The sequence below is a fragment of the Nostoc parmelioides FACHB-3921 genome (assembly GCF_014696625.1).
Taxonomy (GTDB): Bacteria; Cyanobacteriota; Cyanobacteriia; order Cyanobacteriales; family Nostocaceae; genus Trichormus; species Trichormus parmelioides.
On record NZ_JACJQL010000042.1, the window covers coordinates 1 to 57,671 of the forward strand.

Annotated in this window: 51 protein-coding genes, 1 tRNA gene, 1 rRNA gene and 1 other annotated feature (1 of these 54 running past the window's edge); of the genes, 28 read left to right on the forward strand and 25 right to left on the reverse strand. The window is 42.6% G+C overall.

Annotation, left to right across the window (positions count from 1 at the left end):
• Positions 1–103, forward strand: a 5S ribosomal RNA gene (gene rrf, locus H6G14_RS34360); the annotation flags it as partial.
• Positions 104–353: 250 nt separating this feature from the next.
• Here the strand turns inward: rrf and H6G14_RS22360 are convergent.
• The 3 genes from H6G14_RS22360 to H6G14_RS22370 form a co-directional block, all read right to left on the reverse strand.
• Positions 354–863, reverse strand: a complete 510-nt coding sequence (locus H6G14_RS22360) for a hypothetical protein (RefSeq protein WP_190569760.1) — start codon at positions 861–863, stop codon at positions 354–356.
• 488 nt (positions 864–1,351) lie between these two features.
• Positions 1,352–2,221 (reverse strand): DUF5895 domain-containing protein, encoded by an 870-nt coding sequence (locus tag H6G14_RS22365; RefSeq protein WP_190569762.1) that lies wholly within the window; start codon positions 2,219–2,221, stop codon positions 1,352–1,354.
• Between the two features lie 222 nt (positions 2,222–2,443).
• Positions 2,444–3,202 carry a Ycf66 family protein gene (locus H6G14_RS22370; RefSeq protein WP_190569764.1) on the reverse strand — a complete coding sequence of 253 codons (759 nt, stop codon included), beginning with the start codon at positions 3,200–3,202 and terminating at the stop codon, positions 2,444–2,446.
• 318 nt (positions 3,203–3,520) lie between these two features.
• On the opposite strand from H6G14_RS22370, the gene gndA reads away from it, so the two are divergent.
• Positions 3,521–4,951: an NADP-dependent phosphogluconate dehydrogenase gene (gndA, locus tag H6G14_RS22375; protein ID WP_190569766.1), complete on the forward strand. Its 1,431-nt coding sequence runs from the start codon at positions 3,521–3,523 to the stop codon at positions 4,949–4,951.
• Positions 4,952–5,073: 122 nt separating this feature from the next.
• On the opposite strand, the gene H6G14_RS22380 is transcribed toward gndA, so the two are convergent.
• The 3 genes from H6G14_RS22380 to H6G14_RS22390 are packed head-to-tail and all read right to left on the reverse strand — an operon-like array spanning position 5,074 to position 6,869.
• Positions 5,074–5,394, reverse strand: a complete 321-nt coding sequence (locus tag H6G14_RS22380; protein WP_190569768.1) for a type II toxin-antitoxin system HicB family antitoxin — start codon at positions 5,392–5,394, stop codon at positions 5,074–5,076.
• Positions 5,384–5,680, reverse strand: a complete 297-nt coding sequence (locus H6G14_RS22385; protein WP_190569770.1) for a type II toxin-antitoxin system HicA family toxin — start codon at positions 5,678–5,680, stop codon at positions 5,384–5,386. The genes H6G14_RS22380 and H6G14_RS22385 overlap by 11 nt, the downstream gene beginning before the upstream one ends.
• 58 nt (positions 5,681–5,738) lie before the next feature.
• Complete coding sequence (locus H6G14_RS22390; RefSeq protein ID WP_190569772.1) at positions 5,739–6,869, reverse strand: serine/threonine-protein kinase; 1,131 nt, start codon at positions 6,867–6,869, stop codon at positions 5,739–5,741.
• A 151-nt stretch (positions 6,870–7,020) separates the two neighbouring features.
• On the opposite strand from H6G14_RS22390, the gene H6G14_RS22395 reads away from it, so the two are divergent.
• Complete coding sequence (locus H6G14_RS22395) at positions 7,021–8,052, forward strand: hypothetical protein (protein ID WP_011319300.1); 1,032 nt, start codon at positions 7,021–7,023, stop codon at positions 8,050–8,052.
• 6 nt (positions 8,053–8,058) lie between these two features.
• Here H6G14_RS22395 and H6G14_RS22400 read toward each other — a convergent pair whose 3' ends face one another.
• From H6G14_RS22400 to H6G14_RS22410, 3 genes are all read right to left on the reverse strand, one after another.
• Positions 8,059–10,401 carry a two-partner secretion domain-containing protein gene (locus H6G14_RS22400; protein WP_190569774.1) on the reverse strand — a complete coding sequence of 781 codons (2,343 nt, stop codon included), beginning with the start codon at positions 10,399–10,401 and terminating at the stop codon, positions 8,059–8,061.
• 262 nt (positions 10,402–10,663) lie between these two features.
• Positions 10,664–10,966: a hypothetical protein gene (locus H6G14_RS22405; protein WP_190569776.1), complete on the reverse strand. Its 303-nt coding sequence runs from the start codon at positions 10,964–10,966 to the stop codon at positions 10,664–10,666.
• 512 nt (positions 10,967–11,478) lie between these two features.
• Positions 11,479–12,306 (reverse strand): carbohydrate ABC transporter permease, encoded by an 828-nt coding sequence (locus H6G14_RS22410; RefSeq protein WP_190569778.1) that lies wholly within the window; start codon positions 12,304–12,306, stop codon positions 11,479–11,481.
• 177 nt (positions 12,307–12,483) lie between these two features.
• On the opposite strand from H6G14_RS22410, the gene H6G14_RS22415 reads away from it, so the two are divergent.
• From H6G14_RS22415 to folE, 5 genes are all read left to right on the forward strand, one after another.
• Entirely contained in the window at positions 12,484–13,179 is a 696-nt protein-coding gene (locus H6G14_RS22415; RefSeq protein WP_190569780.1) for an aldehyde oxygenase (deformylating), read from the forward strand.
• A gap of 242 nt (positions 13,180–13,421) precedes the next feature.
• Positions 13,422–14,441: a long-chain acyl-[acyl-carrier-protein] reductase gene (locus H6G14_RS22420; RefSeq protein WP_190569781.1), complete on the forward strand. Its 1,020-nt coding sequence runs from the start codon at positions 13,422–13,424 to the stop codon at positions 14,439–14,441.
• Between the two features lie 123 nt (positions 14,442–14,564).
• A complete protein-coding gene (locus tag H6G14_RS22425) occupies positions 14,565–15,545 on the forward strand; it encodes an acetyl-CoA carboxylase carboxyltransferase subunit alpha (RefSeq protein ID WP_190569783.1) in 981 nt (326 codons plus the stop codon).
• 360 nt (positions 15,546–15,905) lie between these two features.
• On the forward strand, positions 15,906–16,631 hold the full coding sequence (locus tag H6G14_RS22430; protein ID WP_190569785.1) for an SDR family oxidoreductase: 726 nt from the start codon (positions 15,906–15,908) through the stop codon (positions 16,629–16,631).
• A gap of 163 nt (positions 16,632–16,794) precedes the next feature.
• Entirely contained in the window at positions 16,795–17,502 is a 708-nt protein-coding gene (gene folE / locus H6G14_RS22435; RefSeq protein ID WP_190569787.1) for a GTP cyclohydrolase I FolE, read from the forward strand.
• Between the two features lie 188 nt (positions 17,503–17,690).
• On the opposite strand, the gene H6G14_RS22440 is transcribed toward folE, so the two are convergent.
• Positions 17,691–18,338 carry a phosphoribosylanthranilate isomerase gene (locus tag H6G14_RS22440; protein ID WP_190569789.1) on the reverse strand — a complete coding sequence of 216 codons (648 nt, stop codon included), beginning with the start codon at positions 18,336–18,338 and terminating at the stop codon, positions 17,691–17,693.
• Positions 18,339–18,466: 128 nt separating this feature from the next.
• Between H6G14_RS22440 and psaK (H6G14_RS22445) the strand changes: the two genes are divergently transcribed.
• The 3 genes from psaK (H6G14_RS22445) to H6G14_RS22455 all read left to right on the forward strand — a co-directional run bounded on the left by psaK (H6G14_RS22445) (position 18,467) and on the right by H6G14_RS22455 (position 21,390).
• Positions 18,467–18,721, forward strand: coding sequence for a photosystem I reaction center subunit PsaK (gene psaK / locus H6G14_RS22445; RefSeq protein WP_011319310.1), 255 nt, complete (start codon positions 18,467–18,469; stop codon positions 18,719–18,721).
• 247 nt (positions 18,722–18,968) lie between these two features.
• A complete protein-coding gene (psaK, locus tag H6G14_RS22450) occupies positions 18,969–19,247 on the forward strand; it encodes a photosystem I reaction center subunit PsaK (RefSeq protein ID WP_190569791.1) in 279 nt (92 codons plus the stop codon).
• 364 nt (positions 19,248–19,611) lie between these two features.
• On the forward strand, positions 19,612–21,390 hold the full coding sequence (locus H6G14_RS22455) for a choice-of-anchor I family protein (protein ID WP_242053508.1): 1,779 nt from the start codon (positions 19,612–19,614) through the stop codon (positions 21,388–21,390).
• Between the two features lie 308 nt (positions 21,391–21,698).
• Here H6G14_RS22455 and H6G14_RS22460 read toward each other — a convergent pair whose 3' ends face one another.
• Positions 21,699–22,241 carry a phycobiliprotein lyase gene (locus H6G14_RS22460; RefSeq protein ID WP_190569793.1) on the reverse strand — a complete coding sequence of 181 codons (543 nt, stop codon included), beginning with the start codon at positions 22,239–22,241 and terminating at the stop codon, positions 21,699–21,701.
• A 543-nt stretch (positions 22,242–22,784) separates the two neighbouring features.
• On the opposite strand from H6G14_RS22460, the gene H6G14_RS22465 reads away from it, so the two are divergent.
• From H6G14_RS22465 to H6G14_RS22475, 3 genes are all read left to right on the forward strand, one after another.
• Positions 22,785–24,200, forward strand: coding sequence for an efflux RND transporter periplasmic adaptor subunit (locus tag H6G14_RS22465; protein WP_190569795.1), 1,416 nt, complete (start codon positions 22,785–22,787; stop codon positions 24,198–24,200).
• Positions 24,201–24,318: 118 nt separating this feature from the next.
• Entirely contained in the window at positions 24,319–27,585 is a 3,267-nt protein-coding gene (locus H6G14_RS22470) for an efflux RND transporter permease subunit (RefSeq protein ID WP_190569796.1), read from the forward strand.
• A gap of 182 nt (positions 27,586–27,767) precedes the next feature.
• Positions 27,768–28,838 (forward strand): hypothetical protein, encoded by a 1,071-nt coding sequence (locus H6G14_RS22475; protein ID WP_190569797.1) that lies wholly within the window; start codon positions 27,768–27,770, stop codon positions 28,836–28,838.
• 21 nt (positions 28,839–28,859) lie between these two features.
• On the opposite strand, the gene H6G14_RS22480 is transcribed toward H6G14_RS22475, so the two are convergent.
• Positions 28,860–29,864: an SDR family oxidoreductase gene (locus tag H6G14_RS22480; protein WP_190569799.1), complete on the reverse strand. Its 1,005-nt coding sequence runs from the start codon at positions 29,862–29,864 to the stop codon at positions 28,860–28,862.
• Between the two features lie 88 nt (positions 29,865–29,952).
• Between H6G14_RS22480 and H6G14_RS22485 the strand changes: the two genes are divergently transcribed.
• The 9 genes from H6G14_RS22485 to rplL all read left to right on the forward strand — a co-directional run bounded on the left by H6G14_RS22485 (position 29,953) and on the right by rplL (position 35,083).
• Positions 29,953–30,663, forward strand: a complete 711-nt coding sequence (locus H6G14_RS22485) for a TetR/AcrR family transcriptional regulator (protein ID WP_190569801.1) — start codon at positions 29,953–29,955, stop codon at positions 30,661–30,663.
• Between the two features lie 191 nt (positions 30,664–30,854).
• The gene (gene rplS / locus H6G14_RS22490; RefSeq protein WP_041456214.1) at positions 30,855–31,217 is read left to right on the forward strand and encodes a 50S ribosomal protein L19; all 363 of its coding nucleotides are present in this window, start codon (positions 30,855–30,857) and stop codon (positions 31,215–31,217) included.
• Between the two features lie 140 nt (positions 31,218–31,357).
• Positions 31,358–31,430, forward strand: a tRNA-Trp gene (locus tag H6G14_RS22495).
• Between the two features lie 197 nt (positions 31,431–31,627).
• Positions 31,628–31,849: a preprotein translocase subunit SecE gene (secE, locus tag H6G14_RS22500; RefSeq protein WP_010999422.1), complete on the forward strand. Its 222-nt coding sequence runs from the start codon at positions 31,628–31,630 to the stop codon at positions 31,847–31,849.
• A complete protein-coding gene (gene nusG, locus H6G14_RS22505) occupies positions 31,849–32,481 on the forward strand; it encodes a transcription termination/antitermination protein NusG (RefSeq protein WP_011319321.1) in 633 nt (210 codons plus the stop codon). The genes secE and nusG overlap by 1 nt, the downstream gene beginning before the upstream one ends.
• Before the next feature lie 7 nt (positions 32,482–32,488).
• Entirely contained in the window at positions 32,489–32,914 is a 426-nt protein-coding gene (rplK, locus tag H6G14_RS22510) for a 50S ribosomal protein L11 (protein ID WP_190569803.1), read from the forward strand.
• A 124-nt stretch (positions 32,915–33,038) separates the two neighbouring features.
• On the forward strand, positions 33,039–33,755 hold the full coding sequence (rplA, locus tag H6G14_RS22515) for a 50S ribosomal protein L1 (RefSeq protein WP_190569805.1): 717 nt from the start codon (positions 33,039–33,041) through the stop codon (positions 33,753–33,755).
• A 63-nt stretch (positions 33,756–33,818) separates the two neighbouring features.
• Positions 33,819–33,985 (forward strand) — a sequence feature (ribosomal protein L10 leader region).
• A 59-nt stretch (positions 33,986–34,044) separates the two neighbouring features.
• Positions 34,045–34,590, forward strand: coding sequence for a 50S ribosomal protein L10 (rplJ, locus tag H6G14_RS22520; protein ID WP_010999426.1), 546 nt, complete (start codon positions 34,045–34,047; stop codon positions 34,588–34,590).
• Positions 34,591–34,690: 100 nt separating this feature from the next.
• The gene (gene rplL, locus H6G14_RS22525; protein ID WP_190569807.1) at positions 34,691–35,083 is read left to right on the forward strand and encodes a 50S ribosomal protein L7/L12; all 393 of its coding nucleotides are present in this window, start codon (positions 34,691–34,693) and stop codon (positions 35,081–35,083) included.
• 92 nt (positions 35,084–35,175) lie between these two features.
• Here the strand turns inward: rplL and H6G14_RS22530 are convergent, their stop codons facing one another.
• The 8 genes from H6G14_RS22530 to xth form a co-directional block, all read right to left on the reverse strand.
• Entirely contained in the window at positions 35,176–36,447 is a 1,272-nt protein-coding gene (locus H6G14_RS22530; protein ID WP_190569809.1) for a hypothetical protein, read from the reverse strand.
• A gap of 3 nt (positions 36,448–36,450) precedes the next feature.
• Positions 36,451–37,326 carry a hypothetical protein gene (locus H6G14_RS22535; RefSeq protein WP_242053509.1) on the reverse strand — a complete coding sequence of 292 codons (876 nt, stop codon included), beginning with the start codon at positions 37,324–37,326 and terminating at the stop codon, positions 36,451–36,453.
• Entirely contained in the window at positions 37,323–39,581 is a 2,259-nt protein-coding gene (locus tag H6G14_RS22540) for a serine protease (RefSeq protein WP_190569811.1), read from the reverse strand. The genes H6G14_RS22535 and H6G14_RS22540 overlap by 4 nt, the downstream gene beginning before the upstream one ends.
• Positions 39,582–39,616: 35 nt before the next feature.
• Positions 39,617–40,033, reverse strand: coding sequence for a hypothetical protein (locus tag H6G14_RS22545; protein ID WP_190569813.1), 417 nt, complete (start codon positions 40,031–40,033; stop codon positions 39,617–39,619).
• A 97-nt stretch (positions 40,034–40,130) separates the two neighbouring features.
• On the reverse strand, positions 40,131–40,319 hold the full coding sequence (locus H6G14_RS22550) for a hypothetical protein (protein ID WP_190569814.1): 189 nt from the start codon (positions 40,317–40,319) through the stop codon (positions 40,131–40,133).
• The gene (locus H6G14_RS22555) at positions 40,297–41,793 is read right to left on the reverse strand and encodes a beta-barrel domain-containing protein (RefSeq protein WP_190569815.1); all 1,497 of its coding nucleotides are present in this window, start codon (positions 41,791–41,793) and stop codon (positions 40,297–40,299) included. Before H6G14_RS22555 ends, H6G14_RS22550 begins: the two co-directional genes overlap by 23 nt.
• Positions 41,794–41,883: 90 nt before the next feature.
• Positions 41,884–42,759, reverse strand: a complete 876-nt coding sequence (locus tag H6G14_RS22560) for an SDR family oxidoreductase (RefSeq protein ID WP_190569817.1) — start codon at positions 42,757–42,759, stop codon at positions 41,884–41,886.
• Positions 42,760–42,983: 224 nt separating this feature from the next.
• Entirely contained in the window at positions 42,984–43,766 is a 783-nt protein-coding gene (gene xth, locus H6G14_RS22565) for an exodeoxyribonuclease III (protein WP_190569819.1), read from the reverse strand.
• 456 nt (positions 43,767–44,222) lie between these two features.
• On the opposite strand from xth, the gene H6G14_RS22570 reads away from it, so the two are divergent.
• Positions 44,223–45,290 carry a glycosyltransferase family 4 protein gene (locus tag H6G14_RS22570; protein WP_190569821.1) on the forward strand — a complete coding sequence of 356 codons (1,068 nt, stop codon included), beginning with the start codon at positions 44,223–44,225 and terminating at the stop codon, positions 45,288–45,290.
• Positions 45,291–45,345: 55 nt separating this feature from the next.
• Positions 45,346–45,537 carry a hypothetical protein gene (locus tag H6G14_RS22575; RefSeq protein ID WP_084789123.1) on the forward strand — a complete coding sequence of 64 codons (192 nt, stop codon included), beginning with the start codon at positions 45,346–45,348 and terminating at the stop codon, positions 45,535–45,537.
• A 27-nt stretch (positions 45,538–45,564) separates the two neighbouring features.
• Here H6G14_RS22575 and H6G14_RS22580 read toward each other — a convergent pair whose 3' ends face one another.
• The 4 genes from H6G14_RS22580 to H6G14_RS22595 form a co-directional block, all read right to left on the reverse strand.
• Positions 45,565–46,878: a hybrid sensor histidine kinase/response regulator gene (locus H6G14_RS22580; RefSeq protein WP_190569822.1), complete on the reverse strand. Its 1,314-nt coding sequence runs from the start codon at positions 46,876–46,878 to the stop codon at positions 45,565–45,567.
• Positions 46,875–49,682: a CHASE2 domain-containing protein gene (locus H6G14_RS22585; RefSeq protein WP_190569824.1), complete on the reverse strand. Its 2,808-nt coding sequence runs from the start codon at positions 49,680–49,682 to the stop codon at positions 46,875–46,877. Before H6G14_RS22585 ends, H6G14_RS22580 begins: the two co-directional genes overlap by 4 nt.
• 97 nt (positions 49,683–49,779) lie before the next feature.
• Positions 49,780–50,766 carry a DUF928 domain-containing protein gene (locus tag H6G14_RS22590; RefSeq protein WP_190569826.1) on the reverse strand — a complete coding sequence of 329 codons (987 nt, stop codon included), beginning with the start codon at positions 50,764–50,766 and terminating at the stop codon, positions 49,780–49,782.
• A 194-nt stretch (positions 50,767–50,960) separates the two neighbouring features.
• Positions 50,961–53,516 (reverse strand): CHAT domain-containing protein, encoded by a 2,556-nt coding sequence (locus H6G14_RS22595; protein WP_190569828.1) that lies wholly within the window; start codon positions 53,514–53,516, stop codon positions 50,961–50,963.
• Between the two features lie 669 nt (positions 53,517–54,185).
• On the opposite strand from H6G14_RS22595, the gene H6G14_RS22600 reads away from it, so the two are divergent.
• From H6G14_RS22600 to H6G14_RS22610, 3 genes are all read left to right on the forward strand, one after another.
• On the forward strand, positions 54,186–54,473 hold the full coding sequence (locus H6G14_RS22600; protein WP_242053510.1) for a hypothetical protein: 288 nt from the start codon (positions 54,186–54,188) through the stop codon (positions 54,471–54,473).
• Positions 54,474–54,616: 143 nt separating this feature from the next.
• Positions 54,617–55,975 carry a radical SAM/SPASM domain-containing protein gene (locus H6G14_RS22605; protein ID WP_190569831.1) on the forward strand — a complete coding sequence of 453 codons (1,359 nt, stop codon included), beginning with the start codon at positions 54,617–54,619 and terminating at the stop codon, positions 55,973–55,975.
• A complete protein-coding gene (locus H6G14_RS22610) occupies positions 55,968–56,981 on the forward strand; it encodes a hypothetical protein (RefSeq protein ID WP_190569834.1) in 1,014 nt (337 codons plus the stop codon). Before H6G14_RS22605 ends, H6G14_RS22610 begins: the two co-directional genes overlap by 8 nt.
• Before the next feature lie 250 nt (positions 56,982–57,231).
• Here H6G14_RS22610 and H6G14_RS22615 read toward each other — a convergent pair whose 3' ends face one another.
• On the reverse strand, positions 57,232–57,671 hold the 3' portion of the coding sequence (locus tag H6G14_RS22615; protein WP_190569836.1) for a PEP-CTERM sorting domain-containing protein. Its footprint extends 295 nt past the window's final position; only the last 440 of its 735 coding nucleotides appear in the window; the start codon falls outside the window, past its right edge — the gene reads right to left on this strand; the stop codon is at positions 57,232–57,234.

Here is a 57,671-nt window from a genome sequence, read left to right on the forward strand (position 1 = left end):
GCAGTGGTCCCACTCTGACTCCATCCCGAACTCAGTTGTGAAACGCTGCTATGGCTACGATAGTCTAGGGGTTGCCCTATGCCACAATCGCTCGGTGCCAGGTTCTATTCTTCATCAAAAACCCCCTTCTAATCTACTTGAAGGGGGTTTTTGCTGAAGGGGTGACAGATTTTTCTGTTCTCCCAAATCGCTACATCCTTTTTTCGATAACAATCCTTATCATTTGATAGATCTTGTTGAAAATACCTGACCTATCTCTTTTTACCCCAAAACGGTCACAATCTCCTATTTACTCGGATTCAGAAGCTTTGTCACCCCGTCAGGGGTTTTTGTTTTGTATTATGTGTGATTTGCTATTGATAGCGACGTAACTTGTATTGAGTATTCAACTGAATATTACAGTTCGCAGAAATAGGATTATAGCTACAGGTATAAGAACCTAGTAGGTCTTTTTGATAATTAAATACTCGGACGTTGTAACCGTCTCTTCTTGCAGTACTACCCAGGCGATTTACAAAATCATAACGTTCTAAATAGTCTAACAAGCTCCAAATTTGCTGATTGACGATTAAATCTACTCGTCCAGCTTCATTTTTAGTAGCTGGATATGCTATCCAATTATCTAACAGCTTGTTTTCGGAGTTTTCTTTTGACCACCATAAGCTCGGAGTGGTTAATCCTGATAAGTTAATAGTGTTGGCTGTAATTACGGAGTCTTTTGGTTGAGTTAGTAAATCTAGATCCAACGGTGCGTCAGAAGGTAGGGGTACAAATGTGGTTTGCGCCAGTGATGATGAAATCGGAAAAATGGAAATGGTACTCAGAGTTATGGTTAGTAATAATGGCAATTTGTGTCTAAGCATAACTTAAATTAGAGGTCTGGAGACTATATACCTAGAGATCGTAACTTTTTAACATGGAAATCAGACTTTGATTAACCTTTGTGCTTTCTTAAATTATAATTTGGGCGATCGCTACCTCCCACTCACCACCCTAACTGGCGATCACAATCTTCAATAGAGAATTATTAAAATTATCTGAAAGGAATATATTCAATTACATTTATCCATTCATCAATCTCTGAAGCCTTGGTATTTATTAACCAATCTGTTTATTAACCAATCTGTCTGACCTGGAAAGTGCTGTCAAAATTTATCGTCAAAGTTTTCGCATTGAAGCTATGTTCAAAGATTGTAAAACAGGTGGTTACCATCTGGAAGGTTCTACAGATAGCCCTGATAGACTTGTGCGTTTAATTTTCTTAATTGCTTTAGCCTTAACAATATGCTGTGATGACTCGTATCATGTTACGTCATCTTGTTGTCTTAAAGATTTACTTTATAAATAGTCTCTAATAGGGTGGATAGCCGAAATCATCTTCATCAGGATAAATGTAAGAGCTAGAAACCCCAGCCATCGCCATTTTCGGAGTTTCTGTTCTGACAGGTTCCTTGCCAAAATCTTTGTAATCTTCAAATGTTTTACAAATAATTGCAGATTCGGGTGCGTCGGAAGCTATTAGGTAATTAGTCAGATTAGCAATTGATGGATGCTCATAATCTACGGTTGAAGCCACCAAAACCGTATTTGGTTCAATGCCTCTTTCTTCACACTCAATAATCGGGCAGAAAATACCGTGAGCATGGAACAACGGCCCTTTCGGCGTGATTGGTTGCTTGCGGTATAAAGCATAAGCTCTTTCTATCTCCGCCACAAAACCACTAACTACTTTGCCTTGTTGAAATTCACAATAAGTTTTGCTAAAACTTGCCCCGGCTGCACCATTCAAGGTTAATTGCAGTGGTGACTCATGCAGAAACTTTTTATTTTCACCAACCAAGAAAATTAGATAACGCGTAAAGGTCTTAAATTTCAGTTTATCTGCCAAAAACGCATCATAATTTTCTTTCAACGTTCCCAATTTGATACCAGTCTCTCTGTCTTTAACAGACAAAGGCCCTCGCCGCACTATCACTATTCGGGGAGTAGCACTAATGAAAACTGTTTCGATACCGGAACTAAATTCATGTTCCACCTTTTGCCAATTTTCATCTGGCTGAAAGCCGACAGCTTGAGCATTATCCAGCTTAATCGCTAAACCGTGATGCTGAATACCATCTGTGCCATACCGAGGATTAATCATCTGACACCAAGGGAGGACTTGAGAAGGGGGTGCATTAAATTTCTCGTCCTCAAAGTCGAACTTAGCAGATGCTTTCATCGTTTTAGGCTATGGGGTGTTTTTCTGGGGAACTTAGTCGGCACAATACCGGCATATAAAGGCAGTTAAAGAAACCAACCTATTGCTTTTCCAGATTAAGACAGAATCAATCTATGTTGCAATCCCTGTTTTGTTTTTTAACAACAACTTCATCTCAGCTTTCACCGTATTTTCCCCAGTTAACACCTAATTTTCCCAAAAACCGCCTAAACCCTTAATTTTTTATGAAGTTGGCGGTAGTGACTCCGGTGGTGCTTCTGCGGGGGGAGCGAGTACCGCATCAGGGGCAATTTCTTCCACAGGAATTGGTTCTTTCTCTTCAGCCTCAGGATGTGTTTGAGCTGCTTCCACCAATTCAGGGGCTGGGGGATTGGGTGGAATCACTTCTGGGACAATTTCCGTGGTGGAGTCAGTATCAGTAGACAATACTGCTGCTGGTGGTTCTGTAGTAGTTGTTGGGGATGAAGTCTCTTTAGTGGTAACGGTCTCCTCAGTAGGTTTTTCCGTTTTATCAACAATTTCAACAGATGGTTTTGGAGTAGTTTGTACTGGAGCAGTTGTAACTTTTTTATTACCAGTCTGTTGTACTTTATTTTTCAAACCACTAAAAGTGCTACCAATATCTTGTTGTAACTGGGCAATTTTTTCTTGAAGAGAAAACTTAGCAGCTTGTTCTTGGATAGTTGACTGTACTGCCTCAGGACTTGGTACTGTGGTTTGTTGTGCTAGGGGAGTCACCTGGCGACGCAATGAAAGAGTTTGCCAGCCAAACCAAACTAGGAGTGCCACACTAGCCACATGACCCAATAAGAGACCTCCAGAAATTTTTGGTGCAAAAATCCACAAAACTAGGGCATAAAAAAGCCCTACTCCACTCCAAATAAAATCATTCTTACGGTGGATTTCGGGAAAAAAGAAAGCTGCAATGTAGATTGCTAAACTACCAAGGCCAACCACCAAGGCTAGGACATTTGCCAGCATTTTTTGGTTACTCCTTTTATGAGGGATTGGATATTGGGGACTGGGGATTGGGAAGCGGGGATTAGGGATGGAAAATATGTCTCACTTTCTTCTCTCGTTTCCTAGTACCCAGCACCTAGTCCCCAATCCCTAGCCCCCAATTTCGCAAATTTTACAAGTTAATTGTTGATTTGGATACAAATTAAAACTATTTATCTGTGTTACTAGTGAGCTTTTATTCTTTAAATTAACTCTTAATGTCTTCTTTAGGGGAGAAGAGAAAAACTCAGTCTACCCTTAAAGATGAAAGAACCTGCAAGAGTTAGCCAAACATAGTTTATGACACTACAAAGCTTTGGTGTGATTGGTTTAGCCGTTATGGGCGAGAATATCGCTCTAAACGTGGAGCGTAATGGCTTCCCAATTGCAGTTTATAACCGTTCCAGAGAAAAAACCGATGCTTTCATGGCACAGCGTGCTGGTGGACGCAACGTTAAAGCTGCTTTTACCCTGGAAGAGTTTGTCGCCGCACTAGAACGTCCCCGCAAGATTCTGGTGATGGTGCAAGCTGGTAAACCAGTGGATGCAGTAATTCAGCAGCTCAAACCTCTACTAGATGAAGGCGATATCATCATCGACGGTGGCAACTCTTGGTTTGAAGATACCCAAAGACGGACTCAAGAACTAGAACCAGCAGGCTTACGCTTCCTGGGGATGGGTGTCAGTGGTGGTGAAGAAGGCGCACTGAATGGCCCTTCACTGATGCCCGGTGGTACACAAAGTTCTTACGAGTATCTGTCCCCCATTTTCAACAAAATTGCTGCTCAAGTTGATGACGGCCCTTGTGTAACTTATGTTGGCCCTGGTGGTTCCGGTCACTACGTCAAAATGGTACACAACGGTATTGAGTATGGCGATATGCAGTTAATTGCAGAAGCCTACGACTTGCTGAAAACTGCCGGTGGGCTGAATGCTCAACAGCTACATGAAGTATTCGCCCAATGGAATACTACCGACGAACTCAATTCCTTTTTGATTGAGATTACAGCCAATATCTTCCCCTACGTTGACCCAGAGACCAAATTACCCTTGGTTGATTTGATTGTTGACGCAGCTGGTCAAAAGGGAACTGGACGCTGGACAGTACAAACTGCTTTGGAATTGGGTGTTTCTATCCCCACCATTACAGCAGCCGTAAATGCTCGGATTATCTCTTCCATCCGAGATGAGCGGATTGCTGCATCTAAGCAGTTGACAGGCCCCAGTGGTAAATATGACGGCGATACCAAGGAGTTTATCAACAAAGTCCGGGATGCACTTTACTGCTCCAAGATTTGTTCTTATGCTCAAGGGATGGCGCTGTTATCCACAGCCTCAGCCACATTTAATTGGAATTTGAATCTGAGTGAAATGGCGCGGATTTGGAAAGGTGGTTGTATTATTCGCGCTGGCTTCTTGAATAAGATTAAGAAGGCATTTAACGAAAATCCCGCATTACCCAACTTGCTACTCGCTCCTGAATTTAAGCAAACAATTCTCGACAGACAAGCAGCTTGGCGGGAAGTAATCATCACAGCTGCCAAACTCGGTATCCCTGTACCCGCATTTAGCGCATCCTTGGATTATTTTGACAGCTATCGCCGCGATCGCCTACCTCAAAACCTCACCCAGGCACAACGCGACTACTTCGGCGCACACACCTACTTGCGTACCGATAAAGCTGGCGCTTTCCACACAGAATGGGTTCCCATCGCTGAAGCGAAGAAATAAGCTGGTAATTCTCTAAATTCTGAACTTAATTTATTAGTGACTCTAAAATTTAGAGTCACTTTTTTATCAAGTTAAGTCCACTCGTACAGTCACCCAAGAAAACTTGGTTAATTTGGATTAACCTACGGAACATACATACACAAGCATTTTTCTATCCAAGAATTAAGGCTTTGACCCTCTTTCTTCGCTTTGATGGCGATGGTTTTATGTAATTCAGGGTTAATTCTGAGCATGAGTTTTCCTGAAAAGGGTTTTTCAGGTTCTTCACCACGTTCTTGACAAAATTCTAAATAATCATCTACTGAATCATGAAAAGCTTGCTTTAGCTCTTTCACGCTGTCACCCTGAAATGTAATCACATCTCGAAGGTTGATTATTTCCCCATGAAAAATCTCAGCTTCATCGTCAAATTCCACAATGGCTTCATACCCTTTATATTTCATTGTCACTAAGTCCTCCCGTATCCAAGTCCTCCTTAACCCCAGACTCTGTTAAGAAGCGACGCATAGACTTAACAGCACCTTTATCGGTTTCTTTTTCCGGGTGTGGTCTGTGAAAAGTCGCCTTGACACCATTAAGAGCTATTCTCACTCTTGACCCCCTTCCTTCTGACACTTCCGCACCAAGGGCAATTAGCATAGACTCAATATCACTCCAAGGAATATTGGATCTAACGGGATTTTCAAAAATGTCATCCAGTGTTTTTTGATGTTTACTGTTAAGTCCCATTATATAGTATCATTTATTGATACTATTATCCATCGTACTGGTGACATTTTGCCAGATGTTAGCCGTTATTATTACCAAGATATTTAGCTTTTAATTCTTCTAGCTCTAAATCAATTGCGCTCTTAGCAGAATTATTATTAGTTGCAGGTTGTGGCTGTATATTTTGCGGTTTCGATTTTCCTCCAGGCAAAAATTGCGTTTTCAATTCCTCTAATTCCAAATCAATTTGACTCTGGGTTTTTGACACAGGTTTTGGAGGAGGCGTTTGTGGGGCTTGATGACTCGATTTTGCTGGTGTATTTGCTACTGGTGAATGTTGATTTAAATCTTTTAAAACTTCCTCTACAGTTTGATAGCGTCTTGCGGGAACGCTTTCTGTCATTTTGTTGATAATTTTAGCTAGATAATTACTAACTGGTGGTTTTATATATTGCTGCCATACCCAAGTATCATTGTTGGTGTCATAGGAATCAAAAGGCGATCGCCCAGTCAACAAATTAATACAAGTCACGCCTAAACTATAGATATCACTGGCAAATATAGCCCTACCCCGCATTTGCTCTGGTGCAACATATTCAGGACTACCAATACTTGTCCCAGTGTGATTTAAGGCTGTATTAGTAGCAGATTTAGAAGCACCAAAATCTACTACAACTAATTTGTTATCACTATTACGTAAGATAATATTTTCTGGCTTAATATCCCGATGAATCACCTGTCTGTAATGACAAAATTGCAGTACAGGTAACAGGTCATTTAATAGTTGAATAGTCCGCGTTTCACTGAAAACACCGTTATGTGCTAGTTCCTGCGCCAAGTTTAACCCATCAATAAATTCTTGTACCAAGTATTGGCGATCGTCTTGGGTAAAGTATGCTAAAAGTTCGGGAATTTGCGGATGCTTACCCAATTCGTCTAACTGTATGGCTTCTTGAGTAAATAACTCCACCGCTTTTTGGACTGTGTTAGTACCTTGAGCTTGGGGATAAAATTGCTTAATGACACAGCGAGGTTTGGAGGGTTTATCTTCATCCACTGCTAAGAAAGTTCTGCCAAAACCACCTTGTCCGATGGGTTTGATAGCCCGATACCGTTCTTTTAGGAGTAGCTTAGAACCACAACTCAGGCAAAATTTCACATCATGAGGATTTTCAGGCTTGGGACAACGGGGGTTAAGACAGTAGCTCATTGGTGGGATGGCGTTCACATCGCTCTTACTGTCTTTATTTTGCCTTGTGCTAGCCCAGAGTGGTTATATTCCTTATCTCAACACTCTATTGAGCCGATGTGACCAGATTGTGTAATAATAAGCCGATCGCTAGAGTAATAAGTTACCGACTGTGCAATCAACGGATAATATCAACGACCTGGCAGCAGCCTTACAACAGCCTGCGGATCTCACTTTTGAACTGCCCGATCCCGAAGATGAACAGATTCCAGAGTCAGACTTCCAACAGCAGTTGGATGTAGCTTGGCAGGTATGCGATCGCTTTGATTTGCAAACCGAAATCTGGCGGGGAAGAATCTTAAGAGCAATCCGCGACAGAGAAAAGAAAGGTGGCGACGGGCGTGGTACAGGCTTTCTCAATTGGCTGAAGGAACGAGAAATAAGTAAGAGTCAAGCATACGCCTGGATTCAACTAGCAAACAGTGCTGACACCCTTTTAGAAGAGGGCAAACTTGAACCAAGTGCAGTTAATAATTTTAGTAAACGGGCTTTTGTGGAAACCTCCAAAGCCTCCCCAGAAGTGCAACAAATGGTTAGTGAAGCCGCCAGCAAAGGCGATCGCATCACTAGGCGCGAAGTCCGTCAACTCACTGACGAATGGACGGCAATGTCGTCAGATTTATTACCAGAACCAGTTAAGGTAAAAGCCGCAGAAAATTCCCTTCCTCCGCGCTACATTGCCCCTTTGGTGAAGGAAATGGAAAAACTGCCAGAATCACACCAAAAATTCATTCAGCGAGAAATAGCTGCGAATCCCGATGTGGACACTCTCAAACAAGCCACAACAGAGGCGCGTCAATTAGGCAAATATCTCAAATCTGCTGCCCAAGTCCAAGCTTTAACAGAGAATGATGTAGATATTGAAACAGCCCTAGAAGAAGCTCAAAGAGTCGGCTGTTTGAGTGTAGCGGCTGATTTAGTCAATCAAGCATCCCAAATAGAACAAACCATTGCCAAGTTATATATGACTTGGAAACGTATCAGTAATTTAGCAGATAGATTATATGTAGATACTGGCGCAAGTACACCCAACTTGCGATCGCTCCTCAGTTGCATAGAACCATTAGGTGGTGAAGTCATGGAAGTGCAACTCAGTGGCGCGACTGAACACACAGTCCGTTTGCAAATTCAGGAAACGAATTAGACGCGATTAATTGCGTCCGTACTTGTTAGAGATGTGATTAATCGCGTCTTTCCCTAATACAGCGCAAGCTGACGAATGTAGGGTTGGGGTGTGAGGAGTTACAGTAGGTGCTTGCGCCACTAGTACTACATTACCGTCGCGATCTATTTGCCAGCCTTGCGCTTCTAAAATCTGGGGAGGAGCGCTCAAATTAACCTGTTGTGTTTGTTGTTCAGGAATACTATGAACACTATTGTCTATCTCTGTCGGTAATGCAGTCCATCCTACTAACACAGCATCATCAATCAGTGTATCAATGGGGCTAGGTACCATTCCTCCGCGTCCTGTAGAGACAAACGAACTTCTTTGTGAACTTCGATGAGGACTACAACTAGCAGCAATTTTCTCAGAAGCATCAATGAGATTTCTCGGCAATTCTACTAACCCTTTACTGGGGTCAGCATCTGGTGTATTAATTTGTACAATGCCATTGAATGAAGGGCTTTGCTGAGAAAAAGCTGTAATGTCGCTGGTTGGCAATTGGTTAGGATTGAGTAGGTTTGGGTCTTCAGTGTTTAATAGCCTAACTAAGTCTGAGCGATCGCGCTGTATAAACCCAAAAATTTTCTTGGCGTTGATGGTGATCTTACCACCAATGCCAGAGAAGGCATTAGCCGTAATATCATTATTGCCTAAGGGTGCAGTAAACACAAAGCCATTAGGTGCATTGATTGTGATATTACCGCCATTTCCCGGAGCGTTGGATGTGCCTGCACTAGTCGAAATCAAACTGTTACGGCGCATCTGTAGCGAGTCTTGCACCAGTAAATTTATATCACCACCCTGACCTGACCTAGTATTAGAAGTGATTTGTCCTTGATTGTCTAGCAATATAGACTTAGCTGTTATATTTAATTGTCCTGGTGTTCCTGAGTTGGCTGGATTGTTGAATGCTCCCACATTTACAATTAATTGCCCACCGTCGCGGACAATTAATTTCCCTGTGGTGATATTAACTGTTCCTGCATTTTGAGCATTTCTAGTCCCCGCAGACAAGAAGCTAGAAAAAAGTGTTTTCACATTTCCTGCTATCTCTACTGACTCCGAAGCGTTGACTATGATATTTCCGCCTTTTCCTTCAGCTGGTATCACGGGTGAATTATTAGTCCTCAACAATCCACTAGACTCTGCTGTTACAACGCCTCCATTGAGGATACGCAACTTCCCAGTAGTGATTTTAATGTCACTTGCTCTGCCTTGACCTGCACTGATGCCAATTAATCCAGTAATTGTACTTGACAAATTATCACTCTCAATAATGTCTACAGATTCGGAGGCATTGATCAGTAAATTTCCAGAACTTCCCCGACTGATGGTAGAAGTAGCTATCTGTGCGCCATTCTGAACAATTAACTTTCTTGCATTAATCGTTATATCTTTACCATTGGCGCTACCAGTCGTGATACTTCTCAAGCGCACACTTTCACCACTGAGTTCTACGGAGTTACCCTGTAGACGAATCTCACCGCCATTATTACCAGTAGTATCTATCTGAGATGGTAACTGTGTACCATTAGCCCCTTGGCGAATTCTCAATTGAATGTTGCGAAATTCTTGCACGCCTTGATACCCTATTAACCAACCTTGGTTGATTGGATTCAAGGTCACTAGACTATTGGGAGCAACACTTCCTAGTTCAATTTTTCCTGATGGTACCGTTAAGTTGCCGCCTTCTAGTGTTATGTTGCCGCCCACAAAGGCCAATGTATTACCATTTGGGACTTGTAGACCAACAAATCTACCACTTGTATTCCGTGCTTGAGATTGATTTTTTATAGGATTTGCCGTTGCGCCAAATTGTAACCCACTAGGAATACTAATTGTCAGCACAGATGTGTTTTGAGGATTGATGGTACTAAATTGAGTACCATCGGCAAAATTCAGACTATTTGCCGTACTTGCTAAAAAGGAAGCGCGAATATTTAATGCAGCATTAGCACCAAAAATAATTCCATTGGGATTGATCAGCAACAGGTTGGCTGTGCTATCAGATTTGATTATGCCATCAATACTAGAAATAGAACTACCAGTTACTCGGCTAATGATGTTTTGGACACTACCGATTGTTTTAAACTCAGCCGTATAGTTTTCTGGCACAGAAAAATCCTGAAAACTATGGAACAAATTACGTCTATCAGCAGATAAGGTTCCACCTTCGATAATTATGTTGTTTTCTTGTTTTGTGACTCTGGAGTTTTCAGGTAGAGTACTATCTTGTGTAATTTGGGCGATCGCAGTGTTTACAGATAAACTTATTAAACTACTGACTGCAACCCCTAAACCTTTAACCCACATCCCAAAAGTATTCATACCAGCTACACCCCACAGAAACAATCCCGGTTGACAATTGATGGCAACATTAAACCAACATCAATTATGGCTGATGAGGATGTTTCTTAAATATAAATTTGTGTTGATAACACTCTCGTCACGCTGAAAGATCGTTAATTTTCCAGAGAGTTTCGATAATATATGATAAGAATAATTTATTTTTTTAAATAAAAATAATATTGGAGACAATAAAATTCTCTTGCCTCCATTGAGACTACATCAATATGCAGCCAATTTTTATTTATCCACAAGGGCAGCGAACAAAATCTTGTTTTTCTTCTGACCAGCAAATACAACAATCACCATTATTTTGTGTAACAAAATTAGCCGTATCCATTAAATTTGCAGTCTTTGCTGTAATTTTATTGCTATCAAGGATAAACTGAATTTTAACAGCGTCTTCTCCTGAGATCTGACAATTTTTGAAAATCTCCGTTAGCCTAGAACTTTTCAATAATGCCAGTAATTCCTCCTGAATTAATACTTGCAAATCCGCTAATGTTTGTGAGTCAGAAACTGATGTTTTTAATGTGGAAGAATCCATAAATTTTGTGTGTTGCTAAATGGGTAGATGTAGGACTAAATTTTTTCACTAATAAGTTTAAGACCAGCTTTATTGCAAGATTTTCATCGAAGGCGGCTATACCTCCCACCCATTGAAGGGAGTGGGAGGTATAGCCGCCCTACCACCGTTAACTGCTGACTGATGACTATTAACCGTCAATGGTCAACGTGAAGTTCCATCCCCTTCTAGGGGTGGAATGAGCTTAAATCTAACGGCTAAGAACTTTAAAACCCATTAGAAGAATCAGTTCGCATAAAGCAATGACAACTCTTAGCTAATTATTTATTGATCAGGTGGGGATGAATTATGCAATCAGTAACAAAAGTTTATATTCTCTAGGCAGTTGCTCAAGGATATAACTGAGATGATTATGCGATCGCTCATACCACTCATACTAGATTTAGATTTCTCTCAAGCCCACCAAAACCATGATCAAGTGTGCAATAACCGCACTACTTGCATTTTTAAACATCAAGTATAAATCCTATATTTCAATTCTTTATACCCGTTGTAGCAATTCCCCGGATAAACTGACGCTGACCGATGAGAAATAGCACCATCACCGGTACGGTTGCAATAGTAACAGCCGCCATCATCAAAGGCCAATTATTGGTGAATTGCTCTTGAAATTCTGCCAATGCTAGTTGCACAGTTCTTAATTCCGGCCTTGTAGTAAACACCAAAGGTTTAAATAAATCATTCCATTCGGCGATAAAGGTGAACAGAAACAGCGTTACCAAGGCGGGACGAGCAAGAGGTAACATTACCTGCCACAAAATTTGTAGTCGGTTTGCCCCGTCGATAGTTGCGGCTTCTTCCAACTCTACGGGAATTGTCTGGAAATATTGACGCAAGAGGAAAATGCCAAAACCATTAACAGCAGTTGGTAAAATTAGCGCTCCGTAAGTATTAATCAAGTGTCCCCACTTCAACACCAAAAAGATGGGAATCACTAATAATTGAAAGGGGATGATCAAAGTTGCTAAAACAATCAAAAGTAGTGTTTGCTTCCCTCGGAATTTCAGCCTTGCCAGGGCGTAACCAGCTAAGGCAGAAGTCACAATCTGAAATGCCGTCACTGCGATCGCTACCAAGGTAGAATTAGCGAATGCCAACAAGAACTTACCTCGTTGCCAAGCGTCGCGGTAATTAGCTAATGACCAATTATTTTTGGGCAAAAGTTCTAAATTTGAACCTGGAGGTGCAAAAGAAGTGAGAAAAACCACAAACAGTGGCAACAACACAATAAATGCCCCCAACAGTAGCGCTGCTAGACTCCAAAAATCAGCAGATTTCCAATTCCAGTTTAGTTTGGTCATGAGTTAGATCGCCAAGCACTTGTTTCTTTGGTAATACAGTATCGAACTCAGCAACCGCTAATCTATAACATAGGCAATTGTTAAGTAAAATTAAACCACAGTGAGCATTACCTTAAATTCATAGGGTAAATTAAAGTCTGGTATCAAATAATTCAGGTTTACAGGAGTAAACATATCATGCAGCAGGTTGCAGCCGATTTAGAAATTGATTTCAAGAGCGAAAAATATAAAGATGCCTATAGTCGCATAAATGCGATCGTGATTGAAGGGGAACAAGAAGCATATGAGAATTACATTCAACTAGCCCAACTGCTGCCAGACGACAAAGAAGACCTCATTCGCCTCTCGAAAATGGAAAGCCGTCACAAAAAAGGATTTGAAGCTTGTGGACGGAACCTGCAAGTATCCCCAGACATGGAATTTGCTAAAGAATTTTTTGCTGGACTACACGGCAATTTCCAAAAAGCGGCGGCTGAAGGTAAAATTGTTACCTGTCTATTGATTCAGTCTTTGATTATTGAATGTTTTGCGATCGCTGCATACAACATCTACATTCCCGTTGCTGACGATTTTGCCCGTAAAATCACCGAGGGTGTAGTCAAAGATGAATATAGCCATCTTAACTTCGGCGAAGTTTGGTTACAGAAAAATTTCGCTCAATCAAAAGCAGAACTAGAAGAAGCTAATCGTCATAATCTTCCCATAGTCTGGAAAATGCTCAATCAAGTCGCGGATGATGCCGCAGTCTTAGCTATGGAAAAAGAAGCCCTAGTCGAAGATTTTATGATTCAGTACGGTGAAGCGTTAAGTAATATTGGCTTCACAACCAGAGATATTATGCGAATGTCAGCTTACGGACTCACAGCAGCTTAAGTAGTTCTGATTCCTGATTAAAGTAAGACTGCCAGTTATTATCGGTTTCAGACTGGTGATGGGTAATAGGTAATGGGTAAAAGTTTATTCCCAATTATCAATTACCAATTACCCATGATCAAACTCATCACTCAGGACTCAGCATTCATCACGCTTTGTATAGTATTTTTAAGAGTTAAGTATTATCTCTTATCCACATATCCCACGCATTCGCCAAGGCACAAGCCTAAATATATCACTCCATGTTTGGTCTAATTGGACATCTGACAAGTTTAGAACACGCTCAAGCGGTAGCTCAAGAACTGGGATACCCAGAATACGCCGACCAAGGGCTAGATTTTTGGTGCAGCGCTCCACCGCAAATAGTTGACCACATTAAAGTTACTAGCATTACTGGTGAAATAATTGAAGGGAAGTATGTAGAATCTTGCTTTTTACCGGAGATGCTAGCCAGTCGTCGGATTAAAGCCGCAACCCGCAAAGTCCTCAATGCTATGGCTCATGCTCAAAAGAATGGCATTGATATCACAGCCTTGGGTGGTTTCTCTTCGATTATTTTTGAAAACTTTAAATTGGAGCAGTTTAGCCAAGTTCGTAATGTCACACTAGAGTTTGAACGCTTCACTACAGGCAACACTCACACAGCGTATATTATCTGTCGGCAGGTAGAACAAGCATCTCAACAACTCGGTATTGAACTCTCTCAAGCAACAGTAGCTATATGTGGGGCTACTGGTGATATTGGTAGTGCAGTTACTCGCTGGCTGGATGCTAAAACAGACGTAAAAGAACTGCTGTTAATCGCCCGTAATCAAGAACGTCTCCAAGAGTTGCAAAGCGAGTTGGGACGCGGTAAGATCATGAGCCTGGATGAAGCACTGCCCCAAGCTGATATTGTAGTCTGGGTAGCCAGTATGCCTAAAGGCGTGGAAATTAATCCTCAAGTTTTGAAGCAACCCTGTTTGCTGATTGATGGGGGTTATCCGAAAAACTTAGGTACAAAAGTTCAGTATCCTGGTGTTTATGTACTGAACGGCGGTATCGTCGAGCATTCTCTGGATATTGACTGGAAAATCATGAAAATAGTCAATATGGATGTACCTGCACGCCAATTATTTGCTTGTTTTGCGGAATCTATGCTCTTGGAATTTGAGAAGTTGTACACGAACTTTTCTTGGGGGCGCAATCAGATTACCGTAGACAAAATGGAGCAGATTGGTCAAGCATCAGTGAAACATGGGTTTAGACCACTGCTGGTTTAGAGGCTGGGAACTGGGGACTGGGGATGAGGAAGAAAAATACACCCTAGTCACAAAATTGTACCCAATCCCCAATACCCAATTCCTAATACCCAACACCCAATCCCTAATACCTAATCCCTAACTATGGCTACAACTGAGCGCAAACCACTACTGTTAGATTTTGAAAAGCCACTAGCAGAACTGGCAAACCGGATTGATCAAATTCGGCAACTGGCAGAGGAGAATGGCGTAGATGTGTCTGGTGAGATTCGCAAGCTAGAAACACGCGCTATGCAACTGCGTGAGGAAATCTTTAGCACTCTGTCCCCCTCTCAACGGCTACAAGTAGCACGTCATCCCCGCCGTCCTAGTACCCTCGATTACATTCAGGCCATCAGTGATGAATGGATGGAGTTACATGGCGATCGCTGTGGTGGTGATGATCCGGCTTTAATTGGTGGTGTGGCGCGTTTGGGTGGTAAACCTGTGGTGATGTTGGGTCATCAAAAAGGACGAGATACCAAAGATAATATTGCTCGTAATTTCGGGATGGCGACTCCAGGCGGCTATCGCAAAGCCATGCGCCTGATGGAACACGCCAACAAATTTAGTATGCCGATTTTGACATTTATCGATACTCCCGGTGCTTTACCTACGGTGGTAGCCGAACGCCAAGGTGCAGGGGAAGCGATCGCCTACAATTTGCGCGAGATGTTTTCTTTGGATGTGCCAATTATCTGCACTGTTATCGGTGAAGGTGGTTCTGGTGGTGCTTTGGGTATTGGTGTAGGCGATCGCCTATTAATGTTTGAACACTCCGTCTATACTGTAGCCACCCCCGAAGCCTGTGCGGCAATTCTTTGGAAAGATGCTAGCAAGTCTCCCCAAGCAGCCGTCGCTCTGAAAATCGTCTCCCATGACCTGAAAAATTTGGGCATTATTGACCAGATATTACCTGAACCCACAGGTGGCGCTCATTCTGACCCCTTAACAGCTGCTACAACCTTAAAACAAGCCCTGTTAGATAATTTGGATGGACTAGACCGCTTAACATCACAAGAACGCCGCCAACTGCGTTATGAGAAATTCCGCAAAATTGGTGTATTTACAGAAGTTGCACATTAACAAACGCGCTTAATTGATTTATTACCCAAAACCAGTGTTATAATTACCTGTGGCTACTTAAAGATTTTTAACAATCTCATCAGCCATAGGTATTTATATCTAAATAGCCATTAATTTTAGATCGGTGGCTGTGTCAAAGTATTTGCTAATTAACTGTAGTGACATGGGCTAGTCTTTAAACTAGCGTTTGTTATTTTTGTGTAAACTGGAATTGCATAGAACACTAATTATAGCAAATAATCATAGCATTTGTCAGGGAATATCATCGAAATTTAAGGTTAATTTAATCTATTTGACTCTAAAAGTTTCGATAATTGGGTGACAAGGGCTTGCAAAACTGCCAAAAAATTGGGAGAAAGCATGAGTTTGGAGCAGAAACGACGCGCTCTGATTACTGGGGCAAGTAGTGGAATTGGCAAAGCAACGGCATTAGCCTTTGCAAAAGCGGGAATAGATGTGGCGTTGGTGAGCCGTTCTGGTGATAAATTAACACCTGTAGTAGAAGCAGCAAAACAAACTGGAGTAGTAGCCAAAGCGTATACTGTAGACTTAGCAGACGTATCGCAAGTAGAGGCGAAAATCCAAGCGATCGCTATTGACTTTGGAGACATAGATATTCTTGTAAATAATGCGGGTGTAGCATATACAGCTACCTTGAGTGAAACCCCCTTAGCAGACTGGCAACAAGTAATTAACTTGAACCTGACCAGTGTATTTGAATGTATTAAAGGAATTTTGCCAACAATGCGCGATCGGCATACAGGCACAATCATCAATGTGTCTTCGATTGCAGCTAAACAATCTTTTCCGCACTGGGGAGTTTACAGCGTCAGTAAAGCAGGATTAATGGCACTTTCTCAAACTTTGGCACAAGAAGAACGTGTCCACGGTATTCGGGTAACTGCAATTTGTCCTGGGGCTGTGAATACTGGACTTTGGGATACAGAGACTGTCAAAGCTGACTTTGACCGTTCCAAAATGCTCACCCCAGAAATTGTGGCTCAGTCAATTCTCTACGCTGCCTTATTACCACCACAAGCAGTAATTGATGAATTGACACTCATGCCCAGCGCAGGTGCGCTGTAATCCGTAATTCGTAAATTCGTAATTCGTAATAGCCTACAGCTAGGCTTGCACTAATCCAGAGAAAGCTAACTCCTACGTAGTTTGTAGGATTATTTTGAATTCTGAATTTTGAATTCCCCTTACGGGGTTAACCATTGAACAAACCATAACCAAGACTGAAATTATGACTATTGCTAGTTCCAACGGTTCTAATCGCTCTCAATCACCCCTAATTACCGATTTGGCAGAAGCTATTAATACCAGACCTGACCGCAACACCCATAATGGCCGAGAACCAGAATTGCACCAACCTTCAGAAGAAGATATGGAATCAATGATGGGTGCAGTTAGGTCAATATTAGTGGGTGTCGGAGAAGACCCAGAAAGAGAAGGTCTATTGAAAACACCAAAGCGCGTAGCAGAGGCGATGCGATTCCTGACCAGTGGCTATAACCAATCTTTAGAAGAATTACTCAACGGTGCTGTCTTTGATGAAGGTCATAACGAGATGGTACTAGTGCGAGATATCAACTTCTTTAGCTTATGCGAACACCATATGTTACCCTTCATGGGCAGAGCGCACGTTGCTTATATTCCTAACCAGAAGGTAGTAGGACTAAGTAAGCTAGCCCGCATTGTCGAGATGTATTCCCGACGCTTGCAAGTACAAGAAAGGCTGACTCGCCAAATTGCTGAAGCTGTGCAGACCATTTTAGAACCCCAAGGTGTGGCGGTTGTGATGGAAGCTAGCCATATGTGCATGGTGATGCGTGGTGTACAAAAACCAGGCTCTTGGACTGTAACTAGTGCCATGTTAGGCGTATTCCAAGAAGAACAAAAAACTAGAGAAGAATTCTTTAACTTGATTCGTCATCAACCAGCGTTCTTTTAGGGAATAGGGGATGGGGAATGGGGAATAGGGAATGGGGAATGGGTAATAACTTATTCCCCTGTTTTTTCCTACCACTCCCTACTGGCGTGTCTAGACTAAAATGTTGCATTATGCTTCTCTTGTGGGATTGGCTTCTAGCCCGTCCGGTGCAGGCAAGATGCCTACACTACAAAAACTTCTTTTATGCACTATTTCAGACTAGACACGCCACTAGTTCCCAATTTTTCAAATAGTAGTGCAACTTTATCTAAATCTTTGTCCCCTGGTTTAACTTCGACACCGCTAGATAAATCAATACCATCAGGATTCAGTTGGCTTAAAGCTTCTAAAATATTGTCTGGTGTCAGTCCCCCGGCTAGTAACCAAGGGCAACTTGGGCGAAATTTTTGTAACATCTCCCAATCTAAAGTTTGACCAGTCCCACCCAATTGCTGGGGATGATAGGCATCAAGTAATAAAGTATTTATATATTGAGTGTAAATAACTGCTTGCTCCAGATGCTCAAAACTGCGAACTCGCAAAGCCTTCAGAATTTCTACTTGGGGAAGCGATTGACGTAATTGGTCGCAAAACTCTGGAGTTTCGTCACCATGTAACTGCACACCAGTTAAGCCAGAATCAACAACTGTCTGCTTAATTTCTGCAATACTGCTATTGGCGAAAACGCCGATTTTATCAATATTTTCTGGTAAGGGTGTCACAGCAGCCCGAATTTGTGCGGCTGTAACGTAACGCGGTGAAGAACGTACACATATAAATCCTAGCGCTGTTGCACCCAAAGAGGCGATCGCTACTGACTGTTGTGGTTGAGTGATGCCGCAAATTTTCACACGCATAAGAATTTCCAATATTGGGAACTAAAAAAAGTCGAATTTTGATCGATTAAGTTCGGTTGTGTCCTAACTAACTCTATAATTTTCTAGGTCTAGATTAACTTTGCCCTAGATATTTAGGAGACAAAAGCTTGATTTCATCAACCTTATTAGCAGTAGCTGCAACTGTACCTGCAACCCCTGAGTGGTCGCCAACCGTAGGCATTATCATTAGTGCTAGCAGTGTAGTAGCTCTTTTGTTCGCTCTCAAAGTTGAATATCCCCAAGTCGGCCCTAAATTCCCTGGGCTACCTATCAGTGTTCCCACCTTTATCGGTGCAATGGCTTTTGGTCATGTTCTTGGTATTGGTATAGTCTTGGGGTTGACTAATATTGGTCGTCTGTAGAATTGGATATCGCTAAGACTAGAAATTTTTGGTCTTAACGAATTCAAGTTTACAAATAATTTCCGTTCTTTCTCCAGCGATGAAACTTGCCATTTGGGTGCAGTTAGCTTTTGCATCATTACCCCAACTTAAGAAGGAGAGTTGAACCTTTCTTCTGAGAGAGGATTCTGCGGCTTCACCAAGCGGAGTATTGATGTTGCTGTTAACTAATCAGCTAAATCAATTTATTCATGCAGGAGAAAGAACTATGCTCTCATCAATCCTACTAGCAGCTCAAGCCACCGTACCCAACACAGGTACAACCTGGAACTGGAATGGCACACCTATTATCATCGCTAGTTGTCTATTAGTACTTTTAATTGCTGGCAGGTCAATTCGCTACCCTCATGTGGGGCCAAAGATGCCTTTGCCTTTCCCTTCAATTTTCAATAATCCCAGCGTTCCCACATTTTTGGCGGCTATGAGTTTTGGTCATATTATTGGCGTTGCTGCCGTGTTGGGATTGACTAACCTTGGTGTTATTTAGTTAATTTGTCTGCAATCCTGCCCTCTTCTCTCAGACTAAGGTCTATGGGAACACCAGAAAATGAATTATCCGAAATTGATCGTTTGGTAAGGTGCGTCAGTGCATTTTGTGTGTAGGCCATAACTGCTTGGGAGAGAGACTGATAATTCTCGCCCATCTGAAAATGTTGGCAGAGAAAGATAACGGTTATGATAAGTTTTCCTTGATTTAAATAAAGAATACGTAAAAATACGGTAATTAATCTTTAGTTAACCTAAATTTATATTTGCCTTAACCTTAGACTAATAAATTTTCCGATGTATCTGTAACTGACAATTTACTGAATTTCCTCTGAAAACTTCCGACTAATTTAGTCTACTCAGTAATGAGCCATCAAACTCCGCCAGCCCTAATTTTAGGCTTGTGGGGAAGTTTTCATGCTACGAATTTGCGGTACGAAATCAACAAATCAGGCATCAGTTATTATATCGAAACCATGACTATCCAAAAGCTTATCGCCATAATAGCTCCATCTTTTATTCTTTTAGGAGCAATATTGGCTCCAGCAGAGGCAACTACTCTCAAACCGATAGGTACTTATAGTACAGGTCTATTTGAGCAGGGTGGCGCAGAAATTCCAGCTTACGACCCTGTAAGTCAACGGCTATTCGTAATTAATGGCGGAACTAGTAGTATTGATGTCATCAGTATTAGTGATCCGACTAAACCCTCATTCCTGTTTAATATCGGGATTCAAAACTATGGTAGAGGGGTTAATAGCGTCGCTTTTAAGAATGGCTTACTGGCCGCAGCTGTTGAAGATTTTACGCCCCAAAATCCTGGTAAGGCTGTATTTTTTGATGTTAATGGCAACTTAATCAATTCCGTTAATGTTGGAGCATTACCAGATATGCTCACTTTTACGCCAGATGGCAAACGTGTCTTAGTAGCCAATGAAGGTGAGCCGAATACCAACTATACAGTTGACCCCGAAGGCTCAATTAGTATTATTGATATAGCTGACTTCAGTGTCGTCAATGCTGGTTTTAGTCAGTTCAATAGTCAAATCAATCAGTTACGGGCAGATGGAGTGAGAATTTTTGGCCCTAACGCTACAGTTGCTCAAGATTTAGAACCAGAGTATATAACTGTTTCCCCTGATTCTACTAAGGCTTGGATATCGTTGCAAGAAAATAATGCGATCGCCACCTTAGACCTAATTAAGAATGAGATTATTAATATCAGCCCCTTAGGCTTTAAGGATCATAGCCTGCCAGGTAATGGTTTTGATGCTAGCGATCGCGACAATGCCATTAATATTGCCAATTGGCCTGTATTGGGAATGTATCAACCCGATGGTATAGCTTCCTATACCGTTAATGGCAAAACTTATATTGTCACCGCTAACGAAGGCGACGCACGGGATTACGATGGTTTTGGGGAACAAGTGCGCCTGGGTAATAATCAGTATGTCCTTGACCCTACAGCATTTCCTAATGCTAATGTTTTAAAAAACAATGCTAATTTAGGTCGCCTCAATGTCACCACGGCTTTAGGCGATGAAAACAAAAATGGTTCGTTTGAAAAGATTTACTCCTATGGTGCGCGCTCTTTCTCCATCTGGGAATCGGATCAGGCTACTGGTAAGCTCAAGTTAGTGTTTGATAGTGGCGACCAATTTGAACAAATTATTGCCCAACGTCTACCAGCGTTTTTCAACTCTAATAATACTGAGAATAGTTTTGATACCCGTAGTGATGACAAGGGGCCGGAACCAGAAGACGTAAAGATTGCCAAAATTAATGGTCGCTTTTACGCCTTTGTTGGCTTGGAACGGGTAGGAGGCGTGATGGTATATGACATTACTAATCCAGCCAAACCCGTTTTTGTAGACTATGCTAACAATCGTGATTTTACAGTTCCGCTACAAAGTCCAGGTGGAACGACAAACCCAGCAGCCGGAGACTCAGGGCCAGAAGGCTTACTATTTATCTCAGCTACCGATAGTCCCAATCAGAAGCCTTTGTTAATTACCGCCAATGAAATCAGTGGAACAACTACCATCTACTCTTTTGATATAGAAACAGTCCCTGAACCCGGAACTATGCTTGCTTTAGGTGCAGTTGTTTCAACTACCATCCTGAGAGTAAAGCGCAGACGCTAAGTCAAATTTCTTTGGTCATGGCTAACTAACGCCTTGTGCAACTTTCTCTAGAACATAACCACCAACCCCTTCCCTTGTAGGGGAAGGGGAATAATAGTTTAACGTGAGTTCGATGACCTCTCCCCAAACCCCTCTCCGACGCGGAGAGGGGCTTAAATATCCTGAAAGCTCAGGGAAAAATTAGGATTTTGAAGCCTCTCTCCTTGCAGGGGAGAGGTTTGGAGAGGGGTTTTTTAAATTCATCGAACTCACGTTAATTTCAGGAGTCATTAGTCCAAAGCAATAGAAGAATAACCATTGACTAATCACTACTGAACTATTCTCTTTTCTATATATTGACCTATCATTAATTGCTCACCAGCACGAGAAATAATAGTTTGTCTGGTGCGATATTTGTTACCTATTAACTTTAATTCTTCCTCAAATACTGAACCATTGTATTCGGTTCGCAAACATAGGGTTTTGGGGTTAGGAAAATTATACTGGGCTGTAACTGGTTTAGAAGTGGCAAAACCGCGATCGCGGTACAAGATGTTTCCTAAAGCACCAAATAGTGTGGAACCTTCAGACTCACTCCTATTCTTGAGAACATCTGTACTGCACCATGTAACCTCTGCACCACAGATCAAAAAAACTGACTCAGCTAACTTATGTATCTGAGCCAGTTTTTGTAATTCATCGCAACCTTGTTCCAAAAATCGGATAGTAATCATACTCACCATCTCCTTGGTTTCTCCATCAGGGAGAGTGTAATAACGCCTTTGTGAACGCCACTCACCAACTGACTCTCGAAAAAACTCGATGATTTGGGATTCATCAACTGTGCGTGCAAGTTTTGACAGTGATTTCACTCGTGATTGTCCTCACCTAAATGGCATAAATAACTGATTTTGCCTATATAATATATCGTAGCTAAAAGCAATTTCTGTTCAGAAAAGTTAATATATTCTCGAAATCTTCCAGAATTGCCTATGACATTGCTAGTATTATTGCTAATATTTGTGTATATTTAGTAAAGCTAAATATTTGCACTTGATGATTTTTAGGGAAAAAAGCTAAGGACTAATTTTAGTTTCTTCAAGTTCCCTAACTAGAATACTTTTCATGCCAACATAAAAAATTAATACACCTTACATAGCCAAATCAAATATCAAACACAATCCTGCAATTGCGTAAATAGAGTAGTAGCGAAATTTGTTTTGACTTTATCTCGTAAAAGTAGCAACGTTTGACACAAAAAGTTCTGGGAAAAACTTGGTCTATTCTCAATATTATTTTTCAGCTAGCACCACATATACATGATTGCTAGGTAAAACAGGCTGTTATTGTCAAAACTTTCACAAACAAGGAAACAAACCATAAATGATTTTCAACCAAAATCCACAGCAAAAATCATGAAACAGCAAACTTACCCAGCGACAAGCCAGTTAATCAAAACGAAATTACAATTTAGTAGCGGAATTTCTACCCACAGACAGATATTTCCTGGCTGGCAATGTGCAAAACACGCCTTATTTGCTGCTTGTTTGTTGAGTATTGGTGTGCTAACAGCAAGTTGTGGTTCCCTACCCAAGGAAACAGCCGAAGCCCAATCTCAGCAACGTAGAGGCGGAGAAAGAGGCGGGTTAGCGCCTGTAGATGTGGCGATCGCCCGTAGAGAAAGACTAGAGACACAACCAGAGTATACAGGTACTACCACACCATTCCGGACAATATCACTGCGATCGCAGGTAGAAGCCAGACTCTTAGCTTTGAACTTAGATGTAGGTGACACAGTTAAACGAGGGCAGAACGTCGGACAACTGGATGACATCATATTATCCACCGACCTCAAGCAAGCAGAAGCCGAACTCGCAGCTTTGGAATCAGAAGTAGCTAGAGCCACAACCCAGGTCAGTAATGCCCGCGCCCAAGTGGAAAGAGCAAGACTCGAAGTGGTACAAGCTGAGGCAGATGCCCAACGTCAAGAGAGATTATTTAAAGAAGGCGCTATATCAGAGCAAGCCGCCGAGCAAGCACGCACAGAAGCAAAAACAGCTACTCAAGCACTCCGTGCAGCTACTGAGCAAGTGCGAACCGAAGAACAAGCCGTTGCTGCTGCCAAAGGTAGAGTATTTGCCCAAAAAGCCGTAGTTGCCCAAACAAAAGAACGTCGCTCATATACTCGCCTCACATCGCCCCTTAACGGCGTTATCACCGAGAGGGTCACAGAGCCTGGTAATCTTTTACAAGCTGGAGGAGAAGTTTTAAAAATTGCTGACCTGAGCCGAATTAAAGTTGTAGTACAAGTCTCCGAATTAGAACTAGGACAAATTCAAGTCGGACAATCTGTACAAGTACGCTTAGATGCTTTCCCCGACCAAACAATTATCGGTAGAGTCGCCCGCATTTCCCCCACCGCCGATGCTACAGCTCGTTTAATACCAGTAGAAGTAGTAATTCCTAACAGTCAAGGCAACATCGGTAGTGGATTGCTAGCAAGAGTTAATTTTGCCAGTCAGACTCCAGAACGAGTGGTAGTGTCACAAACAGCCATTCAAAGGGAAGGCAGAAACCAGGAATCCTCCCCAACAACCCCAAGACAATCACAAAATCAAAACGGCACACTGTACGTAGTTACAGATAGCCAAGGCAAGCCAACTGTCACAGCCCGTACAGTCACTTTAGGAAAAAGTGCTGATGGCAAAGTAGAAATTTTATCTGGCTTACAACCTGGAGAGCAGTACGTCGCACGTAGTGGTAGACCCTTAAAAGATGGGGAAAATGTACGTCTTTCAATTCTTTCAGAGCGAAACCCTGCGAGGAATTAAAAATTCAAAGTAAAGATTTAGGTTGGGAATTTTTAATTTTGCGGAAAGTTGCGGTGCAGGGGTTCCCCCCGTTGAGCAAACTTTCCAAGACGAATTTTGAATTGGAGCGCAGCGACTCATGCAGCAAGTAAATAAAAGTGGCGGATTTAGTATTAGTACCGTATCAATTCGCCAACATATCGGTACACTTATGCTCACCTTAGCAGTTATGGTGCTGGGTGTATTTTTCATTATCAAGTTGCCTGTAGATTTATTACCCTCAATTACCTATCCCCGCATTGGTGTACGCATAGAAGCACCTGGAGTTTCCCCGGAGGTAGCAATTGATGAAGTGACTAGACCTTTGGAAGAAGCCTTCTCGGCAACAGAAGGTGTGGTACAGATTTTTTCTCAAACTCGTGAGGGACAAGTCAGTTTGGATTTGTTCTTTCAACCAGGAGGTAATATTGACCAAGCTCTCAATGATGCTACTGCGGCTTTCAACAGAGCGAGAAACGGCTTACCAGACACAATTGAAGAACCGCGTCTGTTCAAAATCGATCCTTCCCAGTTACCAGTATATGAATTCGCCTTAACATCCCCCTCCTTAGAAGGGCTAGATTTACGAGTGTTTGCAGAAGAAGAACTAGCCCGCGAATTGGGTGTTGTTCCTGGAGTAGCTGGGGTAGACGTATCGGGCGGAGTGCAAGAAGAAGTTAGAGTTAATATTGATTTAGATCGCTTGCAAGCTTTGGGTGTAGGTTTAAATGATGTTCTAGATGAACTCAGAAACCGCAACGTTGATATTTCTGGTGGTCGGATTTTAGGACAAAATTCCGAACCTTTAACCCGTACTGTTGGACGCTTTCAAAGCGCCGACGAACTCAGAAATTTGTCCTTTGAAGTCTCCTCAACTGCTTCCTCAAATCCCAGTCAACAGTCAACAGTCAACAGTCAACCATCAACCATTAACAACCGCCGCGTTTATCTCCGGGACTTTGCCCAAATTATAGATGGTTCAGAACAACAACGGATATATGTCTCACTCAACGGTGAGCCGGCAGTCAAAGTCAGTGTTCAAAAGCAACCAGATGCTAACACTATTAATGTTGTTGATGCTGTAAAAAAACGTTTAGAAGAACTGCGACAATCTAGCGTAGTTCCCGAAGGTACCGTGATTACACCTACCTTAGATGAATCGAGATTTATCCGTAACTCTATCTCCAATGTTACCAGTTCTGGATTGATAGGAACAGCATTAGCGGCGATCGCCGTCCTTCTCTTCCTTGGTTCCTTACGACAGACCTTTATCATCGTTATCGCCATCCCTCTAGCCACCCTAGCCGCCATCATCTTGATGGGGTTATTTGGTTTATCCATCAACGTCTTTAGTTTAGGTGGTTTAGCCTTGGGTGTGGGTATAGTCGTAGATAACTCCATCGTCATGTTGGAGAGCATTGCCGAAGGCGTGGGCATGACTCCTGGTAAAGATAGTAAAAGCAGGCTCAGTCACAAGCAACTAATTGCTCAAGCAGAAACCAGCAGCCAAGAAGTTGAATCCGCTCTAATTGCTTCTACGAGTACCAACTTAGTGGCAGTGTTGCCGTTTCTACTTATTGGTGGTTTTATAGCCTTATTATTTAACGAACTAATTCTCACCATCACCTTTTCTGTTGCCGCTTCCATCGTCATTGCTGTAACAGTTGTGCCAATGCTTGCTTCTCGTTTATTAGGCTGGAAATTTTCCAGTGGCTTGAGCAACTTTTGGCCATTACGGAAATTCAATGCGCGTTTTGAAGCAGCTACGCGAGGATATGGTAGATTTTTAGCTGGTATATTACGCTGGCGATTAGTCACAGTAGCGATCGCTATTCTCCTGTTTGGTGGTGGTAGTTTATGGATGGCTCCCCAAATTCCCCAACAAATCCTCCCCCGTATCAGTACAGGACAAGCCAGCTTATTCGCTCAGTTCCCACCCGGCACGCCTTTAGAGACTAATAGCAAAGTCATGAGCGCGGTGGATGAAATTATTCGGCAACAGCCAGAAACAGAATATACTTTCACCACTGCTGGTGGTGCTTTATTTGGCACTAATACCAATGCTAACCCCTTACGAGGTACCAGCACCATCACCCTCAAACCAGGCACAGATGTAGATACTTATGTCGAACGAGTTACCCAAGAATTAAATAAACTAAATTTAGCAGGTATTCGTTTACGCTTGGCTCCTGGTCAAGTACGGGGTTTAATTACCAATAACTCCCCTGTACGCAATGCCGACGTTGATGTGATTCTCCAGGGTACTAATGCAGACACATTACAACAAGCCAGCCGTCAGGTACTAGCAGCCTTAGAAGAACAAGCCACCCAAGTGAGATTTCGTCCCGATGCTGATGAACGACAACCAGAAATTCAAATCTTGCCCGACTGGGAAAGAGTTTCTGCACTGGGATTAACAACCAGAGATATCGGAGACACAATTCAGACTGCCCTAGAAGGCAGCGTACCCACACAACTGCAACGGGGCAACCGCTTGGTAGATGTGCGAGTACAGTTAAATGAGTCAGCAGTGCAAACAGGTTCTCAATTAGAAAGACTACCTTTATTTGTTGGTAACAATCGTCAAGTTCGCCTCAGTGATGTCGCCAGAATCGTCGAAGCCCAAGCGCCAGGAGAGATTCAGCGTATTAACCAACGCCAAGTTATCATATTTGCCGGGAATTTAACTGAAGGAGCTAGTCTAAGTCGCGCCATCGAACAGGTAAATAACGTCATTAGTAACCTAGAATTACCAGAAGGCGTAAGCGTTTTACCAAGCGCCGCCGCAGAATCCAATCGGCAACTACAAAGTTCACTGCAACTATTAGGCGGATTAGCTAGCTTTCTCGTTTTCGTCGTCATGGCAGTGCAGTACAATTCCCTCATTGACCCGCTAGTAATTATGTTTACCATTCCCCTAGCACTAGCCGGCGGGATTTTTGGACTTTACATTACCAATACTGCAATTGGTGCAACCGTCATCGTCGGTGCAGTTCTACTAGTAGGTATTGTCGTCAATAACGCCATCATCATGGTGGAATTGGCAAATCAAATCCGCGATCGCGACAAAGTTGACCGCCGCACCGCTATTTTGCAAGCTGCACCCCAGCGCTTACGTCCCATATTAATGACCACCATTACTACTGTCTTGGGGATGTTTCCCCTAGCATTAGGAATCGGTGAAGGCTCAGAATTTCTACAACCATTAGGCGTAGTAGTGTTTTCCGGTTTATCCTTAGCAACATTACTCACACTATTTATCATCCCCTGCTTTTACACCTTACTCCATGATTTATTGAGTGGAGCTTGGAGTAAGCCAGTGTTTATTTGGTGGCGGATGTGGAAGAAAAGGTTTACCAAAGCCTGATCCATGATTATTGGTAGGGGTAACTACATAAGCTCTAGATACTTAGAAAAGTGGACATTTTTACATAGGGATGTTTTTTCATCATGACAACTTTAAATTTGCTCCACCTTTCTTTGATAAGCTGATCGGAAGCAATCGTTCATGCGGCAGCCCGACGAAATAACTTGCTTCTATCTAAAGATATGATGAATCCAAGCCAATTACCCCCCATTTACTTTTACATCCCAGACGGAGATTGGCGTGCCACCATGCCCACGAATCCCGATGTGTACTGGAAAGAGTTTGGTGGGGTAGTTACCCCTACTGTGTATGGCTGGACAGTGCAAACTTATTTACGTCTTAAGCACGCAGGATTTCCTTGTGAATTAGTCAGTAAAATTCCTGATGAAGGTATTCTCATCGCGTATCGGCGTTCCGTACCAGAAGAATTTAAACCCGGTGCAAAAGTTTTGTTTGTGTGTCTCAAATCAGAGCAAAACCCACATCCTTATGCACAGATCCATGTAGTAGGAAATATTAAAGAAACTGCTCCTCAAGTGGATATCCAAGGTTATCGATATTATATGCCCCATTGGCCGCAACCAGGATTGATTCCACGGGACACAGCACGTGGCGATCGCTTTGAAACGGCAGCTTTCTTTGGGGAACTACGTAATTTGGCACCAGAACTACAGGATGCTGCTTTTGCCCAGCAACTTGAGAAATTAGGTTTATCATGGCAGATTCTAGACAGAACACAACGCGATCGCTGGAATGACTTCAGTGCAGTCGATGTGATTATTGCGGTCAGAAAGTTTGGTCATGCTTCCGATTATGCGTGGAAACCTGCATTAAAACTATACAACGCTTGGCACGCTGGTGTGCCGGCGATTCTGGGTCAAGACTCTGCATTTCGTAATGAGCGCCGCAGCGAACTAGACTATCTGGAAGTAGGTTCTGTAGAAGAAGTGATTACTAACCTGAAGCAGTTGAAAGATGATGTAGAACTCCGGCAGGCTATTGTGACGAATGGTAATCTACGCGCTCAAGAGAGTAGTGTGGCATACTTAACGCAACGGTGGCAAAATTTTATGACAGAAATTGCTGTTCCTGCTTATTGGCGCTGGCTGGAATCTTCCACCTTACAACAGCAAATATTCATGATGAATCGTTATAGCGATTTTAAGTTGAAAAAGTGGCGATCGCAAGTACGAAAATGGCGTGGTTCCGTCACTACTCCCATGAAAACTCTACTGATGGGTATGCACCGCTAGACAAAATATTTTAGCCACATCTCAAAAATAGCCTTGAGATTTGTACCATGCCACCGTATCTTTCAACGTATCTCTCAAGGGGCGGAAAGTTGCGCCCAAATCTCGTTCGGCTTTGGCTGAACTTAACTTGGCTTTTTCCAATAAAGTCTGGATACCAGCTAATGGCATGGGATTTACTCCGCCGGTCACACCTGTTAACTTTTCCAAAAACCAAGCGATCGCGATCGCTATCCCATCAGGAATTTCTATTCTAGGTGCTTTGACCCCGGAAATCGCTTCCAGTTCTAAGGCAATATCTTTCATGGTTGTTAGTGGCCCCGCTACGATGTAACGCCCACCTCTTTCACCTTTTTCGGCAGCTTTTACCATAACCGCCGCCACATCCCGTACATCAGTCAATGCAGCACCACCATTAATTATCCCAGGCAGTTTACCCGCCAATAGGTCTAACACCAGTTGACCCGCAGAAGTTGGTGCAGCATCTCCAGGCCCCATCATCCAACCAGGTAGAATCATCACTACGTCTATTTGGCTGGTGTTGAGAAAGCGGTAAATTTCCTGTTCTGCCAAAACCTTTGTTTTGAAATAGAGATTCTGTTCCGCAAATTTATTGTAAGGTGCGGTTTCCGTGGCTGCCTGATGTGGATCAGTTTGGATTACCCCACTGGATGAGGTAAACGCCACCTTTGCTACCCCCTGGGTCTCTGCTGCTTGCAGAAGTTCCATCGTGGCATCTACATTAATACGCTTCATCTTCTGCCAGTCACTACCCGGTTGGTAATACTCCCGGAAAAAAGCTGCCGTGTGAAACACCACATCTACTCCCTTTAATGCCTGAGTAAAGGCAGGTACATCTTCAATATCACCCTGAATAAATTCAATGCCACTATCTCCCAGGAAACGTTTGGCTTTATCAAGAGAACGAACCAAACCTTTTACTTGCCATCCCTGGGATACAAGCGCTCGGCAAAGATTACTACCCAGCAGACCTGTTGCTCCAGTCACAAAAGCTATTTTGCCGCTCATGATCTTTATTCCTGTTGATCTTATAGCTTGTAAACCCAGTCTGAACATTGCTAGTGTGAGTTATTACTCACATCATATCTTGCAGTATATGAGCAAAGACTCACATCGTCAATCCCCAGGTAATGAACAAGTGAAATCATCAGTTTTAAAAGATGATAATCTTCAGAAAAGCCGACGCAAACCCTCAGGCGATCGCGGGCGGCAAAGGCGTGATTTAATCCTTGATACGGCTGCCGATTTACTAGCAGAGGGAGGGACTGAAGCTATCAATACCAATGCCTTAGCCGATCGCGCCAATATTTCAATTGGGTCAGTATATCAGTACTTCTCCAATAAGGAGTCCATCCTCACGGCCTTAGGGGAGCGATATATGCAGCAATTAAGCAGGAATACAATAGCGGCTTTACAGCAGGATGTCTCAGGTCTAGATTTTGTAGCGATGGTTGATCGAGTAATTGACCCCATGATTGCCTTTGAGCGCCAGCATCCCGCTTTTAGACATTTAAACGCCGGTCAAGAAGGGGAAGGTATCCTAGCTGAAGGAGCCAAACGAGTCGATCAAGAAATACTAGCAACCATCTATGATTTACTACTGAGAGTTTGCCCTCATCTCCATCCTACTCAGGGTTGGCAAATTGCACGGGTGACAAAAGCCCTTTACAAAGGTATGAGCTATTTAATCCAGCAAGAAAAAGAGATTAAAAACGCCGGTGGAGATATTAACGACATGATTGCTGATATGAAGCGGATGATGGTGACTTACTTAGCAGACCAGTTGGGACAATTAACTGTGGGATAGAGACAAGCGATCGCCCAATCACAATACCCATAATCCGACTGTCGCAAATTAGTTAAAGATTCTCTACTGGTGTTGAGCGTCAGATTGTACTTTAACTTAAGATAACGATGTTGATTAAGTCAAAATCAGTGGACTGAAACATAGCGATCGATTTATGATAGATGATCGTGAGTTTTTTAAACAAACAGACCATGAGCGCTCAAGAAATTATCCGCTCCATAGAAGCGGAACAACTAAAATCTAACCTGCCCGAAATTTACATCGGTGATACCGTCAGAGTCGGTGTGAAGATTAAAGAAGGTGATAAATATCGTGTGCAGCCCTATGAAGGCGTTGTCATCGCCAGACGCAACGGTGGTATTAACGAAACAATTACCGTCCGCCGCGTCTTCCAAGGCGTTGGTGTAGAACGGGTATTCCTGCTGCACTCCCCCCGGATTGACAACATCAAAGTACTACGCCGTGGTAAAGTAAGACGTGCTAAACTTTATTATCTGCGTGGTCGCGTAGGTAAAGCTACCCGCATCAAGCAACGGTTCGACCGTTCTCTATAATTTTTGTTCAGGGTATGGGAGAAATCTCAATTAATCGGCGGCATCTGCCGCTAGTTAACTCGACAAAACTATGGTAGGATGGTAATCTAGTTACGTTAAACTAAAAAAGTTTGACACAAACTAAAATCAAGCCAGCTTGTGCGCTCTTAGTTCAGTTGGTAGAACGCAGGTCTCCAAAACCTGATGTCGGGGGTTCAAGTCCTCCAGGGCGCGCTCGAAAGTAAAAAACACAGCCCGAACCAGTGGTACAACTGCTAAAATAGCAGGAAGTGCTATTGATTTCGGGTGTAGTTGTTTTATACTTGCAGCTTTTTTGCTTCCAGTTAATTTTGATGGAATTGAAGCTGTCAACCTGGATGAAAATTAGCAGAGTTATAGCTGTATTGAGTAAAGACGGGGGATAAACGACCGTGGCCAAAAAAAATGAAGCAGAAATCGCAGAGACTTCTGGTGGGTTTAACTTTACCAACTTCTTCCAAGGAACAAAAGAAGAATTAGAGAAAGTAGTTTGGCCCAGTCGCAAGCAACTAATAAGTGAATCAGCAGCCGTGTTGCTTATGGTGACACTCTCCGCTTCCTTAATCTACTTAGTCGATGGATTGTTTGCTTGGGTAGCAAAGCAGGTATTCTGATGACTTCTGCGACAGACGAACCAACAAACTCGGCGTTGCAGTCAGAGGAAACAGCAGAAACAGCACTTACAGAAGCACGCTGGTATGCAGTACAAGTAGCCTCAGGCTGCGAAAAGCGGGTAAAAACAAATTTAGAGCAGCGCATTCAAACTTTTGATGTGGCGGAAAAAATTGTCCAGGTAGAAATTCCCCACACACCAGCAGTCAAAATCCGTAAGGATGGCAGCCGTCAACACACAGAAGAGAAAGTATTTCCTGGCTATGTGTTAGTGCGGATGGTGATGGATGATGATACCTGGCAGGTGGTACGTAATACATCCCATGTAATTAACTTTGTGGGAGCAGAACAAAAACGTGGTACAGGCAAAGGTCGCGGTCACGTTAAACCACTACCCCTAAGCCACTCAGAAGTAGAACGTATCTTTAAACAAACCACAGAACAAGAGCCAATTGTCAAAATTGACATGGCTAGTGGTGATAAGATAATTGTGCTTTCTGGCCCATTCAAGGACTTTGAAGGTGAGGTGATTGAAGTTAGTCCAGAACGGAGTAAACTAAAAGCCTTGCTATCGATCTTCGGGCGAGACACACCAGTAGAACTGGAATTTAATCAGGTAGAAAAACAGAGCTAAATAAAAAATGGCGAAGAAAGTAGTAGCGGTCATTAAGTTGGCCCTGAATGCTGGAAAAGCCAACCCAGCACCCCCAGTTGGCCCCGCCTTGGGTCAACATGGTGTTAATATCATGATGTTCTGCAAAGAGTACAACGCCAAAACAGCCGACCAAGCTGGTATGGTGATTCCTGTAGAAATATCGGTTTATGAAGACCGGAGTTTCACATTTGTACTCAAAACTCCACCAGCATCTGTATTAATCCGTAAAGCAGCGAAAATTGAAAGAGGTTCCAACGAACCGAATAAAAAGAAAGTTGGCTCAATTACCACAGCACAACTGCGGGAAATTGCTCAAACTAAACTGCCTGACCTCAACGCCAACGACATAGATGCGGCAATGAAGATTGTGGCAGGAACCGCCAAAAATATGGGTGTTACAGTCACCGATTAGTTGAAAATTCCGAGTTAATAGTGATGGGTATAGTGATTAGCACTGATTACTCAAAACTTACCACTCATAACTAAAATTTATCGGGGGAGAAGCCAAGCTTCGTAACCGACCCCAGGAGATAACAATGACAAAGAAAATATCACGGCGCTTGCGGGAGTTGCAAGCAAAAGTTGAAGATAGAGAATACGGGCCTTTAGATGCTCTAAGCTTGTTGAAAGAGACAGCTACAGCAAAATTTGCCGAAGCTGCGGAAGCGCATATCCGCTTAGGTATTGATCCAAAATATACAGACCAACAATTACGGACTACAGTTGCACTACCCAAAGGTACAGGGCAAATTGTGCGAGTAGCCGTAATCGCTCGTGGGGAAAAAGTTACAGAAGCCTCCAACGCTGGTGCTGATGTATTTGGTTCCGAAGAACTAATTGACGAAATCCAAAAAGGCCGCATGGATTTTGACAAGTTGATTGCCACACCAGATGTCATGCCACAGGTAGCAAAACTTGGTAAGATGTTAGGCCCTCGTGGTTTAATGCCTTCGCCAAAAGGTGGTACGGTGACATTTGACATAGCAAGTGCGATCGCTGAATTCAAAGCAGGTAAACTAGAATTCCGGGCTGACCGTACAGGCATTGTTCATGTTATGTTTGGTAAGGCATCCTTCTCGCCAGAAGATTTGTTGGTAAACCTGAAGGCGTTGCAAGAGACGATTGACCGTAACCGTCCTTCGGGAGCCAAAGGTCGCTACTGGCGCACATTTTATGTATCTGCCACAATGGGGCCATCTATTAGAGTCGATATTAACGCTCTGAGAGATTATAAACTGACTGAAGCTGCATAATCGAGGTCATGGGTGATGGGTAATAGGTAATGGATACAATACTATTACCAACGACTAATAACCAAAACTAAATATGCAAAGCCGGAGACAGCAGGTGCTAACAGCTTAAATACCCTGCCGAGGTAAAAGCTCTCTTACTCAATGTGACGTGAAAAATAATGCGTCGCTTTAGTAATCAGAGTCTTGAGACTAAACCCCGGCTGAGATAGTCGGGGTTTATTGTTGTACCCTGGTCAGAAAAAATCATCAAAAGAGAAATCGACGATTATTTTGAGGAGGTGAAACCGACATGGGTAGAACGTTAGAAAACAAAAAGGAAATCGTAGCTGACCTCAAAGAAACTTTGGGTGAGTCTACTTTGGCACTGGTAATTGAATACCAAGGGCTGACAGTTGCTGAAATTACCGACTTACGGAAACGCCTACGTCCTAGTGGTACTGTCTGCAAAGTAACTAAAAATACTTTGATGGGTATTGCCATTCAAGATGATGAAAAATGGCAGCCTTTGTCGGAATTGCTCAAAGGTTCTTCAGCATTTTTGCTAGTTAAAGAAGATTTTTCTTCTGCGATTAAAGCATACCAAGAGTTCCAAAAAGTTACCAAGAAGACAGAACTTCGCGGTGGCGTAATGGAAGGGCGCTTGCTCAAAGAACCAGATGTCAAAGCTTTAGGAGACTTGCCATCCAAGGAACAACTCATGGGTCAAATTGCTGGAGCTATCAACGCTTTGGCTACCAAGATTGCTGTGGGTATCAACGAAGTTCCTGGTGGCTTGGCGCGCGCTTTGCAAGCTGTCGCTGACAAAGAAAATGGCGGCGATGATAGCGCTGCCTAATTAGTAGTTAGCTGTTGTTAGCAGTTAATAAAAATGACAACTGACAACGAACAACTGACAACGAACAAATAACTAAATCAACATTACGGGAGTTATATCAATGTCTGCTGCAACCGATCAAATTTTAGAACAATTGAAATCTCTGTCTTTGTTAGAAGCTGCTGAGTTAGTTAAGCAAATTGAAGAAGCTTTTGGCGTAAGTGCTGCTGCTCCAGCTGGTGGAATGATGATGATGGCTGCTCCTGGTGCTGCTGCTGCTGCTGAACCAGTAGAAGAGCAAACCGAGTTTGATGTTGTTCTCGAATCCGTTCCTGCTGATAAGAAGATTGCAGTTCTGAAGATTGTCCGCGAAATCACTGGTCTAGGCTTGAAAGAAGCTAAAGACTTAGTAGAAGCTGCACCTAAAGCAGTTAAGGAAGCGATCGCTAAAGATGCTGCTGAAGATGCTAAGAAGCGGATTGAAGAAGCCGGCGGTAAGGTAACAATCAAGTAATTAAGCCATCAGGCATCAATTGCTTAAATACTCTTACTATAAAAAAAGGAGTCGAATTCGACTCCTTTTTTGTGTTTATTTCTGGTTGGTTGCTATTGATTGTCTGCATCTGATTTGGAAGTATTACTAAATAACCAGGGAAGTAGATTAGCAATTGTAGCTGCACCAAAGGAAAACAGAGCAATAATGGCATCGCGGGGTAAAACGCCATCTAACCAACTACCTCGGATTCTGGAAACAGGAAAATCTTTATCTAGCCCGATTTGAATTTGTTTAGTTGTACCAGAAAAACGGGCTTCTATGCCCTTTTTTTCGGGAATTATTTGTAAATTGCGGATTAGTTGAATATTGAGTGGCTGATTGGGGTTTTCTCCCATGAGAAACTGATCATCTTTAATTTCTTTTTCTTGTTCGGCCATGCGGATTTTACCTTCGATAATGGTGGAAACTTCTAACTCGTCTCTGAGGTCGCCGCCATTTCTATCTACACGAATAAATCTCACATCTTTAGTGGCTATTTTCCCCCTAAACCACTGTTCTGATTCAGGTTTTGGAGGCTGGGATAGGGTAATGTAAACGTTGGTATTTTGTTTAAGTTCTAGCTGGAATTCTTTATTATTTGGGTTGACAATAAACTCTAATTGTGTTGTTTCGTCTTGTTGTTTGGGTAAATTTAAACTAGGTATTTTATAACCTTCTAAGATAACTTTGATTGGTTGTCCACCTAAATATATTTTTAATGTATTGGAACTGGTTTGATTTATTTGAGAATTAGGTAGTAGAGAAAAAGCTAGTTGCTGACGATAAAAGTCGTAATTGAGTCCAGTTACTTTGGTTTGGGGTTGGATTCGCAGTTCCTCTAGGGTGATTTCGCTGGTTACATCGGCGTTGGCTGGGGTAATAATTAATTTACTTTCTCTGTCTGTAAGCTGGATTTGTAAGGAGTTTAATTGATTCAGTTGCGGTAAGGATTGACTTTGAAAATTACCTGTAAAAGTTAGTGTTTGAATGCCTTGATTTTCTAGTTCTTTAATATATTTAATATTGCCGATAAATAATTTAGGTAGCTCACCATTATAGGTAAAACTCATTTCTTGAAAAATGAGATTGCCTTCAAATATGTGTGTTCCTGGTAAAATGGCGGCTAGGGTAACAAAGCTAAAAGCTGAAAGCAGGAGTAACCCAAGAATAAAAGATTTACTCTTAGGTAGATAGGGTTTAAGTTTTTGTAAGTATGGGCGAATCTTTTGAGTATGGTTACGAAGAAAACCCACTAATTTAGTGAGGTCAATTTTACTAATAATTTTTAGGATGGCGTTGATGAAATGGGGGGATTTGTGTCTGGCTTTTTGCCTAGATGCCATGTTTTATTTCAACCAATTGGGATTATGTTCAAATACAATTCGTCGTTCAATTCTATCGCTTGGTTCATTTCTGCGTTCTATATTAGCAACATAGTGTAGTTCATAGCGTCCGGGTGGGGCGTTGCGTCCATCCCAGGTGAAGATGATTTCACCGCTATCGGCGTTGGGGCGGGATTGGTTGTGGATGGTTTTTTTGTCTGGGGAGATGATTTTAACGCTGGTAAACCTGACTCTATCCTGGGAATAAAAGACAAATTCATAATTACCGGAAGTTTGCCCTAAAACGACGGGAACATAAACATTTTGAGAACCAAGGCTATAGGTTGCTACGGCGCGGAGTTTGTTGGCTGGGATTTTTGCTTCTCTGAGGACGTAGGTATCCCAGCTAAAGCGGAAATTTGCGCCATTGTTAGACAATAGTAAGTCATCTAATTGATAGTGATAAGTATCGCCCAATGATTTCACTGTGACTTGGGGATTGTTACCGCCGGTGATGCGGGGAACTTGTAATGTTAGGGTTTTGTCGAAGCGGGTGAGGTTGCGGGTAGCGATGGAAATTAGGCTCAAACTATTACCGCTTAGGAGTTCGCGTTTGATACCTTCGCAACGGTTGGGTGGGTTGCGGCGAATATATTCGGTAGAACGGGAATTTCCGGTTGGGCAGGAAGCAGCAGCAGGGAGATGGTTAAAGCTGAGGATGAATAGGCTGGCAAATACAAATATGATGTATAGCTGACTTTGAAAACCCCTCTCCAAACCTCTCCCCTGCCAGGAGAGAGGCTTTGATTTTTGTGTCCCTTCCTGACAAGGGAAGTGTTTGGGGGAAGGGTTTGAGAGAAAGTTAGACATGGCTTTGGCAAGAATAATTTTATAATTCATGGTTGGTTTAAATTAATATTCCAGGTGGATAGGAGTTTTTTAACTTCGGATATGGGGTAGGCGAAATTTCGCGTTTCACCTTTTTGACGGGCATAGACGATGCCTACAAGCCGATTTTGGGAATCAAGTACAGGACTGCCGGAGTAACCAGGTTGGAGTACTGTTGATATTTCTAGTTCTTGGTTTTTATTGCTGCTAATTTTTCCTTTTTCTCTAGACCATGATTTATCTTCACCTCGTTTAGCAGAATGACCGATAATTTGAATGGGCATGACGGGGGTGATGGGGGTTGCAGAGATGGGTAGAGGTTGGATATCTTCTGGCAGCTTACCGCTAATTTCTAAAACGGCTAGATCAAGTCCATCTTTATTAGTCATTTTGAATAGTTTGGCATCTCGCCGCATTCGCACACGGTCTGATGGTGGGGAACTGAAAAATTCTACCTGTATATTTTTACCCTGTTCTCTGCCATCAAAAATTACATGACGATTGGTGAGGATTAATGTGCGATTGGCTTCTCGGTGAATGACTACACCAGTACCAATCTCTGTTCCCTGACGTTCGCTGTTTGAAAACTCCGCAGTGATGAGTACCACAGCACGCTTAATGGGTAAAGTTGGGTCATTTTTGGGCAACCATTGCTGATCGCTTTCTACCCTGGCTAGTTTATTTTGTTGTTCAGTCCATAATCGCCGTGCTTCTCTATTGTTGTTACTGGCATAGACAAAATCGGGGTCAATTCCTTCTGACTTGTCAAAATGTTCTATGGCTTTTTGAAGCTTCCCTTGTTGTTGGAATGCCAGACCCAGACCATTGTAAGCAAGAGTATAATCGCTAGCTGGTGGGCCAGGAGTGTCTGGTAATGTTAGGGCTTTTTGGTAGGCGGCAACTGCTTGGTCTAATTTCTTCTGGCCTCTCAGGGCATTACCGAGATTGTAGTAGGCGATGGCATATTTAGGGTTGAGTTCGATGGCTTTTTGGTAGGCGGCAACTGCTTGGTCTAATTTCTGCTGGTCACTCAGGGCAACACCGAGATTGTTGTAAGCACCAGCATATTTAGGGTCAAGTTCGATGGCTTTTTGGTAGGCGGCAACTGCTTGGTCTAATTTCTTCTGGCCTCTCAGGGCATTGCCGAGATTGTAGTAGGCGATGGCATATTTAGGGTTGAGTTCGATGGCTTTTTGGTAGGCGGCAACTGCTTGTTCTATTTTCTGTTGGTCGTATAGGGCGTTGCCGAGATTGTAGTAGGCAATGGCATATTTAGGGTTGAGTTCGATGGCTTTTTTGTAGGCGGCAACTGCTTGTTCTATTTTCTGTTGGTCGTATAGGGCGTTGCCGAGATTGTTGTAAGCAATGGCATATTTAGGGTTGAGTTCGATGGCTTTTTGGTAGGCGACAACTGCTTGTTCTATTTTCTGTTGGTCGTATAGGGCGTTGCCGAGATTGTTGTAAGCAATGGCATATTTAGGGTTGAGTTCGATGGCTTTTTGGTAGGCGGCAACTGCTTGTTCTATTTTCTGTTGGTCGTATAGGGCGTTGCCGAGATTGTTGTAAACAATGGCATATTTAGGGTTGAGTTCGATGGCTTTTTGGTAGGCGACAACTGCTTGTTCTATTTTCTGTTGGTCGTATAGGGCGTTGCCGAGATTGTTGTAAGCAGTGGCATATTTAGGGTTGAGTTCGATGGCTTTTTGGTAGGCGACAACTGCTTGTTCTATTTTCTGTTGGTCGTATAGGGCGTTGCCGAGATTGTAGTAGGCAATGGCAAATTTAGGGTCAAGTTCGATGGCTTTTTGGTAAGCGGTAACTGCTTGGTCTAATTTCTTCTTGTCACTCAGGACATTGCCGAGACCATTGTAAGCGATCGCTAAGTTAGGGTTAATTTGCAACGCTTTCTTGTGCTGTGCGATCGCCTCCTCTGGTTTCCCTTGAGCATTTAGCACATTACCTATACCAACATAAGCTTCTGCATCACTAGGATTGAGTTGTAAGGCTTTCTGGTGTGCTGCTAAGGCTTCCTCTAATTTTCCCTGTCGCCGCAAGGCATTACCTAAATTGTTATGAGCTTTGCCATTATTGGGTTCAAGTTGCAGAACTTGCCGCCAAATTATCTCGGCTTGGGAGTTATTCCATAATGTTTCTGCTGCTTCGCCTTGTTTAAATAGCTGTTCAATTGTGTTTTGAGCAAATACAAGCTGGGGTGTCGTAGTTAGAGATGAAATTAATAATAAATTAGTAAATATACGGTAGCGCATAAGAATGCTGATGCTTTTTCAGATTCTACCAATATTTACGTAAAGGTTGCCATAAGACGGATGAGTGTTTGATACTCGTGGGCGAGTGTTTGATACTCGTGGGCGAGTGTTTGATACTCGTGGGCGAGTGTTTGATACTCGTGGGCGAGTGTTTGATACTCGTGGGTGAGTGTTTGATACTCGTGGGTGAGTGTTTGATACTCGTGGGTGAGTGTTTGATACTCATGGGCGAGTGTTTGATACTCGTGGGTGAGTGGTTGATATTCGTGGGTGAGTGTTTGATACTCGTGAGTGAGTGTTTGATATTCGTGGGCGAGTGGTTGATATTCGTGGGCGAGTGTTTGATGGTGGTTTGCAGTTGAGTCAAATACAGACCTAACCCCCAGCCCCTTCCCTTGCAGGGAAGGGGAGTAAGAATCAAAGCTTTTCTCTTTGTAGGCTACGGTGTACACACAAGTTTGATCGACTTTGCCTTATAACGTTTTGATCCCCCCTAACCCCCCTTAAAAAGGGGGGAAACTTCTTAAAGTCCCCCTTTTTAAGGGGGATTTAGGGGGATCGAACCACATTTTGCACCCAGCCAAAAGATGTGTGTACATCGTAGCCTGGGAGAAGAGATGAGAGAGTTGATGAAAGATAAAAGCGATCGCCTAAAATGATCTTCATTAGGCGATCGCTCTTTAATAGATAAGTTGCGCCTGCGGTATAACACAGCTTACCTGACAGAAAACGCTTCACTGAATCGGCGGGTTACTGGTTCCATAATGAAGGTCAAAATTGACTTTTTCCGAGTGACAATTTCACCACTTGCAGCCATTCCTGGTGTAAATGTCACATTTTGACCGCGAACGCTGACAAAGTGCTGATTTAATTTAATTCTGGTGGGGAAAACTAAGCCTAATTCTTTGTCTACGGTGGCGTTAGGACTGACTTGTGCAACTTCACCCTCAATTGTGCCGAATTCTTGGAAGGGGAAAGTTGCCATTTTTACTTTAGCTCTCATTCCTTTGCGAATAAATCCAATATCACGGTTGAGAACTTTCACTTCTAAGAGCATCTCTTCGCCTTCGGGCAAGATTGATAATAACTCCTCGCCTGATTGTACTGGCCCTTTGGTGGCTTTGATTTTATAAATTGTGCCAGCAACAGGAGCTTTGATAGTTTCACCGTCTGTTTGTTTTTTGGCTTGCTCTAATTGTCCAGCAACGTTGGTTAGTTCTTCTTTGCGCTTGTTCATTTCGGTCAGGATTTCACTTTGGCGCTCTGATACTACCCGTTGTGCTTGATTACGAGCCGCTTGATAGGCTTGTTCGGCTTGGCGAATTTCTTGTTCTTGTGCAGAAATATCTTTTTCTAAAGAAGTAACTTTATCTTCAGCCTCTGTTAAGCGATTTTGGGCGTTGATGACTTCATCTTGGGATCTAGTGATATCTGTTTGGGCGCGAGTTAATCTTTCTCTGGCTTCTAGGTAATCAACTCGCGGAACAGCCCCAGGAGTTATCAAAGTGCGTAAGTTTTTCTCTCTACTTTGAGCAATTTCCAGGTTTTCTTCTACTTTGCTGCTGATGCTTTTAGCATTAAACAGGTTCGTTTTGGCATTAGCAACACTAGTTCTAGCATTGACTAAATTATCTTGTAACCGAATGAGACGAACTCTGGCTTGGTCAATGAGCGATCGCTGACGGCTGGCTTCGGCTTCGGCTGCGGCTTGGCGTGCTTGGTAGTCGCGGAGGCGAGATTTTAAAAGTTCATCTTGGATTGGTGTACCAGTGCTTTGTCCACCCATGCGTTCTGCTTGCAAACGCTGGATATCTTGTTGAATCAGTTTAGTTGATTGGGCTAGTCTGGTGACATCAGTTTGTTTGAGGTCTGGGTCGCGTTGAATTAAAACTTGGTCTTTAGTGACGCGATCGCCTTCTTTCACTTTAATGGCTTTGATTGTGCCATCACCAAGGGATGTTACAGGTCTGACCTGGGAGGAAGCGATTAATTCCCCTTGTGCAACGGCTACTTCATCTATTTCTGAGAGAGCAGCCCAGGCGATCGTCCCGAATACTACTAAACTAATGGTTCCTGCTAATAATCTAGTATAAAGTGGCGGTAATTCTTTAACCGCCTTACCCAGTTCATAAGATAGTTGGTCTTCTGGTCTAGCAAACTGTTGTTTTGTTTGACGAGCTTGAGGAGCGTTAGCTAATAGAGAATATTTCATAAAGTTTTTGATTGGGGATTTGTCATTAGTCAGTTGTCAGTGGTCAGTGGTTAGTATGCAGTTACAACCGACCACTAACAACCAACTTACTCAAACAGCTAAATAGCGCCTTAAGAAACTTTCCAAAGTTTCCAAGGGAAAGTTAAAGGTCTGCTCTAATTTAGCTATCTCATCTTTTCTACAGAAAAATTCATTGGACAGTAAGGTGCGGAAAGTTCCTAAAGCCTGTTGTGCTTCGGGATTAATTAAACCCAAGACACCCCGCAATCCATCAATGACCAATAATGGTGAGTTAACCACTATTGGTTCTTTCTTAAAGATATGACCGAAAATTTGGGGAATGTCCTCACGTAATAGAATCTCTGGCCCCCCGACGGAAAAGATTTGATTACGAGCGTCTGGAACGGTCACTGAATCCACTACTATCCTTGCTAAATCATCTGTACTCACAATAGAGATACGGTTTTTAGGGTCGCCAATTAGCAAATATAACCCTGTTTCCCGAAACCTTTCTGCTAAAGGTAGCAAGTTAGATGCTAATCCAGCCGGACGTAAAATGGTGTAGTTCAAGCCACTAGCCGCCAAATAATTTTCTACAGCTCGTTTGGCTTTAAATACGGGAGCATCTTCATACCCCCGTTCGGCTCCTAATACGGAAATAAAGACAAAGTGCTGCACTCCGTTAGCTTTCGCTTGGTCGATCAGTGCGATGTTAGCACGGTAGTCGAGGCTTAGTGCATCGTTATCAGAGCCGTGGGCGCTGATAATATATTGAACACCTTGGCAAGCTTTTTCTATATCTTGTTCGCGCCGCAAATCGCCAATAAAGATGTCGGCTCCTCGGTGTTCCAGTTCACCGTAACGCGAAGTAAGACGGACAAAACCTCGCACAGAATGATCGTGTTCGCGCAGGAGTCTTATCACTCTGCGGCCAATGTCTCCTGTTGCTCCAGTTACCAAAAACATAATGATTAGGGATTAGGGATTGGGGACTGGGGATTGGGGATAAGGGGTAATGGGGACTGGGGACTGGAGACTGGGGACTGGGGACTGGGGACTGGGGAAATTTTTCCCCCTGCTCCCTGCTCCCCTGCTCCCCTGCTCCCCTGCTCCCCCTGCTCCCTGCTCCCCCTGCTCCCCCTGCTCTCTTCTTTCACCAGTCCCCCAGTATCTAATCTAAAGTCTCAACTTTAAATTTCGACAATGACGGGAGTATGGTCGCTTGGTTGAGTTAATTTTCTGGGGGAGATATCAATAGTGCAACTTTTCGCCTGTGCATATAGTACTGGTGTGAGGTAGTGATGATCGATTCTCCAGCCTTGGTTACGGCGGAAAGAGGCGGCGCGGTAATCCCACCAACTAAAGTGTCCGCCTTCGGTGGTGAATTTGCGAAAAGCATCAGCAAAGCCTAGTTCTAAAACATCTTGTAAAGCTTGGCGCTCGGCTGGAGATGCCATGATGTGATTTTCAGCTTTGACTTTTTCGTGAATATCTTTGTCTTCTAAGGCAATATTAAAGTCACCGCAGATGCAGATGGCGGGTTGTAATAAGAGAAGCGATCGCAGATACTCTCTCAATACAGTTAACCAGCGTAGCTTATACTCATACTTTTCGCTGGCGATCGCTGAACCATTGGGAACATAGAGGTTGACAATCCGTACACCATCTATCACCCCTGTAATTACTCGTTTCTGCTCGTCCCATATCGGTTCTATATCTGGCAAAATCGGTGTGAATCCCGTGGTCACATCTGTAAGGGGTTGTTGGCTAATTAAAGCTACGCCATTGTAAGCTTTCTGCCCTGATATATATAAGTGATAGCCCAAACTTTCAAAAGGCGATCGTGGAAAATCATGATCTACAACCTTTGTCTCCTGCAAGCACAGAACATCAACGGGATTTTGTTTTAACCAATCCACAACTTGCTCTAGACGAGTGCGAATCGAGTTAACGTTCCAAGTAGCGATTTTCATTAGTTAGTTAACACTATGTAAATGAATAATGACTATGACATCGATTTTTTTTTATGATTATTTAATATTTATCAGATTCCTTTGTTTTTTTGTGTTTTCTTTCAAGAGAAGTCTTTTAGAATTGATCCCAAACTATATTTTTAGTAGTTTTCGCTACAAAACACTCCTTTTTGTCAGCTAGACTACAAAATATTTTACTTGTTTATGATTCTTCAGACAGATGAACTCGGAAAATATAAGCTATATTCTAAAAGTAGTTGCTTAGTGCTTATGATTTAGGGGTGAAAATACATTACATTCCGTAAATTGTGACAGTATGTTTAATCTAATATTCCCCTTGAAAGTGTTCATTAGGTTAATTTAAATGTCAAAACAGGAAGTAATAATTTTATTCCTCATAAAATGATGTAAGTCTGAATTGTGAGGAGCATCTTACCGACTGAACCGAAACAATTTATGAAAATCGCTCAAGTTGCCCCCTTATGGGAACGAGTTCCACCTCCAAGTTATGGAGGCATTGAACTAGTAGTAAGTCACTTGACAAACGAACTAGTTCATCGCGGTCATGAGGTAACATTATTCGCCTCTGGCGATTCTCAAACCTTGGCACATTTAGAAACAGTTTATCCGCGTGCATTACGCTTAGACAAAAATGTCCAAGATTATGCCGCTTATGAAACTTTAGAACTGAGCCAAGTCTATCAGAACGCGACGGAATTCGATATTATCCATTCTCATTTAGGGATTTCGGCTTTACCTTTAGCGAGTTTGGTAAAAACCCCTACAGTGCATACGCTGCATGGACATTTTACCAAGGATAACCAAAACGTCTTTAGTCATCATCATCAGCAACCATACGTTAGTATTAGCAACGCCCAGCGTCAAATTCATCTAAACTATATAAGAACCGTTTATAACGGTATTGAGCCAAAAGATTATCCGTTCATTGCTCAACCAAAAGAGCCGCCATATCTAGCATTTTTAGGACGCTTTTCTCCCGAAAAAGGCCCACATCAGGCGATCGCGATCGCCAAGCAGAGTGGTTGGCATTTAAAGATGGCCGGAAAAGTTGATACAGTAGATGCCAAGTTTTTTGAACAAGAGATTCTCCCTTATATAGATGGTCAGCAAATTGAATATTTAGGCGAAATTAACCATACAGAAAAAGCTGAACTACTAGGCAATGCTGCTGCTACTCTTTTTCCCATCAATTGGCCAGAACCTTTTGGTTTAGTGATGATTGAATCAATGGCAACTGGTACGCCAGTTATAGGGATGAATTTTGGTTCTGTACCTGAGGTGATCGACCAAGGTAAAACAGGTTTTATCTGCCAAAATTATGAAGAAATGATTCAGATGATACCTGCTACTTTGGAATTGAATCGTCGAGATTGTATAGAATCAGTAGTCAATAAATTTAGCGTTAGCCAAATGGTTGATGGGTATGAAGCCGTATATCAACAAATTATCAAAGACCGCGTTAACTTAAACGGTTATATCCACACAGCTAAAATCCGCTTTTAAACAACAACTTTTTTTAACATTTTCAACAACATTTTTCTTTTAGGAGGACATTGGTATGAGTCTGCGAGCCAATAATTGCCCATGTTGCGGTGGTTCTCTCCTCCGCCATGTCCGTCACGGGGAACTATATTGGTTCTGCCTGTCTTGCCGTCAAGAAGTCCCACTATTAACTAACAATAATCGTTTACCGAATGTAGATACTCGCAATAATGCAGGAGTTGTCCAGACAACGGTGAGCGTCGAATAGGGATTAGGGAGGGCAATTCATTCTGACTTACTGACTAGAGATTGGCAAAGTAATAATAAATTTTGTTCCCTTACCCAAAGTTGACAAGCACTTAATTTTTCCATTGTGCTTATCGACAATGATTTGCTGGGTGATGGCTAATCCTAGTCCAGTTCCCTTACCTACAGCCTTGGTTGTAAAAGATGGCTCAAAAATGCGGTCTTGCACCTCAGGAGCCATACCAAGAGCATTATCTTCAATGCAAATTGTCACAGCTGCTTGCTCCTGATCAACCGATGTAGTAATTGTAATTGTGTGAGGGTCAGAAGCCTTTATTTCCTGGTCTGAACAGTTCTGATGGAGATCATCAAAGGCATCAATAGCGTTAGCAATGATGTTCATGAATACCTGATTAAGTTGCCCAGGATAGCAAATAATTGCTGGTAAAGTACCATATTCTTTGATCACCTCGATTTTTGGGCGATCGCTTTGGTCTTTCAGTCGATGTTTCAATAACATTAAAGTACTATTCATACCTTCATGAATTTGAAACTCTACTTTAGATGAGATATCAGATCGGGCAAAAGTCCGCAGAGAAAGGCTGATATCCTTAAGCCGATCAATCCCTTGGTGCATCGACCCTAAGATTTTTGGTAAATCTTCTGCTAAATACTCTAAGTCAATTTCTTCAACTAGTTCTTCAATTTCCGGGTCTGAGTGTGATAATTTTTGCTGTTGGAGATGAACTAAACGAAGAATATCCTTGACATATTCCTCAATATGAGAGCAATTTCCACTAATAAAACCAATGGGGTTATTAATCTCATGACCTATACCGGCAACAAGTTGTCCCAGGGTGGACATTTTCTCACTTTGGATGAGTTGTATTTGGGTTTGCTTTAACTGTTGTAGAGATTGAGTTAATTCTGCTGTGCGTTCTTGGACTTTTTGTTCTAGGGTACGGGTGAGATGGGATATTTTTAGGTGTAATTTTAATCGAGCGATAACTTCTTCATGTTGGAAGGGTTTGGTAATATAGTCAACTGCACCAATTTCTAGTCCTTTGACTTTATCCGTAGCATCAGACAAAGCTGTCATGAAAATGACTGGGGTATTCTGAGTGATGGGATTGGCTTTCAATCTACGGCAAGTTTCAAACCCATCAATACCCGGCATCATAACATCAAGGAGAATCAAATCAGGATGAGCATATTCTGTTTGTTCTAGCGCCGACTCTCCATCCGTCGCCATGAGTGCTTTCCAACCACATCCCTGAACCGCTTCTGATAAAACTTTCAGATTATTGGGGTTGTCATCTACTAAAAGGACATATGTTGGCTGTACAAGAGGTTCGGTGATCATGGATGCGACTCCGTTATGAAGAATGATTTCAGGAACTGGCGAATTTTTGCGGTTTGGAAGTTGGTAGTGAGTTTAGTCAACTCAGTGGTGAAGGGAGCTAGCTGACTATTTTGCTGAATTAGCTCTCTAAGAATTGCCTCAATCGCTGGTATATCCCCCATCATGGCTAAATGATAGAGTTGTTGTAGAACATCCTGTGATGGCAAAACCAATTCAGTATGAGTCGTGTGTTCTGGTTGAGAAGATAAAGACAAAGATGCAGATGGGGCATAAATCCACTCGACATTGAGTAGCGATCGCAGCGCATTGAATAGTTCATCAATTTGTAAGGGTTTCGGCAAAAACGCTGTTGCTCCAGCTTGCAAACTCCGTTGGCGATTTTCCTCAAATACGCTGGCACTAGAGACAATGATGGGAATAGAACTAGTCTGTGGATTCTCTTGTAGCTGAACCATTAGCTCAAAGCCATCCATATTAGGCATAGCTAAATCAAGCAGAATCAAATCCGGATGATGTTCATTCACCATCTGTAGTCCCTGTTTGCCGTCCCTTGCTTCTAGGGTTTGACAGCCAATTTTTTGTAACAGACTGTTTAACATAGAACAGTGGTTGTCATCATCATCGACAATCAAAATTTGCGGTGTACTACCCTGAATACCAATGATTTTCTGGTGCGTTGGGGCGTAGGCCTGCCAATCATGGGAAATTGGCACCGGAAGTGACAAATCCAACCAGAAAATGCTTCCTTCACCCAGGCGACTCTGTACCTGAATTTGGCTACCCATTAATTCGGCAATTCTTTGACTGATGGCTAATCCTAAACCAGTACCTTCAGATTGCCGTCTGTAATCACCTACCTGCTCAAAAGCCAAGAAGATTTTCTCTAGTTGCTCCGGTGACATACCCACGCCTGTATCTTCAATCTGAAAACGAATATTGGCAAGCGAGGATGGCTGATGATCCTGATCTTGAGTGTCCAGTAACTCTACTTTAAAAGTCACTCCGCCGCTATCCGTAAATTTGATAGCATTGCCTAGTAAGTTGATCAACACTTGCCTGACGCGCTTTTCATCCACCTCTATGACTGTTGGTAGGCGATCGTCTATAGAGAATTTAAATGCAATCCCCTTTTGCGCTGCTCGGATACTACAAATCTCACTCACACCATGTAAAAAAGTTAGCAGATGTACATTAACCGCCACCAACTCTAATTTACGAGCTTCAATTTTTGACAAGTCAAGAATGTCATTAATCAGTAGCAAAAGATGTGAGCCGCATTGGTGAATAATGTTCACTCCCTCTAAGTCTTTTTCCTGCAAATTGGGTGATACCTCTAGCACTTGAGCAAAACCAAGGATGCCATTCAGTGGCGTGCGTAGTTCGTGGCTCATATTTGCCAGAAACTCACTTTTAGCTTGGTTAGCAGCGTCGGCAGCTTGCTTGGCTTCCAGTAATTCATGAGTCCGCTCTTGGACTTTTAACTCTAGGGTTTTGGAATAATCTAAAAGTTGGCTATTAGCAATTTCTAATTGCTGATTTGCTTCTTCCAACTTCTGCTGTTTATAGGCATTAGTTGTGGCAATCACGCTCATGATGAAAGCGGCTAGGGGGGGTGTAACTGGAATCAAAACACCATGCAGAAACATTCCATAGCCACCTCCCAGAAATGCCCCACTGATGGATGTGGTTGCCCAAAGAATTTTTCCGCCTGGAATCCGTCGTCCACTGCGTGCGCTAGCTAACAACCAACTACCACTAGAACCGATCACAGACCATAAAATAATCCAGCCTGCCATAGACCAGCCAGAAACACCACGCAGATTGGCTTTCCCTGTTCTTGCCCCCCGTACCAGTTGATGAGCAATATTGGCGTGGATCACAACACCTGGTGTAGGTTTTTGAGCAGAAATCAAAGAAGAGCTAAAAGGTGTACTAAAGAAATCGTTGGTACTGGCAGCAGTTGAACCGATAAAAACCATGCGATCGCGCATCAGTTTTGGAGGAATTTTCCCTGCTAACACATCGCGCATTGTAACTGTGCGAAAGGCGGCTTCTGAACCATACCAGTTAAGTAAAATTTGATAGCCGCCCAAATCAGCATCTGTATAACCCGCATTTAAATTTTCTAGTGGTAAGTGTATTTGCTTACCCAAGCGAAATTTCTGCTGTTTGGCATCAACTGATTCTAAGGTGATTTTTTCGGCTTCCAGGTACTTGAGTGCGACAACAGTTGCTAGTCCGGCTTTGATTTTGCCTTCTTCTTGGGTATCGATCGCAGTCAAGAGAGCGCGGCGCACATGGCGATCGCCATCCAATACTAAATCGGCTAATCCTACTTGGCCATTTTTTTCCAATTCAGGTGGCGGATTGACCCGCTCACCAGTGATTTTTTCAACTCCAATCAAATTAGGGGTGGTGCGAAAAACTTCCACGAGTTGTTCATGCCCTTTACCTTCCGGTAAATCCCGATAGAGGTCTAAGCCAATGGCACGGGGTTGTTGCGCTCGGATTTTCTCTAGTAACTCTGCCAGTGACCTATCTGGAATCGGCCATTTACCAACTGATTGGATATCCCGCTCATCAATTGTGACAACGATGATTTCATCGGCTATTGTATTGTGGGAACACCCCAGAAGGATATTTGCTTCACACGAACGCAGTCGCACCCATTCATCACGAAGTTTCCACTCAAGCAAATTGAAAATTCCCAACGATTGTCCGACAATAATCGTTAAGGCAACACTAGGCGTAATTATCAAGACACTACGAGTGTGCTGGATGAAAGCTTGGAATTTGCGCCACATAGTTCCGTCACACGCTTTAATTAAAATTGATGAGCATTGGGAATTAGGGATTGGGTTTGAGGAATAAATTTTTCTGGTTCCCAATCCCTAATCTTGATTAATTAGCAGACGCTAATAACGGAGCTTTAACAATCTCCTTCAAGCTAACTGAAGAAAGGAGTTCTTCCCATTGCTTGAGGATAGTTGCATTATTGGGTTGAGATGTGTGCAAGGTAGCCAGTGTTTCTACACAGTCATACCAAACGCCAGATTTACCGAAAGCAGTTGCCAACTTCAAAGCATCCTTCTGCTGCATTGCTGTTGCCAGTTCAGCAGTGGGTTGGATGCGCTGAATCCAACCATCAACGTAAGGTGTACTAGGATTGAGTTTTCCATCCACCTTCAGTGCCAAGAACCACTGGTAGTTTTTGCCTACAGCTAGAGCTGGTGCATCTGCTGGTAATTTGACTCCCATGACCCCAGTTTTCCCAGCAACAGGAATGGTTGTTTGATACTGCGTATTGCCAGCTTCATCCTTGAGACTAAAGACAGCTTCTTCTGCGTTAGTAGCTGGTAAATACACCATAATGGTGGGACGCTCAGATACAGTTGTGCCGTAGAAGCTTTGGGGTAACAGTGCAATTAGGGCTGCTGGGCCTGCCGCTCCCACCGTTGAAGGATTCAAGTAGTAAGTACCAACACGAGAAGCTCCTCCACTGGTCTCTTGAGGTGCGCCTTTGTCAGAGGCGGGAGTAAAGAGATTACCTCTGGAAGCTCCTCCAGTTGCTTGTCTGGGAGCGGCATTGCGAGAGTTAGGAGTAAAGAGATTACCTCTGGAAGCTCCTCCAGTTGCGTGCCTGGGAGCGGTATTGCGAGAGTTAGGTGTAAAAAGATTACCCCTGGAAGCTCCTCCAGTTGCTTGTCTAGGAGCGGTATTGCGAGAGTTAGGTGTAAAAAGATTACCCCTGGAAGCTCCTCCAGTTGCTTGTCTAGGAGCGCCACTATCAATTGGTGGGGTAAAGGTAACACCGTAGGCACTATTCCACATACCGCTAGTCATTAGAGCAATCAAGCTCAATGTACTAGCTAAATATCCAAGTCTCATGATTCTGTCCCTTGTTTGATAAAAGGCAATTTAATACTAGGTAGATTTATTCTGATTGCGGGAAGAAGCTTGTAAGATATCTTTCAGCTACTAATCAAAGTGAAAAATAGCTGATACCAGTATAAACTAACTCTGGCTGGCTTTAGGTAAAAGATATTGCAAAGATTTTAATTATTCTAAGTATTAACACTTATTTAAAGCCAGTTACCAACCAGAACGAAGCCAGACCAAAAGAAAGGATCTTGGAAATCAGTTTGGTGAATCAGGTTGATTTGGGCTTGCCTCAATGCTTCGGCTTTGGTGATTTTGGGCTGCCGTAGTTGGCCATAGAAGCGCGTCATCAGCATCTCAGCAGCTTTATCTTTCACAGGCCAGAGGGTGGCAATGGTTGAGCGAGCGCCGGATTTAACCGCCAAGCCTGCTAGTCCCAGAACGGCACGATCATCTCCAGTAGCAGTGTCGCAGGCACTTAGTACCAATAATTCGATCGCTTTTGATGAATCACCACTACGATTTTTGAGTAGTTCAGACAAATCCTTGACATTCACTTGTCCATCCCAAGTCAGTAAAAAAGTATCTTCGATACGGGAGCTGAACTGTCCGTGGGTAGCTAGGTGAACCACATCGGCATGGCTAGAATTGATACGCTCTGCTAGAGCTTGGCTGGTGAATTTCTGGTTAAGTAGCATTGAAGAAGGTATTGTCTGAGAGATTTGCTTCACTTCTGACTCCACGGCAGGTAAGGCCGCAAAACCAGAGCGGGGTTGGCTAATACCACCGACGATCGCCTTAATTTTGTTTTGCTCCAAGGATTGAGCGGCCATTAGTTGTAAGCCTGGAGAGAGAGCTACTGCATATTTCTCGATCAGATATTGCTGTCCATCGAATAGAGCAGCCATTGGTATATTCCGAAACTTACCATCTAAAACAAACACTAATGTTTTGGTATTTTTAAATATTTGTTCTGCTTCTGCCGGACGAATCAGCCAATCATAAACTTGTTGAGACAATCGCACCCTGTATTGGGAATCGGAAACGGGGTTGAGAGCTACTAACAAATTATCAAGAGTTTGTTCGATATCAGCTTGAGATTTACGGGTTACATAGTAACGCAGAGGTTGTCCAGTTTGGGAGAGAATCACCGCCAAGCGATCGCTGAGAATAATGGGATAAATAACTGTCGCTGTGGGGTCAACTTTGTCAATTTGTTGGGCTTTATCTAAGCAAGCTTCGCGGAAAAAGTTATCAAGTTCGGCAATTTGTAACGATTCGATCAATTCACGAGCCTGCATCAAAGCAGTCTGGGTTGGTTGTTCTTCTAGAAGTAGACCCACTAACTCCCGATAAACAGGCTCTACACTTTCGCGGAAAGAAAATTGAACATCCGGGTTTACTGCAACCATATCTCCCCGCAATGCTTTTAATGACTTCACTGCTTCTGTATAAGCTGTAATCGCTTTTGGGCGATCGCCCTCTTGCTTATACAACTGTCCTACTTGCCATGCTGATTGAGCAATGATGTCGTCTGCTTGGAGTTGACGGGCAATATTGAGGGATTTTTGGGCTACTTCCTTGGCTTCAGTCCATTGCTTTGTGCGGCGATAGAGTTGTCCCCACTGATATAGTGCATAGGCTTGGGCTGGAGAATCTTCAATTTGTTGTGCAGACTTAACAGTTAATGCCATCAGTTGGGCTAAATCTTTAATTGGTAAAACTTGCTCAGGTTTTTCCAAGCGATTCAATGTAGCCACAAAATTAATAGCTGCGTAGAGTGAACTATGGCTGGGTGGTAGTTCGGACAGTTGTTGTTGTAATTGAGGTGCTAGGGGAACTGCATATTCTAGTTTGTCGTAATCTATCAATAATTTGAACCGAACTAAACGTGCTTGCAAGGATTCATTGGGGTTTGTGGCTGCTTTTTCTGCGTCTTCAAAGTAATTTAACGCCACTTCTGGATCTTGGAAGTCAGAGGCAACTTTCCCCAGACTCGCAAGAATAGAACTTAAATGAGTTTTAGCGTCAATTTTATTGGCGGTGGCTAAACTCTGCTCTAAAACTAGCTGACTGTTAGTATCACCGATCGCGTGCAAAGTTAAACCCAGCGATCGCAACCCACTCACTTTAACTTCCGAATCTGGCATTTGTTGCAGTTTTTGCGTTAATGTCTCCAACTGTTGTTTCGAGCGGCGATAAAATCCCAAGCTTTGTAAGGCTTGCGCTTGATTGATTTGACTACCCAAGCTGCCCATATTGTCGCCTGCTTGTTCGTAATATTTTTGAGCTTGTTGCCAAATTTCTAGTGCGGTTTCAGCTTTGCCAGTACGTAATTGTAAATTTGCCTGAGTATTCAATATTTGCGCCCAGATAATCGCATCAACAGAAGGTTTAGCCGTTTGCAGAATTTTCACACTTTGCTCGATAGATTTTCTAGCAGTGTCCCACTGATTAAGTTCCTGTTGTGCTAATGATAGGTAACTCAAGCTGAGGGCTTCATTGGTGCGATCGCCTTGGATGTGATATTTCTGTGCCGCCGTTTGCCATGTTGTAGCAGCTTCTGCAAAACGTCCTGCATGGTAGAGTTTTCGTCCTTGTTCTAACTCGTTCGTAGTTTGAGGAGTGGATAATGACACATTGAGAGTAGTCTGTAACGGTATGGATGCTTTTACAGGAGCGATGGTCACCGCTAAACACAAGCTCAAAATACTTAAGCATACATAAAGCCAAGGATTTTTTTTGATAGGGAAAATCATAAGAATTACTGATAAATTTGCCGTTTAGGGGTTTCCATGAAATGCCACTGCTGATTGAGAATATAAATTTGTCTCATGCACCGGAACCCGCAGGGTAAGTGCAAAAAAAACAAAGGTAATTTTGGCATCTCATACTCTGACTCAGCAACGCCCATGAAATGATTCATCTCGCACACTTATATTGCCCAGCTAGAGCGGCGAACTATCAATGGAGACCTGATTTGCCGTGGATAATCAACGTTGGTACGTCGAACTTTTTGAGATCCTGGGTAAAGTCCGTTTCAGAAAATGCCTTGATGCAGTCGGGTCACAAAAACGCCTTCGACTGCATCCCCTGAAGCCAGAACCAGTCGATCAGACCTTGGGAGACTTTAGCACCCGGACGGTTGAAGCCAAAGAATAGGCCGGCAGCAAGATCCTTATAGAGCCTGTATATATGGACTTTCAGCAATAAATTCATCACAGCAAAATTTTTTTTTGAGAAAACTGCATAAAAAAATCAACCCCAACCTATGAGTAAGTGAAGGGTGAAACCTGAAAACAAAAATCTCATTTTTTCAGTACTTATCACTCAATTCAACATCTGTTTATTCACTTCTTTCTATAGGGATATCTGTCATGTCTACTCAAAAATCCAGCAAAATCAAGTTCATTTTCAGCATGATTGCAATGACAAGCATTGCAGCTTTAAACCCAGCCGTTAATGCTCAAACTCCCCAACCTGGTGCTGTTGATAATTTACTGAACCGCGCTAATTTAAGTACGGATTCTGTCAAAGTTCGTCCAGGAGTAGTTAATAATTTATCTCCTTCTATACAGAGACTTCCAGGAACTATAAAACCGGGTGGAGCAGCAGCACATAACGGTGTTTGTGATGGATCTTGCAGTGGTCGCCTACTGGATAACGGACGCAGAGTTGCCAATCCAGCTATTTTTAAGGATCAGATTCGTAAGTAATTTTTCAAGTTGCTAGTTATGTAGATATGGTTTCTGGATTTGGTAATTGAGTCGGAATTATTACCTATTACCAATCCTTCAATTGATAACTAGCAACTTTCTTACATCTTATTTCTTGGCTATTTCGCAAGGACATTATAAATATGAAACTTTCACATTATCATGTGGTCACACAACCATTTTTTGATGAAATTGAAAAACAAACAAAGCGGGTTATTTTTTCTAGCCGAACATCAGATGTCAGAATTATTGATGAGCATAGTTGGCACATTTTAGCCAGTGGTAATTTTGATCAATTACCTCAAGATATTTTGTTTGATCTCGTTGATATTGAATTAATTGTACCTGATGATGAAAACGAATTACAGACTATTTTAGATTATAATAATGCCTTAGCAATTGATGACGATAACTTATATTTAGTCATTCAACCGACAGCTTTTTGTCAACTGGGTTGTCATTACTGCGGTCAAGAACATACTAGCAAAATGATGACTGAAGATGAGCAGCAAAAATTTATAGAACGGGCTACTAAAAAACTCGCAAGCAAGAAATTTCGCAGTCTCTCAATTAGTTGGTTTGGTGCAGAACCTTTGGTAGGATTACCAGTGATGAGGAATCTTACGCCAAAATTACAGGCTCTTGCGGCGAGTTTTGGTTGTAGTTATCATGCGAAAATTGTCACCAATGGTTTAGCTTTAACACATCAAGTAGCAACGGAAATTGTTCAAGAATTAGGCGTAAATTCTATTGAAATTACTCTTGATGGTACTGGTGAATATCATGATGCTCGGCGGATGCAGAAAAATGGTTTACCTACTTTTGAGAAAATTTTCGCTAATGTTACAGCCCTAGCTCATCGGCAAGATTTGGATGTACAAATTAATATTCGTTGTAATGTTGACTATCAAAATTATGAATCTGTTTCTTTGTTGCTACAAAAATTAGCTGAAGCAGAGATACAAGACAAGATTAGCTTTTATGTAGCACCAATTCATTCTTGGGGCAATGATGCTCATACTCGTTCCTTATCTAAACAGGAATTTGCTGATTGGGAAATAACTTGGTTTGGGGAAATGATTGAGTTAGGTTTCAACGTTGGTTTATTACCAGAGCGCAAACCTCTAGTTTGTATGGCTGTAATGCCCCATTCGGAATTAGTTGATGCCTATGGCAACATTTTTAATTGTACAGAAGTGTCTTATGTTCCTACATACGGCACACCTAATGAATATGCCATTGATCATTTATCTGGTAAACAGATGCCTGGTAAAAGGGAACGTTTAGCTAGTTTCAATGATAAAGTGCGTCAAGGTGCATATCCCTGTTCTACTTGCCCCATGTTACCTGTTTGCGGTGGTTCTTGTCCAAAGAGTTGGTTAGAAGGTATTGAACCATGCCCCAGTGCTAAACATAACATTGAGCAACGTTTATTACTTACCTATGCGTTATCTCGGATTGAAGAAGCAGAAGCTAACAAGGAGGCTTTAGTTTATGCTTGATACTTCTAGTCAACTCCTAGCAGACATCACGGAAAGTTATCGCCGGGGGTGTACTGCAACTATGAATATACCCGCAGGTAGTGGTGATTTATTTAGCGAAAAACTAGAAGCCTTGATGGCAAAACGTTTACCCTTGCAAGAGCAATTATTGCTGCGTCGCTACAGTAACGCTCGTAGTCAAGGGATGGTAGCTGCTCGCCACCGCCAACTAACAACAGCCGCGCAGTTATTTGAGGAAGCGCGTAAGCCTCTACAAATGGCTACACTGTCACGGGAGTCTAAGCTACTACATCAGTCATTTTTAGAACAATCAGCAGCTTATCTTGATTATTGTCATCAGGATTTTGACCAAGTTTACAGTCGTACTGAGGAGGCTTTAAGATTAAGTGCGGTTTTAGAGGAAGAATATGGTTATGATATTCTCCTGATGCAGCGTATCCAACTTTTACATAATTTGGTGCGGACAGAAGCACGACGATTAAATTTTACAGGAGCGATCGCACTTGCTGCTCAACTTCTTGCCTATCTTGATGGACAATTGCAGACTTTACCTACTCCCCATCCTTGGGGTTTTGAACGCATAGCACGCCAACCTCCTGAGTTTGTCTCTGTTATGTTTGCCCAAATTACTGGTGAAGTTGCTTTAATTTTGGCAGGTCAAGACCGCCAGCAAGTAGCTAATTTGTTAACAATTGCGGCAGATTATCTACAGTTATCAGTTCACCCTGAAAAATCGCGTTACCCGCGTTCCTATGCTTGGTTTTCCATAAAACAGGCATTTGTGGAGCAAGATATCACCACTTTTCTCACACAAGCTGCTCAGTTTCTTGCCCAAGGACGTGCTGATGCACCTCTGCTTTGGTACACAGTAATTAATGATTTGTTGGCTTTATGCAATGAGCAAGGTTGGTTAGATTTAAGTCAGGAAATTGTCCAAGATTCACTGTCTTGGAATGATTTGCCACACAAACTTAATTTTAATGAGAAGTTGACAGTTAACGCTTAACGGTCAACAGTCAACACAAAAATATGTGCAAATTAAAGCAAGAACAGCTCATCTTAGTAGGGACGTACAAAAGTACGTCCCTATAGCCATATCTGCTTTACAAAAATTATGGAAAAATATCAAGAGCTAGGGGTACATAATTATGTCCTTGCTAACTCTTGAAAGTGTTATCATGACTTAGGTATATAGTTAGCTAAAAGCTAGATGCTTGCTAGCTCTAACTTTTAGTCATACTTAGTTAACGAAACAGTTACTGGTGTCTTGCACACGCCAGTGACTGTGTTTTTTCTTTTCTGACCTTAGATACAAGTCCTAAGCCAGCAAGGGCGATAAACCCTAGAATAGACGCAGGTTCGGGAGTAGAAACTTGAGCTACACCGCTATATCCCCCTCCTTGTCCTCCTGGAAGATCCTGAAAACCTAATTGAAGTCTAGATGGATTGTAATTGACTCCCTTAATGGTAACCAATGAAGCCGGAGCCTTGGAGTCTAACTCAAATGCCACACCTCCACCAGCAAAAGTACCTAGAAATTCAGAGTCTTTTGCATATTTCACGCTCACATCTTGAAGCGGATTAAAAACGCTATCATTGTCGGCATCGAACTGAAACACTAAATCATTGGTAAGTTTGTAGATAAACTTCGCACCACTAGTACCCGCATACAAAAAGTTTCCCACCGCAGAGTCTG

What these genes read in the sequence shown, in the direction of transcription:
- H6G14_RS22410 (WP_190569778.1), bottom strand. Translation starts at nt 12,306, where the DNA reads ATGACCAAACTAAACTGGAATTGGAAATCTGCTGATTTTTGGAGTCTA.
- rplK (WP_190569803.1), top strand. Translation starts at nt 32,489, where the DNA reads ATGGCGAAGAAAGTAGTAGCGGTCATTAAGTTGGCCCTGAATGCTGGA.
- rplS (WP_041456214.1), top strand. Translation starts at nt 30,855, where the DNA reads ATGAGCGCTCAAGAAATTATCCGCTCCATAGAAGCGGAACAACTAAAA.
- H6G14_RS22555 (WP_190569815.1), bottom strand. Translation starts at nt 41,793, where the DNA reads ATGAAATATTCTCTATTAGCTAACGCTCCTCAAGCTCGTCAAACAAAA.
- H6G14_RS22470 (WP_190569796.1), top strand. Translation starts at nt 24,319, where the DNA reads ATGCAGCAAGTAAATAAAAGTGGCGGATTTAGTATTAGTACCGTATCA.
- H6G14_RS22605 (WP_190569831.1), top strand. Translation starts at nt 54,617, where the DNA reads ATGAAACTTTCACATTATCATGTGGTCACACAACCATTTTTTGATGAA.
- H6G14_RS22540 (WP_190569811.1), bottom strand. Translation starts at nt 39,581, where the DNA reads ATGCGCTACCGTATATTTACTAATTTATTATTAATTTCATCTCTAACT.
- H6G14_RS22485 (WP_190569801.1), top strand. Translation starts at nt 29,953, where the DNA reads ATGAGCAAAGACTCACATCGTCAATCCCCAGGTAATGAACAAGTGAAA.
- H6G14_RS22465 (WP_190569795.1), top strand. Translation starts at nt 22,785, where the DNA reads ATGAAACAGCAAACTTACCCAGCGACAAGCCAGTTAATCAAAACGAAA.
- H6G14_RS22365 (WP_190569762.1), bottom strand. Translation starts at nt 2,221, where the DNA reads ATGAAAGCATCTGCTAAGTTCGACTTTGAGGACGAGAAATTTAATGCA.
- H6G14_RS22405 (WP_190569776.1), bottom strand. Translation starts at nt 10,966, where the DNA reads ATGGATTCTTCCACATTAAAAACATCAGTTTCTGACTCACAAACATTA.
- rplL (WP_190569807.1), top strand. Translation starts at nt 34,691, where the DNA reads ATGTCTGCTGCAACCGATCAAATTTTAGAACAATTGAAATCTCTGTCT.
- H6G14_RS22380 (WP_190569768.1), bottom strand. Translation starts at nt 5,394, where the DNA reads ATGAAATATAAAGGGTATGAAGCCATTGTGGAATTTGACGATGAAGCT.
- H6G14_RS22590 (WP_190569826.1), bottom strand. Translation starts at nt 50,766, where the DNA reads ATGAGACTTGGATATTTAGCTAGTACATTGAGCTTGATTGCTCTAATG.
- rplJ (WP_010999426.1), top strand. Translation starts at nt 34,045, where the DNA reads ATGGGTAGAACGTTAGAAAACAAAAAGGAAATCGTAGCTGACCTCAAA.
- H6G14_RS22425 (WP_190569783.1), top strand. Translation starts at nt 14,565, where the DNA reads ATGGCTACAACTGAGCGCAAACCACTACTGTTAGATTTTGAAAAGCCA.
- H6G14_RS22360 (WP_190569760.1), bottom strand. Translation starts at nt 863, where the DNA reads ATGCTTAGACACAAATTGCCATTATTACTAACCATAACTCTGAGTACC.
- gndA (WP_190569766.1), top strand. Translation starts at nt 3,521, where the DNA reads ATGACACTACAAAGCTTTGGTGTGATTGGTTTAGCCGTTATGGGCGAG.
- H6G14_RS22570 (WP_190569821.1), top strand. Translation starts at nt 44,223, where the DNA reads ATGAAAATCGCTCAAGTTGCCCCCTTATGGGAACGAGTTCCACCTCCA.
- H6G14_RS22585 (WP_190569824.1), bottom strand. Translation starts at nt 49,682, where the DNA reads ATGTGGCGCAAATTCCAAGCTTTCATCCAGCACACTCGTAGTGTCTTG.
- rplA (WP_190569805.1), top strand. Translation starts at nt 33,039, where the DNA reads ATGACAAAGAAAATATCACGGCGCTTGCGGGAGTTGCAAGCAAAAGTT.
- H6G14_RS22580 (WP_190569822.1), bottom strand. Translation starts at nt 46,878, where the DNA reads ATGATCACCGAACCTCTTGTACAGCCAACATATGTCCTTTTAGTAGAT.
- H6G14_RS22480 (WP_190569799.1), bottom strand. Translation starts at nt 29,864, where the DNA reads ATGAGCGGCAAAATAGCTTTTGTGACTGGAGCAACAGGTCTGCTGGGT.
- H6G14_RS22420 (WP_190569781.1), top strand. Translation starts at nt 13,422, where the DNA reads ATGTTTGGTCTAATTGGACATCTGACAAGTTTAGAACACGCTCAAGCG.
- H6G14_RS22560 (WP_190569817.1), bottom strand. Translation starts at nt 42,759, where the DNA reads ATGTTTTTGGTAACTGGAGCAACAGGAGACATTGGCCGCAGAGTGATA.
- H6G14_RS22415 (WP_190569780.1), top strand. Translation starts at nt 12,484, where the DNA reads ATGCAGCAGGTTGCAGCCGATTTAGAAATTGATTTCAAGAGCGAAAAA.
- H6G14_RS22610 (WP_190569834.1), top strand. Translation starts at nt 55,968, where the DNA reads ATGCTTGATACTTCTAGTCAACTCCTAGCAGACATCACGGAAAGTTAT.
- H6G14_RS22455 (WP_242053508.1), top strand. Translation starts at nt 19,612, where the DNA reads ATGAGCCATCAAACTCCGCCAGCCCTAATTTTAGGCTTGTGGGGAAGT.
- H6G14_RS22530 (WP_190569809.1), bottom strand. Translation starts at nt 36,447, where the DNA reads ATGGCATCTAGGCAAAAAGCCAGACACAAATCCCCCCATTTCATCAAC.
- H6G14_RS22385 (WP_190569770.1), bottom strand. Translation starts at nt 5,680, where the DNA reads ATGGGACTTAACAGTAAACATCAAAAAACACTGGATGACATTTTTGAA.
- H6G14_RS22370 (WP_190569764.1), bottom strand. Translation starts at nt 3,202, where the DNA reads ATGCTGGCAAATGTCCTAGCCTTGGTGGTTGGCCTTGGTAGTTTAGCA.
- H6G14_RS22595 (WP_190569828.1), bottom strand. Translation starts at nt 53,516, where the DNA reads ATGATTTTCCCTATCAAAAAAAATCCTTGGCTTTATGTATGCTTAAGT.
- H6G14_RS22600 (WP_242053510.1), top strand. Translation starts at nt 54,186, where the DNA reads ATGACAAGCATTGCAGCTTTAAACCCAGCCGTTAATGCTCAAACTCCC.
- psaK (WP_190569791.1), top strand. Translation starts at nt 18,969, where the DNA reads ATGCTCTCATCAATCCTACTAGCAGCTCAAGCCACCGTACCCAACACA.
- folE (WP_190569787.1), top strand. Translation starts at nt 16,795, where the DNA reads ATGACTATTGCTAGTTCCAACGGTTCTAATCGCTCTCAATCACCCCTA.
- H6G14_RS22475 (WP_190569797.1), top strand. Translation starts at nt 27,768, where the DNA reads ATGATGAATCCAAGCCAATTACCCCCCATTTACTTTTACATCCCAGAC.
- xth (WP_190569819.1), bottom strand. Translation starts at nt 43,766, where the DNA reads ATGAAAATCGCTACTTGGAACGTTAACTCGATTCGCACTCGTCTAGAG.
- H6G14_RS22400 (WP_190569774.1), bottom strand. Translation starts at nt 10,401, where the DNA reads ATGAATACTTTTGGGATGTGGGTTAAAGGTTTAGGGGTTGCAGTCAGT.
- H6G14_RS22535 (WP_242053509.1), bottom strand. Translation starts at nt 37,326, where the DNA reads ATGAATTATAAAATTATTCTTGCCAAAGCCATGTCTAACTTTCTCTCA.
- H6G14_RS22575 (WP_084789123.1), top strand. Translation starts at nt 45,346, where the DNA reads ATGAGTCTGCGAGCCAATAATTGCCCATGTTGCGGTGGTTCTCTCCTC.
- H6G14_RS22440 (WP_190569789.1), bottom strand. Translation starts at nt 18,338, where the DNA reads ATGCGTGTGAAAATTTGCGGCATCACTCAACCACAACAGTCAGTAGCG.
- H6G14_RS22390 (WP_190569772.1), bottom strand. Translation starts at nt 6,869, where the DNA reads ATGAGCTACTGTCTTAACCCCCGTTGTCCCAAGCCTGAAAATCCTCAT.
- nusG (WP_011319321.1), top strand. Translation starts at nt 31,849, where the DNA reads ATGACTTCTGCGACAGACGAACCAACAAACTCGGCGTTGCAGTCAGAG.
- H6G14_RS22430 (WP_190569785.1), top strand. Translation starts at nt 15,906, where the DNA reads ATGAGTTTGGAGCAGAAACGACGCGCTCTGATTACTGGGGCAAGTAGT.